The following is a 57,671-nucleotide window of genomic DNA, read 5'->3' as shown; positions in this document are numbered from 1 at the left end:
GTCGGGATCGCAATGCCCGGGCGTTCAGGATCGCGCAGAGCTTGGCCGCGGTGTAGGCGTGCTGACCGGCCCTGCGTGGCTTCGGGTCCCGGTCCGGGTCCCGATCGGGGTGGGCGAGCAGCTCGGCATCGGCATGGCGCGGGACGGCGAGACTGGCCTTCGTGGCGGGGTCGTGCGTGCCGCTCGTGGTCAGCACGATGCGGGCGCCCGGGGCCAGGACCGGGAGCAGGAGCCGGGTGAGCAGGTAGTGCCCGAGATGGTTCAGGACGAACGTGGGCTCGTATCCGTCGGCGGTGCGACCGCCGGCGTCCGACCGGATCCCGCCGGCATTGAGCAGCAGGCCGTCGATGCAGGTGTCGCCCAGGCGCTCGCGCACCGAGGCCGCGAACCTGCGCACCGAATCCAGGCTGGTCAGGTCAAGGCAGTCGGTCGGGTCCGCTGGTACGCGCGCACCGACGATCACCCGGGCCAGCGGTTCATCTGCCAACGATGCCGCGGTCAGGGCGCCGAAGCCGGAACTGCCGCCGGTCATCACGAAGGTCGCCACGGTATCCGCTCCTTCGCAGGCTGACTCGACCGGCGCGGGGTTTGGGACCCGGGCCTCGGCGCGCGCCTCAGCGCGGCGGCTCGACCGGGGGCGGTCCCTCGCGACGCTCGACGACCGTGTGGGAGGTGTTGGTGCGCTGACGGTTCATGACCAGCGCAATGATCAGAGCGATCACTCCGGCAGCCATGCAGATGTACCCGATCATGGTCAGGTCCACGACGTCCCAACTGTCCCGCACCGCGAAACTGAGGATCGCGCCGAGCACGATCAGGAAGATGCCTCCACCGATGCCCATAGTCTGACCTCCATCCGGCACGGCCGGAGTGGCCGGCGCCTGTCCTCCATGGTGCCGGTGGACGGCTTGCACCGCATGTCGACGGCGGCGGTCGCTGCTCAGCCTGAGGTTGAGGCTTTGCGCGGTGCCGGCGCGCAAGATGGTGGTGTTCGTTCCCGTCGCGTCGTGACAGTGCGCAGGTGCACGTCCGCGCCCCAATGGCCTCACCGATGGCCGGAACCGGGCCTAGCAGCTCCTGCCACCTTGCACGCCTGCCCGCGCAGAACGCGCCTTGGCGCCGGCCGCTGGTGCCCTAGCATCCCCGTATGCCTGAGCGATTCGCCACCGTCGACGAGTTCCTCGCCGCCCAGTCACCCGAGCGGCGAGCCGACGTCGAGTCGCTGCGTGCGCTCGTGCACGAGGCGGCGCCGGCGCTTGCCGAGATCGTGAAGTGGAACTCTCCCGACTACGTTCTCGACGGCGTCGACCGGCTCACGATCAATGCCGCGGGCAAGGGTCGGTGCGGCTCATCCTGCACTTCGGAACCGAACGCGCCGAAGACAAGGACGCTCGACCGACATTCTCGGACGACCCTGAGCGGCTCCTCACGTGGCACTCCGATATCCGGGCCAGCCTCGCACTACCGGAGGCCACCGAACGGGCCGGGAAGCGCGACGTGATCATCGCGGTCATCCGCGCCTGGCTGGCCGAGGGGTAGCGGAAGGCCCGTGCCGGTAGATCGTCGTCCGACCACGGCGACGCCATCCCCGAGCCCGCCGCAGCCCAGCTGACGCAGGTGCCGGAGGTCGGAGTCGCCGATGTCGACTGGGATCCGGTGCGCGAGGCTCATGCCGAGATCGCTGCATCGGTGCCGGCGCCGGCGGGGGGCGGGGCACTCGAGGCGCGCACCACCAGTTCGGGGCGCAGCAGGACCGACCGGCCGGCTTCGGTGTCGGACCGGGTCTCGCTCGCGATGATCTCCTCGACGGCCAGGCGTGCCATCTCGGCGATGGGCTGGCGGATCGTGGTCAGCGGCGGGTCGTAGAGGTCCGCCAGGACGATGTCATCGAAGCCGACCACGGAGACGTCCTTGCCGACTCGCAGATCCAGGTCGCGCAGTCCCCGGCAGACCCCCAGCGCGGTCATGTCGTTGATCGCGACCACGGCGGTCGGTCGGTCCGCGCGGGAGAACAGCTCGTGCGCCGCGCGCCGGCCCACTTCAGCGGCTTCGACGTCGCCGAACGGCACGGCGTCCATCCCGGGCCACGAGGGCATGTCGTCGACGTCGATCCCGGCCGCCTCAAGGGCGGAGCAGAACCCGCGATACCGGGCGGTGCGGTTGACGCTTCGCAGCGATCCGGAGATGAATGCCAGGCGCCGGTGGCCCAGCTCGATCAGATGCGATGCGGCCAGATAACCGCCCATCGGGTTGTTGATGCTGATACTGACGACGGAGGCCGGGTCGTCCGGCTGGGCCGGCCGGTCGAACGTGACCAGGTGCAGCCCGCGCTCGATCGTCGGGGCGAGGTGGGCCAGCGACGGCAGCGACGTGCACAGCACCATGCCCCGTACGCCGTCCTCCCAGAGTTCCTCGACGTAACGGCGCTCGCGCTCGGGGTCGCGCTCGCTGTTGCACAGGAGCAGGTTGTACCCCCGCGCCAGCGCAGCGGACTCGAGCTCACGTGCGAATGCTCCCCAGAACGGGTTGCCCACCGAGGGCACCACCAGGCCCAGCGTGCGGGTCCGCCCCGTGCGCAGCTGGCGCGCCGCCCGGTTCGGCCGGTAGCCGAGCTCGGCGATGGCCGCGTCGATGCGATCCTTCGTGGCGGGCAGCATGCGTTCGATCCGCCCGTTGAGCAGGTTCGAGACAGTGCTGGGCGACACCCCGGCGGCTCGTGCCACCTGCTGAATCGTGACTTGTCCCATGGTCCCCATCCTCAAGGTTCTCGCGTACTGCGCGGCCGGGGAAGAGGGCCCATATCGGTCCTCCTCCACCGGCGGATGCCGCGGTGTGCCGTCGGTGGCACTCCGATGCATCGGTGCACCATCCTGCCACGGATCAAGGACGTGCGGGGCAACATGCAGTCGATGCGCTAGCCGTGAACGGCTTGCAAATTGTCACTTGACTCTCTGGCGAACTTGTATCTAGTGTCAGTGCATCGATACACCGGAGGAATCGGATACCGAAGTCCGATACTCCCGATGGAGAACCCCGACGCCGTTGTCGAACGCCTGCCGACGACGTCCGCACCGATCGAGTTCCACCCCGATGTCACATGCACCCTCGAAGGGAAACCACGCATGAGTTCCAGAACGAGCCGCACGCGGCGCGGCGCTGCCGGCCTGACCGCTGCCCTTGCCCTGACCCTCGGCGCCTGCTCCGGCGGCAGCGACGCCGGTGGCGGTGGCGACGCCGCCCCCGGCGAGGTGAGCGGCGACATCACGCTGCTCACCCCGATCTACGAGGGCACCGAGGGGCAGCGCCTCCTCGAGGACGAGTTGCTCCCGCAGTTCTACGAGCAGTACCCGGATGTCACCGTGACCGTGGACTACACCACGTACGGGCAGCTCAACGAGAAGCTCACCACTGCCGTTGCCTCCGGCCTGATCCCGGACGTCATGATGATGGGCGTCGGCTGGATCGAAGGGTTCGCCGACCGCGGGATCCTCGCGAACCTGTCCGAGGACGCCGGGTACACCCAGGCCGACCTCGAGGCGGACTACGCCCCCCAGATCGTCGAGGCAGGCATGTGGGAGGACAGCGTGTACGCGCTGCCGATCATGCTCGACACCCGGGTCGGCGTGGCCCGGATGGACCTGCTCGCCGAGGCGGGCTACGACCACACCCCGACCTCCTGGGAGGAGCTACGGGAGATGGCCATCGCGCTCACGGAGCGTGACGCCGCCGGTACCCTGCAGCGGACCGGGTTCGACATCATGTCCACGGACCTGCGCCAGGGCTTCGAGACGATGTTCTTCTCCTCCGGCGGCTCCCTGTTCAACGAGGACTTCACCGAGCCCACCTTCAACTCGCCCGAGGGCGTCGAGACCCTGCAGTTCCTCGTCGATCTCGTCAACACCGACGGCGTCGAGGACATCGGATTCTCGAGCACCGACGCCGAGGTGAACCCGCTCCTCAACGGTCGGGCGGCCATGGGCATCACCCACAACAGCCTCTGGACCCAGGCCGAGGAGGCCGCGCCGGACGTGATGGAGCACCTGCAGCCGTTCACGATCCCCGGTGAGGTGCCCGGGATGTTCTTCGGCGGCACCATGGCCTCGGTCGCGGCCGGTTCCGACCACCCGCAGGCCGCGCAGGCCCTCACCGAGTTCCTCGCCAGCCCCGACGCCGCCCTCGCCGCGAACGAGCAGCGCGGCAACGTGCCGGCTCTGACCGAGCTGCTCGACAGCGACTACGTGCAGGGCAACGTGATGGTCCAGTTCGCCATGGAGAACCTGGACGTCGCCCAGCGCGAGGGCGGCCCGCCCGCCTGGTTGGAGATCCGCGGCGACATCACGCCTGCGATCGAGGCCGCCCTGCTCCAGCAGCAGACGCCACAGGAGGCGCTGGACGCCCTGGCCGCCGGCGCGCAGGCGGCGATCGACCGATAGCGCCGGCTCGGCCCGGCCCGCCGCATGGCGGCGGCCGGGCCGGCTGGACCGCACTGCGTCAGGGCAGGGCGCGGCCGATCGACTTCTCGCCCGGGTGCGGGCGAAGCGACATTCGACAAGGACGTGATGATGAGCGCACCACAGCACAACCCGGCGGGAGGAGCCGCGGTGCTCGCCGCCGCGGACGGCCCCGCGACCGCACCGGCGATCGCGGCGACGCCCGCGGCGACCGGCCCGATGGCCGTACTGACCGGCCGCCTGCGAGGCAGCCGGCGCCGCCCTCCCCGGGTCGCGCCGTCGAGGTCCGGGCGCAAGACCCGGCGCGCCGGGTGGCTGATGGTCGCCCCGACGATCGCCCACATCGGACTGTGGACCCTGATCCCGGTGATTGCGACCTTCGCGCTGAGCCTGACCGACTACAGCGTGTTCGACGCCCCGGCCTGGATCGGCCTGGACAACTACATCGAGATCATCAACGACGCCGCGTTCCGCAAGGCCACCTGGAACACGATCGTCTACACGTTCTGGACCGTGCCGGTCTCGATGGCGATCGCTGTCGTCATCGCGGTCATGCTGAATCAGAGGCTCCGGCTCCAGAACTGGTACCGAGCCGCCTTCTTCCTGCCGCAGGTCACCGCGACCGTCGCGATCGCGATGGTCTGGCTCTGGATGTTCAACCCGCAGACGGGCCTGGTCAACGGGATCCTCTCGGTCGTCGGCATCCCCGGGCAGGCCTGGCTGGTCGACCCCGAGTGGGCCCTGTGGGCGGTGATCGTCGTGGGCGTCTGGCAGGGCATCGGAATGAAGATGCTCATCTACATCGCCGCGTTGCAGAACATCGACGAGAGCCTCTACGAGGCGGCCTCCATCGACGGTGCCTCCGCGGTCCGCAAGTTCTTCGCGATCACGCTGCCGATGTTGAAGCCGGCCACGTTCTTCGTGTTCGTCATCTCGATCATCGGCGCCTTCCAGGTCTTCGACCAGGTCTACGTCCTGACCGACGGCGGACCGGCGAACGCCACCACGATGATGACCTACGAGGTGTACCGGGCCGCGTTCCAGGACTTCCGGATGGGTCTGGCCTGCGCACAATCCGTCCTGCTGTTCGCGTTCCTGCTCGTGATGACCCTGATCAGCCGCCGCGCCACTCGAGGTGATGAGGAATGAGCACGTCCACCCCCGCCGCACCGCCCGCCACGTCGGCTGCGGAGGTCCGAGCGACCCGCCCTTCTGCGAGCAACCGCCGCGATCGCAGGGCCCGCGACCGTCGACGTTTCGCGACCCGGAGCCTGCTGAACCTGTTCCTGCTCGTTGGGGCGTTCACGATGATCGTCCCATTCCTGTGGATGATCTTCACGTCGCTGAAGAGCCCGGCCGAGCTGGCGCTCTTCCCGCCGACGTTCTGGCCGCAGGAGTGGCGCTGGGAGAACTATCCGGAGGCCCTCGCGGCGGCGCCGTTCCACATCTACTTCCGGAACAGCTTCATCATCGCCTTCAGCCACACCGCGATCACGCTCGTGTTCGCCTCCATGGCCGGATACGCGCTCGCCCGGATCCCGTTCCGGGGTCGGGAGTGGATCTTCATGGGCATAGTCGCGATGCTCATGATCCCGACCTACTCCAAGATCGTGCCGCAGTTCCTGATCGTGCGGTTCATGCCGCTGTTCGGCGGCAACGACATCCTCGGTCAGGGTGGCACCGGTTGGCTGAACAGCTGGTGGGCGCTGATCATCCCGGGTGGCCTGAGCGCCTCGGCGATCTTCCTGTTCCGGCAGTTCTATCTGTCCCTGCCCAAGGAGCTCGAGGAGGCCGCCCGACTCGACGGGCTCGGCGAGTACCGGATCTTCGCGCAGATCTACACGCCCCTGGTCAAGCCTGCGCTCGCCACGGTCGGCCTGCTCACCTTCCAGGACAGCTGGAACAACTTCCTCTGGCCACTGCTGGTGACCACGAGCGACAACCTACGTGTCATCCAGGTCGGCCTCGCCGTGTTCCAGCAGCTCGACGGCACCGCCTGGGGCTATCTGATGGCCGGCACCACGTTGGCAACCGTCCCGATGGTCCTGCTGTTCCTGTTCTGTCAGAAGTACTTCGTCCAGGGATTCGCGAACGCGGGCATCAAGTAGCGGCGCAGGCCCGGCGCCACCACGACCGAGCAACGACGGGCCACAATCGGGCCCACCGAAGGAGAAGGAACCAGCATGCAGATCGACCTCACCGGACGCCGTGCCCTCGTCACCGGGGGTGGGGCCGGGATCGGCGCCGCCATCGCCCACGCGCTCGGAGTGGCCGGTGCCGACGTCGCCGTCCACTACGCACACAGCAAGGAGGGAGCCGAGCGCGTCGCGGAGAGCCTCACCCAACTGGGGCGCCGCTCCGTCGCCATCGCTGGCGACCTCACCGAGGCGGTCCAGGCCAAGGCGGTCGTGGAGCAGGCCGCCGGCGAACTCGGCGGCCTGGACATCCTGGTCAACAACGCCGGCCACCTCGTGGCCAGGTCCCCGATCGCGGACATGAGCGATGAACTCTGGGAGCAGGTGGGTGCCGTCAACGTGAGCAGCACCTTCTTCACCACCCGCGCCGCGATCGGCTATCTGAGGGACTCGGCGGCCGGCCGGGTCATCCTGATGTCCTCCCTCGCGGCCGAGAACGGCGGCGGTGCCGGATCGGTGGCCTACGCGGCCTCGAAGGGCGCCGTCATCGGCTTCGGTCGAGGACTGGCGAAGGAGCTCGCACCGGACGCCATCACCGTGAACACGCTCGCTCCCGGATTCATCGGAGACACCGCCTTCCACAACACGTTCAGCCCCCCTGAGGCCCAGGCCGCGATCGTCGCCGGGGTGCCGCTGAAGCGGGCCGGCACGGTGGACGACGTCGCCGGGGTCGCGGTGTTCCTCGCCTCGGACCTCTCGTCCTACGTGACCGGCCAGGTCATGGACATCAACGGAGGAACGAACTTCCGGTGACGGACATCCTCGGCGCCCGCGGTGGGTGGTGGCACAACTACGTGTGCCCCACCCACGGCACGGAGCTGCTACCGGCCGACGGCGAGACCTGCCCCTGCCCGCACGGCTGCCGCCTGCAGGGCGAGCCCTACATCTCCGCGTGGACCGTGCTCGACCACCAGGGCAAGGCTCGGGCGGCGCGACTCGCGGCCCGCCGCTATCACGCGGGCCGTCAGGATGCCGACCGTGACGAGGCCACCCGGATCATTCGAGGGTTCGCCCGGGTCCATCGTGACCTGGCGGGGGAGTGGAGCGAGCAGGCAGAGCCGTGGATGCTGCGCGGGCGGCTGTTCGCCCAGGCCCTGACCGAGGCCATCTGGGCCGTGCAGCTCGCCGACGCGATCGTCACCCTCGGACCTGATGCACCCATGAGCACGGACGTCGTGGACCTGGTGGAGGGTCTGCTGGCGACCGTCGGTGCGGCGCGCGAGATCCTGGTGGTCGATCGAGGCGAGCCGGGCAGCAACTACACCGCCTGGCTCGACGCGGCCGGCGGCATGCTGAACCGGGCCCTCGAGGTGCTCGGCCGGCCCGCCGACGTCGGCACCTGGGTGGCGCGCACGTTCGAGCATCTGGAGCTGGCGGTCGCGGCGGACGGTTGGGAGTGGGAGGGCTCCACCTACTACCACCTGTTCGTGCTGCGTGCCTATCTCCTCAACCTGCGCGGCACGCGGCCCACCGACCTGCCGACGGCCGCGGTCGCGAGGCTCGCCGCCATGGTCGCCGTGCTCAGTTCTCTCGCCACCGGCGACGGCACGCTTCCGATGCTCCACGACGGTCCGTACGACCGTGACGGCGTCCACCTCGAGGTTCTCGAGATCGTGGCGCTCGCCGGTGGCCTGTGGCGTGGCACCGGCCTTGACCGCGTCGCGGAGCACGCCCGACGGCGGTTGGCCGGTAGGTATGACGGGCTCGAGGACATGCTCGGGTCCTGGTTCGACGGTGACCCGCTGCCGGCGCTGACCGCCGACCGGGCGTCGGTGCACTTCGCGGACGCCGGGTACCTGGTCCTGCGGGACCCGACGGACTCCATCCAGGCGGTCGTCGACGCCGGTCCGCACGGCGGCTCGCACGGGCACCTGGACAAGCTCGCCCTGTACCTCTACGGCGCCGACGGCGCGTGGCAGCCGGCGCCCGGGGTGCCGCCGTACGGCAGCGCCCTACGCCGCGGGCACTATGCCCGGACGCTCGCGCACCCCACCGTCCGGGTGGACGACGCAGACCAGAACGAGAGCTCCGCCGTCGTGACGGCCTGGGAGGTGAGCGGGGACCGCACCCGCGCCGCCGCGCAGACCGACACGGCGATCGACGGCGTCCGGCTGCGACGCGAGGTGATCCTCGCCGGCGGCTGTCTCGTCGACGTGATGCGGGTCGAGACCCGCGACGGCGCGGCCCGGGACGTGACCCTCGCGTTGCGTCCCGCGGTGGCCCTGACGGTGTGGGCCGCCGACGGCGGCTGGCGGTCGCGGTGGGCCGCGGACACCGGCGCCGAACCGGACGAGCCGGTGGCGTCCGGCTCGTCGGAACCGGCGGTGCTGCACGGCCTGCACGCCGCGACCGTGCCGGCGGACCTCGTGCTCGGCCCGGGCCGTGGGCCGTCCGACGACCCGTCCCGGCTGGTCCACGTCGCGGACTGGAGCGCCCACGGCGCGGACGTCACGTTCGTGTCCGTGTACTCGGCCGGGGATGCCCCGGACACGCTCACGATCGACCAGACCGACGGGCAACTCACGGTCGAAGTGGGCGCGGCCGACGGTACTCGAACGACCTACGAGGTGATGAGATGACGACCCCCACCCTGCTCCTCGACGGCCACGAGGACCGACTGTGCGCCGAGGCACACGGCGTGCGGGCGCGCCAGTTCCGCCGGCTGCTCGAGGAGTGCGAGCGCTATCGCAGCGAGGGGCTGCCCACGGAGCATCCCAGCGCCTCGATCACCTACCTCGGTGCGGCGGCCGCGAACCTCGCGCTCGCGTACCGGATCACCGGGCAGGGCCACTACCTCTCCGAGCTGCGCCGCTGGCTCGCGGTTCCGGTGGGGTTCGCGCACTGGGGCAGGGCACACATGCCCGATCACGACCTGGACGCGGGCTGGCTGCTGCACGGGCTCGGGCTCGCGTACTCCTGGGCCGGGTCCGCACTGCCCGCCGACGAACGGACGGCCCTGCGGGACAAGCTGATCCTGCAGGGTGCGCGGATGTACGAGTTCGCCGTCTCCACCGAGGGGCAGTGGTGGTCCTCGTCGTACTGGCAGAACCACAACTGGATCTGTTACGCCGGACTCGCGACGGCCGGCTATGCCGTCACCGCCGAGCACCCGGCGGCCCGGGACTGGACCGAGCGGGCGAAGGCGAACTTCGACACGGTCCTGGACATGCTGCCCGCGGACGGCTCCAATTCCGAGGGCGTCGTCTACTGGCGCTACGGCGAACCCTGGCTGGTCAGCTACCTCGACGTCCTGCGGTCCGCGGAAGGGCTCGACTGGTTCGGCCGCAGCGACCACCTGCGCGAGACGTTCTGGTACCGCCTCTACCAGGCGGCGCCGGACCTGGAACGGATCGTCGACCACGGCGACTGCCACGACCGGCGCAGTGGGCACCCGGTGGCCATGTACTACAAGCTCGCGTCGGAGTACGGGATCGGCCAGGCGCAGTGGCTGGCCGAGCAGGTCACCGAAAGCTTCCTGTGGCGGGAGGCGTACGAGAGCGGGGTGCGCCCCGGGATCAGGGCCGAGGCCTACCAGGAGTTCCTCTGGTACGACCCGAACGTCGAGCCGGTGCCGCCCGACGATCTGCCGACCAGCCGGCACTTCCCCGACCTCGGTCTCGTGGTGGGCCGGACCTCGTGGGCCGAGGACGCGACGCTGGTCTCGTTCAAGGCCTCCCCGGGTGGCGGCCACAAGGCCTGGGACACCTCACATGACCTGCTCGAGCAGCGCGGCTGGGTGACCCTGAACGCCGGGCATCATCACCCGGACTCGGGCACGTTCGTGCTGCTCGGCGAGGGGTCCTACCTGGCCGTGGACGAGGGGTATTCCTCCCGCAAACGCACCGAGCACCACAATGCCGTCCTCGTGGACGGCAACGGCTACGTCAATGAGGATCGCTACCACGTCTACAAGGACCTGGACCGCGAGTACACCGCCCGGATCGTGACCACGACACTCGGAGCGGGCTGGACCCACGCGGTCAGCGAGGTCGCCGCCATGTACGACCGGGCGCTGGGGGTGCGGCGGGTCCGCCGGCACCTCGTGCTCACCCCGGGTGGGGTCCTCGTGCTGGTGGACGACCTGGCGGCGGATGCCCCACGCGAGTGGACCTGGCTGCTCCAGACCGACAACCCGGCGTGGGCACGTGAGGACGGACTCTGGCAGGCGGATGCCGGCCGCGGCGTGCTGCGCGTCCACGCCTGCGCCCCCGACGATGTCCGAACGGACGTGGTGGCGACCCCGATCCACGCGAACCCGACGTCCTCGACGCCCTCGCTCGCGATCGAGAAGGTGCAGCACACCCTGCGGCGGACCACCGGCCTGGCTCGCGCGGCCACGTTCGTCAGTGTCCTCGAGCCGCGGCCGTGGGCGGAAGCCGACGGCGGCGCGCGGGTCCGGGCGCACACCGAGGGCCGGGTGGTCCGTGTGGAGATGATCGCCGACGGCGTCACCGATACTGTGCTGCTCGACCTCGACGGCGCGGCGGTGCCCGGCGCCGGTGCGGCCGTCGTGGGCGAGGGGTTCGCCGGGTGGCACACCGAGCGTGGCGGATCGGATGCCGCGGGGATCGCCGGTGCGGCATTCGCTCGGGCGGCGAGGCAGGAATGATGAGTGCGGTGACCACACGTCGGCGCCGCGGCTGGGAGCAGCGCCTCCTCGCAGCCATGGCATACCCAGCCAACCTCGCCCTCGGCGGGGTGGCCGCGTTCCTGCTGGCCCTGCCGCTGGTCACCGCGGTGCCTGCGGTCATCGCGCTCGGTCGCGCCTACGGGACCTGGCTGCGCGAGGGCGACGACGCAGTGTTCACCGGCACGTTCACCGAGTTCGCCCGCACCTGGCGCCGCACCCTGCCGCTGGGCGTCGTCGGGGCGGTGGCCGCCGCCGTGCTCATCGTGAACGCGCAGTTCCTGCTCGCCCGGCTCCAGGCCGGCCCCGACCCGTTCGCACTCGTCCTGGTGCCGGCGACCGTGGTGGTGGGCTCCGCAATCCTGCTCCTGCTGCTCGGACTGCCGGTGGCGGCGGCCCGGTCCCGTGACGCAGGGCCGAAACGGTGGCTGGTCGAAGCCGGGTACCTGGTCGCCCGCCGGCCGGTGCGGGCCCTGGCGTTGCTGCTGATCGTGGCTGCGTTCGCCTTCACGTGCGGGCTACTGCCCACCATCGTGCCCTTCCTGGGCCTGTCCGTGCCGGTCTACCTGGCGCACGTCTCCCTCGGACACGGGGACCGGACCGGCGTGACCGACGGCGCTGGCACGCCTGACGCCCCCGACGGCGAGGCGAGGCGACCGCGATGACGCTCACCGCCGTCGGGCACGACCCTGCGAGCGCCTCGGCGCTCGTGAAGGGTCTGCGCGTGCTCGAGGCGGTCGGCACGAACCATCGGGTCACGGACATCGCGGCCTCGACCGGGCTCAGCTATGGGACGGTGCACCGCATCCTGAGCGAGCTCGTCGCCGGCGGGTGGGTGGTCCGGGATGCGCAGCGGCACTACCACCCCGGCCCACGCCAGGACGGCATGGTCAACCTCCGTGGCCGGACCGGGCTGACCGGGCTGACCGGGCCGGCCGGGCTGACCGAGGCCACGGCGCCAGCGTTCGACCTGGCGCCGGTGCTGATGCGACTGCGCGACACCACCGGGCTCACCGTGCACCTGGCCACCCTGACCGACGCGGACCTGGTCTACGCGGCCAAGGTGGAGGGGCCGGGCTCGTACCTGCTCGGCTCCCACGTGGGCCGCGAACTCCCGCTGCACGCCACGGCCATCGGCAAGGCGTACCTCGCCACCCTCGATCCCGAGCGGGCGATGCGCCTGCTCGCCGGGCGCACGGTGCGGCGCCTCACCGCGCACACGTTGATCTCACGGGCCCGGCTCCTGGTGGATCTCTCGCAGATCCGAGATCGGGGCTGGGCGTTCGACAACGGCGAGAACGAGGACGGCGTCCGTTGTGTGGGTGTCGCGCTCACCGATCCCGACGGCGTGGTGCGGGGTGGGCTGAGTGTCTCGGGTCCCGATGCGGCGCTGTCGCGTGAGCGGATCCCCGCTCACGCCCGGGCGGTGACGGCCGCCGGCGCCGAGATCGAGGCGGGGCTCGCCGGCTCGCCCACCTGATCGGCGCCTCGCCCGATCGTCGCGGCCAGCGCCTCGAGCTTGCCGGGCGTCCCGTACGCTCCGCCGCCCTCGTGCCCGTTGTAGTGGTACACGGTGATCTCGGCCGGTCCGGCGTAGCGGTGGTAGGCCGCGTACACCGTCGACGGTGGGCAGACGTTGTCCATCAGCGCCACCGAGAACCAGGCCGGGCAGTGCGCTCGGGCGGCGAAGTTCACGCCATCGACGTAGGAGAGGGTGCGCATCGCCGTCTCGGCCGCGTCCCGGTGCCCGCTCAGCCAGCGCCGGATCTCCGCGTACGGGCCGTTGTCGGTGATGGTGGACGCCCGCCGGTAGTGACACATGAACGGCACGTCCACGAGCGCGGCGGACAGATCGTCGCGGAGTCCGGCCACCCCCAGCGCGAGCCCGCCGCCCTGGCTCCCGCCGAGCACGGCGACCCGGTCGCCGTCGACCCCCGGTGCGCCCTTGAGCGCGTCGACGGCCCGGACGGCGTCGGTGATCAGCCGCCGGTAGAAGTGCCGCTCGGGATCCTCGATGCCGCTGGTGAGGAAGCCCGGCGCGGCCGAGCCGTGGCCCTGCGGGTGGACGTCCGGGGTATGCGCGACGGTCTTGCCGCCGCCGCCCTGCCCGCGGTTGTCCATGACCAGGTGCGCGTAGCCGGCGGCGCTCCAGGTGAGCCACTCGTACGGGATGCCGCGCCCGCCGTTGTACCCGATGTACTGCACCACCCCGGGCAGCGGCCCGGTGCGATGCCGGGGCAGCAGCAGCCAGCCCTTGATCGGCTGGCCCGCGTACCCGGGAAACGTCACGTCGAAGACGTCCACGGTGCTCAGTCCGACGTCGATACGCTCGTAGCTGGCCGCGCCGGGCGGGGAGTCGGCGAGCGTGCGCTGCCAGAACGCGTCGAAGTCCGCGGGTTCCTCCGGCTGCGGGTGGTAGGCGTTCAGTCGGTCCAATGGCATGTCGACGTACATGGGGCAGGTGCCTCCTCGGGTTCGGTCCGCCGGCGGTCGGGTCAGCGCAGCTCGCGCAGCGGCACCGCGTCGGCGAGTGCCTGAGCGCCGGCGTCGTTGGGGTGCAGCCCGTCGCCGCTGTCGAACTCCGGCGCAAGCCGGGTGGGCCGGGCCGGGTCACGGACCGCCGCGTCGAAGTCGACCACCGCGTCGAAGATGCCACCGGCGATCAGGACGTCGTTCACCTGCTCGCGCACCTGCTCCAGTTCCGGGGTGTACCGCTGCCAGCCCTCGAACGGCGTGACGGTCGCGCCGAGGACGCGCAGTCCCTGGTCACGGGCCCGGCGCACGATCTGGTCGAGCCCGGCGAGGATCACCCCGGGATCGAGCTCGCTCGGTGGCTGCTGGATGTCGTTGATACCGAGGTGCACCAGAAGGGTGGCCAGGCAGGGCAGTCCGAACACGTCCCGGTCCAGGCGCGCCTGGCCGCTGGCGCCGAACCGTGCGTCGTCGAGCAGCACCCGGTTGCCGCTGATGCCGAGGTTCGCGATCGCAGGCGTGCGGCGCCGGTCCCCCGCGCGGCCGGCGCCGGCCCGCGCGGCGAGCAGGTCCGGCCAGCGGGAGTTCGTGTCCGTCGTGGTGCCGACCCCCTCGGCGATCGAGTCGCCGAGGATCGCCACGGCGGCACGGCCCCGCACGGGCACGTCGAGCCCGGCCACCAGGTAGGACGAGGTGCCGGTCGGGCTGAACCGGGCCCCGGCATCGGCCACCTGTATCCCGGGCGCCGCGTAGCCGGTCGCGTGCACATTGCGGTGGAAGCTGACCGGTCCGGTGGGCCCGGGCAGATACACGCTGACCACCACGTCGGAGTTGTCATCGGCCTGCCACGGGCGGGGACCGCTCCCTGTGCTCCGGACCACCGGATCGCTGACGAGTGTCGCACCGGCCGCGAGCCGGCCGGTCGGTTCCCCGCCGAAGGTGACGGACGCCGTCGTCGCGGTATCGACGTCGGCACCGCCGGAGCCGACGGCGACCGACACCGGACCGATCCGCACCGGCTCGGTCCCGAACGGATTGCCGAACCTGAGCCGGACCTGGCCGCCGGCGCTGACCCGTAGCACCTGTCGCAGCGTGGTGTCAGTGAACCCGGCGTAGGCGACGGCGTCGGCCTCGGTGGGTGCGACCGGCGCAGTCGCCCAGCTCGTGGCCCAACGAGTGGTGTCGGAGCCGGCCGCGGCGTCGAGGGCCTCTGGCCCGGTGGACGGATCGGCCGCTGCATCCGCCGGGCGCGCGGTCACGCCGACCACGGCGCCGGCCAGGGCGGTCGAGGCGAGCGCGCCGACCCCGCCGAGCAGGGCCCGCCTGCTCGGCGCCCACGGGTGGGATCCGATCGGGACCGGTCCGGAACCGGGGTTCGTTCGCTCGTCCATCGCGTCTCCCATCGCCGTTGACACCTGGGCCGCGGGGATCCGCGCCGGCACCTCCCACGGGACGCTACGACCGGGTTCGGGTGTGGCCAAGACGTTTCCACCCGGCGGAAATCTGCGACTTTTCCGTCAGCGGGGAAACCGTTGACACCGGTGTCCGGTGCGGGATTGCGTCGTGCACCATGGACACCACCCGAATGGCCCGACGACGTCGTCCGGCACTGATCCGCGCACTCGCGACCGCGCTGGCCGCGACCCTGGCCGGCACCCTCGCCGCCGCGCTCCCGGCAGCGGCTGCGGAAGGCCCCGCCCACCACGAGGTCATCGCCGTGGCCGCCTCCGGGAGCGACGGCAACCTCCCCGAGAACGCCGTGGACGGCGACCCGACCACCCGCTGGTCCGCGCAGACCATCGACGGTGCTGAGGCGCAGTGGCTCACCCTCGACCTCGGGGAGGTGTCCCAGGTCGGTTACCTGGGTATCGCCTGGCACCAGGGGGACCAGCGGCAGTCCTACTTCGACCTCGAGGCATCCGCCGACGGTGAGACCTGGGCACCCGTGGTGACCGGTGGCGCGAGCTCGGGCGCCTCACTGAACTTCGAGCCGGTGCAGCTGGGGGTGCCGCCGGAAACGGGGCTGGCTGCCCGGTACCTGCGTTACGTCGGGTACGGCAACGCGGTGAGCGGCTGGAACAGCGTGACCGAGATCCGGGCGTATCTGCCGAACCCGGACGGCGCCGTGGTCGACGACCTCTCCGACCTGCTGCCCGGCCCGGACCCGGATGCGGTCCCCTGGACCGAGCCTGGTCTGGTGGAACCGGACGGCACGGCGCACGTGATCACGGAGCCCGCGCCGGCGGCCGGCGCCACGCTCGACGTGCGCGACTACGGAGCGGACCCGGCCCCCGACACCGGTGATGACGCCGTCGGCCTCCGTGCCGCGATCGCGGCTGCGGACGCAGGGGACCGGGTGCTCCTGCCGCCGGGGACCTATGACCTGATCAGCACCGACCCCGCTGACCCGACCACGCATGTGGTGCTGCGCTCCGGGGTGCACCTGATCGGCTCCGGCGCGGATGTCACCATCCTGCGCTCGGCGCTGACCGAGGAGACCTCCGCCGGCAAGGTGCTGCGCGGCTACGGCGTCCACGACGTGGTGATCGCGGACCTGACGGTCACCTCCACGTTCGACGGACCGTTCAGCGACGACCCGAACGACAACACCATCGGCGGCGGACCCACCTATGGGATCTACCTCGCCCACCAGGGACCCAACGGCAGCGAACGGGTGCTCGTCGAGAACGTCACCGTGGAGCGGTTCCAGCGGATCGCGATCCGGATCGAGCGGAGCCGGGACGTGATCGTGCGGGGCAGCCACTTCGCGAACGCGACCTCCGTGGGCGGTGGCGGTGCGGGCTACGGGATCGCGATCCAGGGTGCTCCGGGCGAGGACCGGTACGCCTACGACGACGACTCCCGGTACAGCCTGATCACCGGCAACACCTTCGACGGCACCTATCTGCGGCACGCGATCCTGCTGCAGTACTACACGCACAACAACCTGATCACCGGCAACACGATCACCGGTGGCGTGCTCGACGCGATCGACCTGCACGGTGAGGACGAGTACCAGAACGAGATCAGTTGGAACGCGGTCACCGGTGGGCGGGCCGCGGGGATCGCCCTCGGCAACACCGGTGGCGGCGCCACCCAGCACGACGCTTCCGGGCCGGGCAACTGGGTGCACCACAACACCCTGCGGGGCAACCGGGAGGCGGTGATCGTGATGCTCGGCTCGCCCGCGACCCTGATCGAGCACAACGTCATCGTCGCCGGGCAGTTCGCGCCGGCACGCTCCGGCATCGAACTGCGCAACGCACCGGGGACCGTGGTCCGGGCGAACGTCGTCACCGGGAACCGGGCCGAAGGATTCTGGGGGATCCGGCTCGTCACCGACCCGGGCGATGACGGTCACGCAGCCGGTGACCCGACCGACGTGCTGATCGAGGCCAATGTCGTGACCGGGAACGCGAACGGCGTGCGCATCGACGCAGGCACCGGGATCGAGCTGCGGGCCAACGTGATCGCCGGCAACCGTGGCGAGGACCTGCTCATCGCCGACGGCGCGGAGGTGATCGGCGGCTGAGTGTCGCGGCGGGTGGTCGGCGAGACCGGCCCGGTCACCCGACCTGGGTGGTCGGTGGGACCGGCCGGACCGACCACCCGCCGTCAGGCGGCGACCGCGACGGTCAGCAGCGTGAACGCGGCGACGATGATGGCGACGCGCACGTAGTGCAGGGCGTCCCAGCGCCCTACGTGTTCGCGCCAGTCTGCCGGCGCCGTCTCGGGCGTCCAGTTCTTCGACCGGTTGTTGATGGGTACCAGCAGGGTGATCGAGATGATCACACTCAGCGTCAGCAGGGCCACGGCGATCCAGGCCGCGATGGCTGCCTCGGGAAGCAGCAGAGCCGTCGCGGCGGTGAGCAGGAGTGAACCGAAGTACCAGAACGGCATCAGCCGTCCGAGCATCCGACCACCGTCGGCGCGCGCGAGCAGCCCGGCGTTCTCCGGCAGCCGGTCGACTATCGGATTGATGACGAACGCCACCGATGCCTCGACCCCGACCATCAGTCCCGTGACCACCACTGCGACGACTGGCAACCAGTCCATGTCCATCTCCTCCGTACGCATGAAATCTAGCAGTGCTAGAAAACGTAGCAGAAGAAATCTAGCGGCGCTAGCATGGAGTCATGACCACACCGGCAGCAGCTCACAAGGCACGTCGGCTCGCGGAGCGGGAGGCTCGGATCGTCGCCGCGGCCCGTGCGCTCGCCGAGGATCAGGGCTGGGAGGCCGTGACGACGCGTCGGCTCTCGGACGCGATCGGGTACAGCCAACCCGTGCTCTACTCCCACTTTCCCGAGGGGATGTCCCAGATCGTCACCGCGGTGGCGCTGGACGGCATGGTCGAGCTCGCGGCTGCGATGACCTCGGCGACCGAACCCGGTGCCGGCCGGGCCCGGGCCGGCGCAGAGCGTGTCCGCGCGCTCGTCACGTCCTACCTCGACTTCGCCGAGCGGTATCCGGCGACGTACGAGGCGATGTTCCGCCTGCCGATCGGCGTGCCGTTCGCGTCCGCGCAGACACCCCTCCCGTTGCGCGAGGCGTTCGAGGCGATCGTCACCGCCCTCCGTGGCCTCGACCGGCCGCCGGCCGACCTGGAGACGGCCGCCGAGGTGCTCTGGGGTGCCGTGCACGGCGTGGCCACCCTCCAACGGGCCGCGCGCTTCTCGCCCGGGAACCAGGGGCGACGCGTCGACGAGCTCGTTCGCCACTTCGCGAACTAACGCTCGCGGACCGCCCGGAGGTGCGTTTTGCAGTGAGGAAGTACCTCGTGCCTGAGGCAGTCGACTGTCGTGCTCTGTCTCAGGCGGGAGGTACTTCCTCGCCGGGACCGGCGCCGGGTCCAGGATGCGACGTCACGCCTCAGCCCTTGATCCCGCTCGCGAACCCGATGATGAAGTACTTCTGCAGGAAGAAGTAGACGATCAGCAGCGGGATGATCGCGATCGCCATGCCGGCGAACAGGACTCCCCAGTCCGTGGCGAACTCGCCGCGGAAGGCGTAGATCGCCACCGGCAGGGTCTGCTGGCTGCTGCCGCCCACGTACAGCAGCGGGGTGAGGAAGTCGTTCCAGGTGGTGATCCCGGTGAGGATCACCACGGTGCCGGTGATCGGACGCAGCAGCGGGAACACGATCTTGCGGAACATCGTGACCGGACCGGCGCCGTCGACCCGCGCGGCCTCCTCGTACTCGCGGGGTAGGGCCCTGATGAACCCCGCATACAGGAAGATCGTGAACGGAAGCTGGTGCCCGGCCTCGAACAGGATCAGGGCGGTCCAGGTGCCGAGCAGGTTCGCCGAGTTCATGAACTGGTACAGCGGCACCATGCCCAGCTGCAGCGGGATCATCAGCCCGACCAGGAACACCAGGTACGCCACGGTGCTGAGCCGGCTCAGCCGCCGGGCCAGCGTGTAGGCGGCCATGGAGCCGAAGCCGACCAGGATGAGCACGCTGAGGGCGACCACGACGATCGAGTTGAGGTACGCCTCGCCCAGGTCGCCCCGGTCCCAAGCGGTGGCGAAGTTGTCCAGGTTCAGCGTGGTCGGCAGCCCGAGCGGGTTCGACGCGACCTCGGCCTGCGTCTTCATCGAGACGGTGAAGAACACGTAGAACGGGAAGATGAACGCACACGCCACGAGCAGCATGAGCGCCTCGCGGCCCAGCCGCGCCGCCCCGAACCGCCGGCTCATCGGTCCACGTCGAATCGTCGTAGGGCGCCGAGCTGGACCATGGTGAAGGCGAACACGATCATCGTCAGCACCAGGGCGATCGCGGTGGAGTAGCCGAACCGGCCGGACACGAAGGCCTCCTTGTACATGATCACGGACAGCGTCTCGGTGGCGTAGCCGGGCCCGCCGCCGGTCATGGCGAACACCTGGTCGAACAGCTTCAGGCTGCTGATCAGGGTCAGCGACATCGCGACCGTGGTCGCAGGGATGAGCAGTGGCACCGTGACCAGGCGGGTGCGCTGCCACCATGACGCCCCGTCCAGCGCGGCGGACTCGTTGAGCTCGGTGGGGATCCCCTGCAGCCCGGCCAGGTAGATCACCATGGTCAGCCCGGCGCTCTGCCAGATCACCACGCCGATCACGGTCCACAGCGCCAGCGAGGAGTCGCCGAGCCAGTTCTGCGCGAGGAGGTCCAGCCCGAGCCCGCGCAGGACCGTGTTCAGGGGCCCCTGTGGGGTGAGGATGAACGTCCAAAGGAACGCGATGATCACCGGCGGCAGCAGGGCGGGTGCGAAGAACAGCGTGCGGAGCACGTTCCTGGTCACCAGCGACGTGTGCAGCGCCAGGGCCAACGCGAGCCCGACGAGCGTCTGCACCACGGTGACCGACACGGCGATGATCAGCGAGTTCCGCAGCGCCGACCGGGCCGCCACGTCGGAGAAGATCTCCCCGAAGTTCGCCCATCCGACGAAGTTCGTGCCGTCCGCCCGCCCGGTCCAGTCGGTGAACGCGTACACCGCCCCGGACAGGGTCGGATAGAGCACCACCATGGCGTAGAGGACGAACGCGGGCAGCAGCAGCGCGTACGGCACGCCGCCCGGAGTCAGGCGCCCGCTCCTGCCCGACGGCGTCGGTCCGGTCGTGCGCGGTGACGTCGCCGTGGTCACGGCTGAGGTCACGGCGTGCCCTTCGCGTACTCGGCGTCCATCTGGGTGAGCAGGTCGGCGATGGTGATCTCGTCGGCGTAGAGCTGCTGCCCGGACTGCAGCATGGTCTGCTGCACGTCACCGTTGGGCCACAGGTAGTTCGCGTAGGAGACGGTCCGGCCGGCGTCGACGAGCGGCAGCACCGGCTCGAGCGCCGGGTTGTCGACCTGGGCACCGACGTCCAGGCCGGGCAGCACCGCGAGCGCGCTCGCGTAGGTCTCCACGTTCGCGGGCTCGGCGAGGAACTCCAGGAGGGCGCGAGCGCCGTCGGGGTTGGCGGCCGCCGCGTTGACGGCCAGGAAGTCCGGCGCGGTCGGCATCAGGGTTGCATCGGCGTCGTCGCCGGCGGGCATCGCGAGGATGGAGAATGCCTCGGCGCCGGTCTCGGAGTACTCGTACAGGGCCGGCAGGCCCGAGTTGCTCAGCACGGTCATGCCGGCGGCACCGGTGGCCAGGTCCTGCATGGCCTGGTCCGGCGAGACGCCCAGTGCGCCATCGGTGAAGTAGCCCTTGTCACGCAGCTCGAGGTACTTCGTGAACACCTCGGTCCAGCCGGGCTCGTCGGTGAAGCTGGTCTCCCCGGCGCGCATCTGCGCGTCGAGGTCGGGGTTCGGCCCGTACAGCAGGGTGCCGGCCAGGATGTACACGTAGAACTGCAGGTAGATCGCCCCGCCGGACAACCCGTGCGAGATCGCGGTTCGGCCGGAGTCGGTCAGGGCCTGGCACACCTCGAGCAGTTCGGTCCAGGTGGTCGGCGGCTCGAGGCCGAGCTCGTCGAAGACCGCGAGGTTGTAGGCCATCACGAGCGAGTTGCGCGCGACCGGGAACGCGAACGTCTTGCCGTCCACGTCGGACAGGGCCCGGGTGCCGTCGTCGATGCTGGCGGCCCAGGCGGCGTCGGAGAGGTCGAGCAGGTCCCCGCCGCTGCCGAGCACGCCGGCGGCCACGTTGGAGGAGTACCCGGGGGAGACCCGGAAGATGTCCGCCGCGGTGCCGGACGAGAGCTGCACGGCCAGCTGCTGGTTCATGTCCGGCACGGCCACGGACGTGATGTCGAGCTCGACTCCGCTGTCGGCGGTGAACGGCTCCACGAGCGGCTCGATGCCGGTGTTCTGCTCGGTGGACAGGTACGCCGTGACGGTGCCACCGCCGTCCCCGGACCCGGACTCGTCACCCGACCCGCCGCCGTCGTCGTCGTTCACGAAGCCGCCGCACGCGGCGAGTGTGAGGGCGCCGAACCCGGCGCCCCCGAGGAGCAGGGCGCGGCGGGACGGGGTGAAGCGCGATTGCGAGGTGATGGGGGACATGATGGGCCTCTCCTTCGAGGGTCGGGCGTGGGGGGCGGGGGTTGTCGGGTCAGGCGTTGCGTTGATGACCGGTCGCGGCCGGTTCGGACGGGTGGTGCGTCGAGCGCGTCGGGTCCGGCTCGGGCTCGGTACGGGGTGCGTCGGGGTCGCCGGGCACGATGGCGCCGTGGGTGCGCAGCGCCGCGCGGACGTCCTCGATGGGCACGTCCGCCGCGGCTGATCCGGTGCGCGCCGCGAGCGCGGTGATGGCGCCGGCGGCCTGACCCATCGCCATGCAGGAGGCCTGCACCCGGTAGGCGGAGTTGGCTTCCTGATCGCCGGCGATGGCCCGGCCGGCGACGACCAGGTTCGTGCTGCCGCGCGGGATCATCGCGCCCCGGGGGATCGTCGGGAAGGTGCCGAACGTCAACGGCCGGATGTCGATACCGTCTCCGTCGTGAGAGTGCACGTCGATCGGGTAGAAGCTGAAGCTCACCGCGTCGTCCCAGACCCGGCCGCTCGTGTAGTCGACCGCGGTGACCCGGGTCAGCCCGTCGATCGTGTACGTCTCACGGACCCCGGTCTCGATCGCCCACCGGTCCACGGTGAGGCCCTCGAGCCCGGGCAGCGCCCGAAGGAAGTTGTGGACGCGCATCAAGGTGCGGCGCCCGGCGAGCTCGGCGGCCGTCTTCGCGGCGGACGTACCACCCTCGATCCCGGGCACGTGGATCGCGTTCTCGCCGTGGTTGCGCAGGAACTTGCGCATCGGCTTCGTGAAGAGCTGGAGATCGCCGGGCACCAGTTCGCCGGCGGCCACCGCACGCTCGTAGGCCGCGTCCAACACCTCGTAGTCGAGGGTGGCCGGGTCGTAGCCGCCGAAGCGCACCATGATGGTGCCCGGCTGCCGGTCGGCGTTCGCGTGCCGGGCCAGGCCGGCGTGGGCGACCACGTCCGCGTCACCGGTCGCGTCCACGAGCATGGTGGTGCTGAGGTCGATCAGCCCTTCCTTGGTGCACAGGGTCACGTCCCAGCCGGCCGAGCTCGGGCGCACCGCGGCGACCATGGTGTGCAGCAGCAGTTCCGCGCCGGAGGCCACTACGGTCTCGTCGATCACCGACGCGTAGATCGCCGGGCTGACCGGGACCTGGAGCTTGTAGTGGGGCAGCTGCCACTGGGTGAAGTCCGGGAGGTCGCGCCCGGTGAGCTCGACGGAGCGGCGCACCATGTCCCAGCCGATTCCCGCGATGATCTGCCGGCCCCACGCGTGGAACAGCCCCGGCAGCGCCACGCCGGCCACCGTGGTGGTGCCGCCGAGCGCGCCGTTCTTCTCGACCAGCAGGGTGCGGGCACCCAGGCGCGCGGCCTGGATCGCGGCGGGGCAGCCCGCGGGCCCGCCTCCGACGACGACGACGTCGTAGTGCTCGGTCATGATGCCTGCTCCCCAGTAATCGGTGCGGCGCCCAGGAGCGCCGAGAGTGCGGTCGCGGACTCGACGACGGCGGTGCGCAGCGCCTCTGCGTGCAGCGGCGAGTGCCGTACGGAGGGGTAGCCGACGCACAGGGCGGCGACCGTGCGCCCGGTGTGGTCACGGACCGGTGCAGCGACGCCGCACACGCCCGGTTCCTCCTCCTCGTAGTTGGTCGCATACCCCTGGGCCAGCACCTGCTCGACGAGCTCGTCCAGCTCCGCGGGTGTCCGGTCCACGGCCGCCCGCCACGGAGCCCCGTCGAGCATCGCCGCCCGCCTCGGGGCGCTCTGCCCGGCGAACAGGATCTTCCCGGCGGCGGTGCGGAACGGGGGGACGGCGTTGTCGTCGGTGAAGCGGGCGACGGTGGGGTTGATGTTCAGCAACTGCTGGCTGACCAGCACCGAGAGGTCGACGCGCCTGGCGTCCTTGAGCACGGACAGGTGCACGGTCTCGTCCGTGGCGAGCCACAGCTCCCGGAGCACCGGCGCGGCCACGGAGGCCAGGTCGGACTGCTCCACGTAGGACCGGTTCAGCTCGAAGAACGTCGGGCCGAGCAGGTAGCGCCGCTCCGGCTCGGACTGGCGTGCCAGGCCGTGGGTGACGAGGGCGCTGAGCAGGGTGCGTCCCGTCGAGGGACGGAGCCCGACGGCGGCCGTCAGGTCCTTGAGGGCGAGTCCGCCCGGTCCGGCGCCGGCCAGGGCGTGCAACAGCGCGACCGTGCGGTCGATGACCTGGATCGAGCTGCGTTGGGCGCCGGCGCCGGGCGCGGTCGCGGTGTCGTCGGTGGTCATCTCCGGACCTCCTCGTCGAAGTTGGTGCGTTCGACATTATCGAAGCATGTGCGACACTGTGGCGCATCCTGACGGTAGCGGCTACGTTTGAATCGTGTCAACGCCGATGCGCCGACGCATTTCCCATTCATGCCGTTCCCGGAAGGACAGTCGATGTCGACCTTTCCCCTCGCCCACCCGCCACGCCGTGCCGTGCTGCTCGGCGGCCTCGCCACGATCGGTGCGGCCGCAGGCTCGGCGCTAGCAGGGATCCCCTTCGCGTTGCCCGCCCACGGCGCACCGTCCTCGGTCGGACCGCTCGCGCCGGTGCCACCACTGGAGGCAGGCCGGCCCGACCGGAGTGCGTTCGAGCCCGCCGAACAGCGCTTCGCGACGTTCCTGGTCACGCTCGCGGACATCGCCAACGATGTCGACGACTCCGACACGCAGCTGCGCGGCTTCATCCGCGGGGGCTGGTGGCGCAGCCCGGCCGAGCCGTTCAACGCTCGCATCAGCGAGCTCGTCTACGTGCTCGCCTGGTTCGTCACCACCGAGCGGACCTGGAACCCCTACCGCGGGGATCCGGCGCTGCTGGCCCGCCTGGACGCGTCGCTGGACTACTACCTGCGGCTCCAGCACGACGACGGGTCCTGGCCCGAGTACGAACCGCAGGAACGCTCCCGGGCGGCCACGGCGTTCGCCCTCGGCTACCTGAGCAAGACGCTCGAGCACCTGCGGTCCGCGGACCTGCTCCCGCAGCGACGGGCCTCGATCACCGCGGCGCTGCATGCCGCGATGACCTGGTTCCTCGACCCGGCCAACACCGGCATCTGGCAGCCGGAACGGGTGGAGTTCGTGAACCAGCCGATGGCCGGGCTGGCCGGCTCGGCGAAGGCCCTCGCGCTCGACCCGGACCCGCGGCTCTCGGAACTGCTGAGCGATCGGGTCACCTACCTCGCCGACCACGGGCAGAGCCCCGCCGGATTCCTCTACGAGCCACGTGGGATGGACATCGCCTACAACCTCAACGTGACGCTCAGCGAGGTCATCGAGATCCATGAGGCTCTCGGGTATCCGGTGCTGCTGCCCCTGGTGCGCCGGCTCGCGGACTGGCTCGGCTACGCGAACGTGCCCGAGCCCGACGGCTCCGGACTGGTCTCGTTCGCGTCCGGTGCGGCCCGGACGCCGATGTACTTCCTGGACGACGCCACCACCGACTTCCAGCAGCGGGACCTTGGTTCGGTGCTCTCCGAGCGGGTGCCGGCGCTGCGGCCGTTCTACACCACGGCGCAGGACCGGGACCGGATCCGGGCCGACTGGGCGGCGGCGGACGAACCGGTGCCCGCACTCGTACCGGGAGCCGTCAACCCGCGGATCCCGGCGAACATCGGCTACGGCGAGCACTACCCGAGCCGGCGCGCCAAGGACCTCGCGCTCGCGCAGATGCCGCCGGTGCGGCGCCGCCGGTTCACCGAGCTGCGTACCGATCCCCAGGAGCAGTACTACCTGTTCGTACGCCGCCCGAGCCACTACGTGCAGGCGTTCTTCGGCACCCGCCCGAACGAGGTGGTCCGGGCCGGGTTCGGGCTGCTCTGGCACCCGCGGGGCGGCGTGTTCGTGCACGGCGGTCAGAGCTCGAACACCGAGTGCTGGGCGAGCGTGCTCCCGAACGGTGGCACCGATGGCGCCTCAAATCTCGCCCCGACGTTCTATGACGGCCCCGTCGCAGACGGTCACGTCGTCACCGACGTCTCCGACGTCGGGGACCTCGGCATCGCCTGGACCACCACCGGCGGCAACATCAGCGGCGCCGCCCTGCTCACCGACGACGGCCTGGTCCGCGAGATCACCGCCACGATGGACGCCGTCGAGCAGATCCCGCTCGTTCTGATGGCGTCGGACGACCTGCGCTGGTCGGACGGGACCCGCGCCGAGTACGGGACCGCAGCCACCGCCGTCGCCACGTCGGCCACCCTGACCCGCGGCGAGGTGAGCCTCGTGATCGACTGGGGCACCGCCGTCGAGGTGAGCCTCACCCCGACGCAGCGGACCTACTTCGCCGACGGCCGCCGTCGGGCCCACATGCTCCGAGTACCCCACGGCACCGCGGGGCGGATCGCATACACCTTCGCCGGCTGAGGTCGCCGGCCAGCGGTCCGGGGGGCGGACCCGCCTCACGGGCCGACGATCGGTTCTGGGACGCTGGCCGCATGACCGAAGACCATGTCCTCGTCGTGGGCATCGACGGCGTGCGCTACGACACCCTCGGAGAGGTCGCGACCCCGCATCTGGACGCGCTCGAAGCGGCCGGGTTCCTTCGGCCGCTGCGCGTCAACGACGCCGGGCCGACGATCTCCGGACCGGGGTGGTCGACCATCTTCACCGGTGTCCTCACCCCGGACCACGGCGTGGTCGACAACGACTTCAGCAGCAACCGCTACGCCGAACCCCCCGACGTCGTGAGCCTCGTGCACCGCCAGCGCCCCGACGTCGCCACGTGGGTCGGCGCCGGCTGGTCACCGCTGGTCACGAACGACTCCGGCGGCCCACTGTTCGCCGACGGCGGCTGGTCGCCGGCCAGCCCGCCCGCGCACACCTGCGAGGCGTGGCTCGCCGTCGACGCCGAGATGACCGGCCAGGCCGTCGCCCACCTCACGGCTCACGCCGCCGACGGCGGGTCTCTGGTGGTCGCGTACCTGGGCGCGCCCGACGAGGTCGCGCACCTGCGCGGGGTCGGACCGGAGTATCGCGATGCCATCGCCGCGGCCGACCTCCACCTGGGCCGCCTACTCGCCGCCTGCGCCGGCCGTGCCGGCGAGGACTGGACCGTCATCGTCGTCACCGACCACGGCCACGTCGACGACGGCGGCCATGGCGGCGACACCGAGGTCGAACGCACCGCCTGGATCGCGGCCTCCGGTCCCGGGCTGTCGACGGCGGGCCCGCGCCCTTTGGAGCACGCCGACGTCGCGGCCCACACGTTGGCGGTGCTCGGGGCCACGCCCACCTCGCCGGCATTCATCGGCCGGCCGTTCGGGACCCGGTGACGGCGCCGACGATGTTCTCATGACGAACAGCAGCACGGTCCTGCTGGTGGTGCTGGCGACCGCGGCCCTGCACGCGGTGTGGAACGCCGTCGCCAAGTCGATCGGCGACCGGTGGGTGGCGACCTTCCTCTTCGGCTCGGCGATCGCCGTCAGCGGCGTGGTCGGCGCGGTGGTCGCGACCGCGACACTCGGGCTCCCCGATCCGGCGAGCTGGCCGTTCCTGGTGTTCTCCGCGGTGCTGCAGTGCGTCTACATGGTGCTGCTGACCCGGGCGTACTCGCTCGGGCAGATGAGCCGGCTCTATCCGATCGCGCGCGGGACCTCCCCGGTCGTGGTGACGGCCGTCGCGGTGCTGTTCCTGCACGAGCGCCTGTCGACCGTGGCGTGGCTGGGCCTGGCACTGTTGGTGTTCGCCCTTGCCACGCTGGCGCTCTCGCGCGGGTTGCCGCGGCCTGGCACCGGCCTCGGGCTGGCGCTGCTCACCGGACTCGTCATCGCCGCCTACAGCCTGCTCGACGGCGTGGGCGTGCGGATGACGGCCGAGCCACTTCCCTACATCTGCTGGATGTTCGCGGTGCTAGGGCCGCTCCTCGCCGGCCTGTCGGCGTGGCAGATGGGGCCGGGCCGGCGCGAGCGGCTCCGCGGCAACGTGCGGATGGGTCTGTTCGGCGGTCTGATGTCGGTGACCTCCTACGGCATCGTGGTCTGGGCACAGGCGTACGCCCCGCTCGCCCTGGTCTCGGCCGTCCGCGAGACCAGCGTGGTCTGGGGTGTGCTCATTGCGCGGTTCATGCTGGGTGAACATCTCTGGAGGCGGGAGGTCGTCGCGATCGTATGCGCAGCCGCCGGGGCGGTCCTGCTCCAGCTCGGCGGCTGACTGGCCGTCCGCAGCGTAGTGCGAACGGGTCTCATTACCGACTAGGGTGTCGGTCGTGTCCCGACTTCTCCAACACCCAGCCGCGACTGCGGCTGGACCAACTTCCGTCAAGGCCGCACACCCGGACACCGCTTCCGCGCGGCCAGCAGCCGGCATCGCGGCCCCGCGCCGCGTGCCGCGGGTCGCGGTGGTGGCCGGCCTCGCGGGGCTGGTCCTGCTCACGGTCCTGGTCGCGGCGTCGCTCGGGCCGGTCGCGACGTCGCCGGGCACCGTGCTGCTCGTCCTGCTCGAGCCCGCGCGCCCCGCCTTCGACGCGATCGGTCTCGGCCTACCCGTGGCCGAACCCGTGCACGCCAGCCTGGTTGCCACGATCCGGCTGCCCCGGGTGCTGCTGGCGGCCCTGACCGGTGCCGCGCTCGCGTGCGCCGGGGCCGTGATGCAGGCTGTGTTCCGCAACCCGCTCGCCGAGCCCGGCATCACCGGCGTGTCCTCGGGGGCGGCATGCGCGGCGGTGCTGCTGATCGTCACCGGCGTCGCGCAGGCCACCCCGTGGGCGTTGCCGGTCGGCGCGTTCGCCGGGGCACTGGCGGCCGTCGCCGTGGTGCAGGGTGTCGCCGGGATCACCCGCCCAGGTTCGGCCGGCACCCTGCTCCTGGTCGGCATCGCGCTGAACGCCCTCCTCGGCGCCGTAATCGCCGCCGCGATCGCGAACGCCCCCGACGCCGAGGACGTCCAGCGCGCCACGTTCTGGCTCAACGGGGACCTCACCGCTGCGACCTGGGCGGACGTGCTGCTCATCGTGGTCCCAGTGCTGCTCGGCCTGGCCGCCCTGCTCTGCCTGACCCGCGAGCTCAACCTCATGGTCCTCTCCGAGGAGGCCGCAGCTGCGACCGGGGTGAACACGACCATGGTGAGGCACGTCGGGCTGGGCATCGCGGCCCTGATCACCGCCGCCTGCGTGAGTGTCACCGGCGTGATCTCGTTCGTCGGGCTCGTGGTGCCGCACCTGGTGCGCCTGGTGATCGGGCCCGACCACCGCCGGCTGCTGCCGGTCTCGATCGCCGTGGGAGCGGTGTTCCTCGCTCTGGCCGACCTCGGTGCCCGGCTGCTGTTCAGTCCGGTGGTCCTGCAGACCGGCGTGGTCACCGCCGTCATCGGGGCGCCGGTGCTCCTCGCGCTCGTGATGCGGCGGTCCGCGGCGGTGCCCCGATGACGGGCAGCCTGACGGCCCGCGGGATCGCCGTCCGGCTCGGCGGTTCGCCGATCCTGCACGGCGTGGACCTGGATGTGGAACCGGGTCGGGTGCACGCCCTTATCGGCCCGAACGGGGCGGGCAAGTCCACGCTGCTGCGCGTTCTCGCGCAGTTGATCACGCCCGACGGCGGATCGGTCACCTCTAACGGCACCCCGCTCGCCGGTCTGGGCGCCCGCCGCCGCGCGCAGCTGGTCGGTTTCCTCCCGCAGGACACCGGCGTCGACCAGGACTTCACGGTCAGGGACGTGGTGGCGATGGGCCGGTACGCGCACCTGCAGCGCTGGCGCGCGCCCGGCCCACTCGATGCCGACGCGGTGACGCGTGCGTTGGACCGGGCCGGCGTCGCCGACCTCGCCCACCGCAGCGCGCCCACCCTCTCCGGTGGGCAGCGCCAACTGGTACTGATCGCCAAGCAGCTCGCCCAGGCACCCGGCGCCTACCTGCTCGACGAGCCGGTCTCCGCCCTCGATGTCGCCTATCAGCTCCAGGTCCTGAACCTGCTCCGGGATCTGGCCGGCGACGGCTCGGCCGTGGTCGCGGTGCTGCACGACCTCAACCTCGCCGCTCGGTGCGCCGACACCATCACCGTGCTGCACGCCGGGCGGGTGCGCGCCTCCGGGTCACCCGCGGAGGTCCTCACCCCCGACCTGATGACCGAGGTCTACGGCGTCCGCGCCGTGATCGACACCGACCCGGCGACCGGTACCCCGAGGGTCAGTGCACTCGGCCCGGCGGCCTGACCGGGGCACTGCAGCCAGCAGCCACCAACCGACCCAGCACAGCCACCAACCAACACAGCACAGCCAGCACAGAGAGAGTTCCTGATGACCCATCGCCGTATCCGCGTCGCCACCCTCGCCGCCTCGCTCGCAGCGGGACTCCTGCTCGCCTCCTGCGCCGCCGGCACTGAGCCGGACGTCGACCTGGACCCGACCACCGGCGCGCCGCTGGCCGACGCTCCGGCCGATGCCGACGCCGTCTGGCCACGCACCGTGACCGTCGGCGGGGCGGACGTGTCGATCGCGGCCGAGCCGCAGCGGATCGTGGCCCTGTCCACCGAGACCGGGGACCTCGTGCTGCAGTTGGTGGGGCACGAGCGCGTCGCCGCCGTGGCCTCCGGCTCGGTGACCGAGGGAGCGGGCAACCAGATCGCCGAGGCCGAGCTGGTCGAGACCGTGCTGCCGCCGGGCACCACCCCCGACCCTGAACAGATCCTCACCCTCGAGCCCGACCTGGTGCTCATGACCGGGCGACACGACGGCGAGGAGGATGCCGCCGGCCTGCTTGCCGGTTCCGGGGTGCCGGCTCTGGTGTTCACCGCGGCGGACTTCGCCAGCCCGGACGCCGTCGCCGCGTCGCTGCGCACCATCGGGACCGCCGTCGGTGCCGATGAGGCCGCCGAGACGGCCGCATCCGCGTTCGAGGCAGAGGTCGCCGAGGTGACCGACGCCGTCGCCGGCACGACCGAACGCCCCCGGGTGCTCGCCCTGATGGCGCGCGGGGACCAGGTGCTCATCACCGGCGTCGGCTCCACGCCGACCACGCTCGCCGAGCTCGCCGGCGGCGACCCGATCGCGGCCGAGCAGGGCTGGCACGGTACGGTGCCCGCGGATGCCGAGATGATCCTCGCCACCGCACCGGACGTGATCCTCGTCGAGGACTTCCGCGGCGCCGGGCTCGACCCGTTCACCGCGATCCTCGAGGCCGACGCGCTCGCGGGCGTCCCGGCGATCGCCGAAGGCCAGGTCCACCTGGTGCCCTCCAGCGAGATCTCCGGGAGCGCCGGGATCCGGATGGCCGACGGCCTGCGCACGCTCGCCGGGATCCTCCAGCCCGCCCTGACCGGGAACTGACCGGCGGTGTCCTTGCTGGGGAGTCTGCTCCGCGACCTCGACGCCCGCGGTTGGTGGACGGTGGCACTCACGTGGGCACGCACCGGGTTCCTCGCCGGTCTCGCGCTCACCCTGGGTGCGGTGCTGGACGCGATCGTCGGTAGTCGCGCGACGATGCCCGACGGCGCCGCCCCGCCCCAGGTGCTCGGCCTCCTCGTCCTCGCGCTGGGTCTGGCCGCGATGGCAGCGGCGTGTGCGGCTCTGGCGGCCGCGCAGCCGCCGATCATCCAGGGCGAGCAGGAGGTCGCCTGGCGGGGCCGGGCGGTGCGGGCGGTGCTTCGTGCGACCCCGGCTGACGGCGTGGAGCCGGTGGCGCCGACCGGCGGGGCCGGGCCGGGCCGCCCGGCCACGGGCGCTGGGGTGTCCCGCCTGACCGACGCAGTGGAACGGGTGGCTGGGTACCGGGCGTCGTTCCTGCCACCGACGCTCGCGTCCTTCACCGCGCCGATCGGCGTACTGGTGGTGATCGCGGTGGCGGTGGACCTCCGGATCGCGCTCATCCTGGGGACGCTCGTCGCGCTCGTGCCGGTCGTGGTGGCGTTCTTCATGCGGCGGTTCCGGCGTCCGAACGCCCGCTACCGCCGCACCGCCGCGGCGGTGGCAGGCAGGTTCCACGAGATGCTGCGGGCGCTCGGCACGCTACGACTGATGGGAGCCACGGGGCGGGGGCGCGACGAACTCGCCGGTGCCTCGGCGCGCCTGGAGCGCGAGATCGGCGCGATGCTGCGCCGTAGCCAGCTCATGATCGGAGTCAACGACGCACTGTTCTCCCTGGTCATGATCACTGCGGCGCTCGGCCTGGCGCTGGCCGGGTTCGCCGCCGGGTCCCTAGGCCTCGGCGATGTGCTGGCCACGTTCGGGCTGGCGTTGCTGCTCCACGAACCGATCGACCTGATGGGTCGCTCGTTCTACATCGGCATGGGCGGACGGGCCGCCCAGCGTGACCTCGAGGACCTGTTGGGCCGCGCCGGCCCGAGCCAGGCCGGCGACGAGCAGGACGGCGCCGTCCCGGCAGCCGCGCGGTCCGGGGTCTCGTTGACCCTGCGCGGACTCGGCGCCGACCGTGCCGGCACGCCCGTGCTGCGTGGGCTGGACGCGGCCGTGCCAGCCGGTGGCGTGCTCGCCGTGGTGGGGTCGACGGGTGCCGGCAAGACCACGCTTGCGATGGTGTTGCAAGGACTGCTGCCCGCCACCGTCGGCGGCATCGACCTCGACGGCACGCCGGCGGACACCGCCCAACTGCGCGCCCAGGTGCGGACCGTTCCGCAGCAGCCGTTCCTGTTCACCGGCACGATCGCGCAGAACCTGCGCCTGGCCCGACCGGACGCAGGCGACGACGACCTGTGGCACGCACTGGCCGTCGCCCATCTCGACGCCGAGGTGGCCGCGCTCGAGGGAGGACTGGCCCACCGGATCGGCGAGGCCGGACCGGGACTGTCCGGTGGCCAGGTCCGCCGGGTCGGGCTGGCCCGCGCACTCCTGGCCGACGTGCCCGTGCTCGTCCTGGACGAGCCCACCGCGGACCTGGACCGACGGACGGAGGCGCTCGTGACCCGGAGCCTGCAGGACCTGCGCGGCCGGCGCACTCTCGTCATCATCGCCCACCGGCTCGCCACGACCGCGGAAGCGGACCTGGTCCTGGTGCTCGCCGAGGGCCGGGCACTCGAGGTGGCAACGCCGGCGGATCTGCTCGCCCGAGACGGGTACTACGCCGCCGCGACCGCACGCGAGGACCTGGCGGCCCGCCCATGAGCGCCGGACACCTCGGGAACCTGCCCGCGGCAGCGACGGCGGACGGCGCCGGCCCGGCCCACGCGCCGGAGCGTGACGGTGAGCACGCGTCGACGCCGGCCGTGGTGCTGGAGTTGCTGCGCGGTGCGCGGCCAGCCGCCGGCCTGCTCGGAACCTCGGTCATCGCGCGGATGATCGGCCACGCCGCGGGCGCCGCACTGCTCCTGGTGCCGGCCTGGAACCTCGGTCGGCTGGCCGTCGGGGTCGCCGAGCCCGGCCCGCTCGTCGCCGTCACCGTCGCGCTCATGGTGGGCGCCGCGTTCGTCAAGGCGCTGTGCCGCTACCTCGAGCAGCTCACCGGCCACATCGCCGCATTCCGGCTGCTCGGCCGCATGCGCACCGAACTCTTCGACCGGCTCGTGCCGCTCGCCCCGGCGATCACCGACACCCACGGCACCGGCCGGCTGATGTCCGCGGCGACCCGGGACATCGACCGCCTGGAGGTGTTCTACGCCCACACGATCGCCCCGGTCGTGACGGCGGTGTGGATGCCGCTCGCCGGGGTGGCCGTGGCCGCGGTGGTCGCCGGCCCACTGCCCGCTCTCGTCCTACTCGTCGGCGTCGGGGTCGGTGCGATCGCGGTACCCGTCGTGGGGGCCGGGCGGGCACGTCGGGCCGCGCGCGAGGTGGTCGACCGCCGTACCGTGCTCGCCCAGGAGGTCAGCGACGACCTGCGTGGGCACACCGAGATCCTCTCCTTCGACGCGGTGGAGCACCGGGCCGGGGTGGTCGACGCCCACGGTCGCGCGGTCGCGGCGGCGATGCGCGGCACCGCGGGCGTGCTCGGGCGACGTGCGGCGATGACCCTCGCGTGGCAGGCCATGACCACGATCGCGCTCCTAGCGCTCGCGGCATTCGGGCCCGAAGGGGCGTTCGGCGTCGCGGACGCCACCGACATCCCCGCGGGCTCCCTCGGGGCGGCAGCGGCGGGGTGGGCGGCACTGCCAGCGCTCCTGCTGACGATCGCACTCGTCCCTGCGATCGCCCCGGCGCTCGGCTCCGTGGAGGCGTTCGCACGATCCTTGCCTGCCGCGCTGGCCAGTGCCCGCAGGCTGCGCGAGCTGACCACGACGTCACCCGCCGTCGCCGACCCGGCCCGGCCCCACGCCGTCGGGCGGGTACGCGGAACGCTCGACCTCGAGAACGTGACCTTTGCCTACCCGAGCCGGCCGGATCCCGCGCTACGGGACGTGGACCTGCACGTGCCGGCCGGGTCGTTCGTGGCCGTCGTCGGCGCCACCGGATCCGGGAAGTCCACCCTTGCCCGGCTCCTTACGCGGGTCTGGGACCCCGACGTCGGCGCGGTCCGCCTGGACGGCGTCGACCTGAGCGACCTCGCGCTCGCGGACCTGTGGCGGGAGGTCACGGTCTTCGAGCAGCGGCCGGTGCTGCTGGCCGGCACCATCCGCGAGAACCTTGTCCTCGGCCGCCCGGACGCGAGCGCCGAGCAGCTCGCCGCCGCCTGCGCCGCGGCGGGCCTGACGACGGACCTGGACGCGATGCCGGACGGCCTGGCGACGCGCCTCGGCGAACACGGCCAGCGGCTCTCCGGCGGACAGGCCCAGCGACTCGCGCTGGCCAGGGCGCTGCTGCGGCGCAGCCCGGTCCTGGTCCTGGACGAGGCGACCTCGCACCAGGACGCGCTCACCCAGGAGGGCATCATCGACCGGCTCCGCGGCGCCGCAGGCGGGACCGTCGTGCTGATCACGCACCGGCTCGCCACCGCGCGGGCAGCAGACCTGATCGTCGTGCTCGAGGAGGGACGCGTGGTGGAGACGGGCACCTACGTCGACCTGATCCGCGCGGGCGGCGCGTTCGCGCGACTGGCTGCGCAGTGACTCGGGCTGTTGACGAGGAGGCGGATGTGTCCCGCCCGCGGTGGGTGTTGTTCCAGGCGCAACCCGCATAATGGGAGTCCACCCACGTGAGGAGCCCGATGTTCGGCGGAATCTTCGGACGTCAGAAGCCGAGCCCAGCGCCGGAGGTCACCCCCGAGGTCGCCGAGGCGCTCGTCCGGGCCGACGAGACCGTGCGGCGTGGCAACGACGAACTCGGCTACGCGACGGCGGAGTTCGGCGAGGTCGACACGCGCGAGCTCGCGGCGGCGCTCACCCAGGCGCGCACGCAGCTGCGGGAAGCGTTCCGACTCAACGGCCTGCTGCTGGACGACGAGCCGGAGACACCCCAGCAACGTCAGCAGCTCGAGGCCGGGGTACTGGCCACGACCGCGGAGGTGGACCGGCTCGTCCGCGCCCCCGCCTCGGCGTTCGCCACCCGCCGAGCTGCCCTGCGCGACGCGCCGACCGCCATCGCGCGGCTGCGGGCAGAGTCGGTGGACGTCGCGAGCCGGGTCGCGGAGGCACGCGCCGCACTCGCGACCCTCTCGACCCGCTACAGCGAGGAGGCGATCGTCGCCGTCGCGAACAACCCCGACCAGGCGGAGGCGCTCCTGCAGTTCACCGAGCGCAGTGTGGGTCTCGCCGAACGTCGGCACACGGCCGGCCGCGGCGAGGAGGCGACCAAGGCGATCCGGGTCGCTTCCGACAGCGTCCGGCGCGCTGACGAACTGCTCGACGCCGTCACGGACTACGAGGTGGAGGCGGTCCACGCCGAGTCCATCCTGACTGCCGTGCTGGCGGACTCGCGCTCGGACCTCGCCGAGGCCCGGCACCTGCTCGCGGCGTCTGGGGACCCAGAGGTCGAGGCGGCCGCGGCCGCGCTCGACGCGGCCGTGACGGCCGCCGCGACCGGCGAGGCATCGCGCGACCCGTTCACCACACTGAGTCGGCTCCGCGCCTCCAACGAGTCGCTGGACCGGCTCGTCCAGGAACGCCGGAACCGGCCCGAGAGGGAGCGGCGGCGCGCTCATCTGGAGGCGGCGCACGCCGACGCCGACCGTCAGATCGCCCTGGCGCGCACCCTCATCGCCGACTACCCCGGATTCATCGGTCCGGATTCCAGGACCCGGCTCGCCCAGGCGGAACGACTGCTCGGCGGCGTCGGGCTCGTCGAGGATCCGCCGGCTGCCCTTGCCCAGGCCAGGCAGGCAGCGGACCTCGCCGCGGACGCGGCAGCGATCGCACGACGCGACCTCGAGGTGGCGCAGATGCGCGAGCACGAGCAGCGGGCGGGCTGGGGCGACCGTGGTTCTGGCTGGGGCGACGACTGGGGTGGTCCCGGCCGCGGCGGCCGGCGCGGCGGGTCCGGGGCCGGAGGGCTGCTGGGTGGTGTCATCGGCGGGATGGTGCTCGGCGGCCTCCTGGACGGTATGGACGACTTCGACTTCGACTTCGACTGACGAGCCGGCGTTCGCCGGCGGCGGAACGGTTGACCTGAACGGCGGTTGAGGTCGCATGCTCTGGGGATGAGCATGAACTTCAGCCACTGGCGCGCGCTCGAGTCGGCGATGCGCACGGACCAGCCCAAGCGAACCTTCACCCGTGCGACGCTCGGCCGGATCGGTGGCTTCGCCCGCCCCCACAAGCGCAAGCTGATCGGCTTCATCGCGCTGTCGGTGGTCGGCGCGGTCCTGACGGTCATGACGCCCGTCCTCGCCGGGCGGGTGGTCGACGCCATCATCGCGGACGGCCCGGCGGGCACCGTGGTGCTGCTGGCCGTCGCGATCGCCGGAGTGGCGCTGGTGAGCGCGGCGGTGGGCCTGGTCTCCCGCTGGCTGTCGTCGACGATCGGCGAGGGGCTGATCCTTGACCTACGCCGGGCCGTGTACTCGCACGTGCAGCGGATGCCGATCGCCTTCTTCACCCGCACCCGCACCGGTGCGCTGGTGAGCCGGCTCAACAATGACGTGATCGGTGCCCAGCGGGCGTTCACGTTCACGCTCTCCGGTGTGGTCACGAACGTGATCGCCCTGATCCTCACGCTCGCCGTGATGCTGCGGCTGTCCTGGCAGATCACCCTGCTCGCGCTGGTGCTGCTCCCGATCTTCCTGATCCCGGCCCGGCGGATGGGCGGGCGGCTGGCGCAGCTCGAGAAGGAACGGGCGAACCTGAACTCCTCGATGACCACCCAGATGACCGAGCGGTTCTCCGCCCCCGGAGCCACCCTGGTGAAACTGTTCGGCCGACCCGAGGCGGAGGAGGCGGAGTTCGGCGCCCGGGCCGGGCGGGTCGCCACGATCGGGGTCCGCACGGCGATGGGACAGGGCGTGTTCATGCTCGCGCTGACCCTCGTCTCCGCGCTCGCGCTCGCCCTCGTCTACGGGCTCGGCGGCTGGATGGCTGTCGCAGGATCCCTCGAGGCCGGCACCGTGGTCACGCTTGCCCTGCTGCTCGGCCAGCTGTACGGGCCGCTGACCGCGTTGGCGAGTGCCCGGGTCGATGCGATGACGGCGCTGGTCAGCTTCGAGCGGGTCTTCGAGGTGCTCGACCTGCCGCCGCTGATCGAGGAGCCCGCCGAGCCCGCACCGCTGCCGGTCGGGCCACTGGCCGTCGAGTTCGACGACGTACGGTTCGCGTACCCGAGCCCGGACAAGGTGTCCCTGGCCTCCCTGGAGGAGGTCGCCACCCTGGACCGCCGCGGCGGCGTCGAGGTGCTCCACGGGATCTCGTTCCGGGCTGAGCCCGGGCAGGTGGTGGCCCTCGTCGGGTCCTCCGGCAGCGGGAAGTCGACCATCGCCTCGCTGCTGCCGCGGCTCTACGACGTCGACTCCGGCGCGGTCCGGCTCGGCGGCGTGGACGTGCGGGACCTCGCCTTCGCGGACCTGCGCGGCGCGCTCGGGATGGTCACCCAGGACGGGCACCTGTTCCACGCCTCGGTCGCGGAGAATCTGCGCTACGCGGCGCCGGAGGCCACTGACGCCGACCTGTGGCAGGCGCTCGAGCGGGCCCGGCTGGCGGACCTGGTGACCAGCCTTCCGGACGGGCTCGAGACCGTGATCGGTGAACGCGGCTACCGCTTCTCCGGCGGCGAGCGGCAGCGGCTGACGATCGCCCGGCTGCTGCTCGCCCGGCCACGGGTGGTGATCCTGGACGAGGCGACCTCGAGCCTGGACGCCACGTCCGAGGCCGACGTCAGCGCCGCCCTCGGGGCAGCTCTGGAGGGCAGGACCGCGCTCGTGATCGCGCACCGGCTCTCGACGGTGGTCGGCGCCGACCAGATCCTCGTGGTCGAGTCCGGCCGGATCGTCGAGCGTGGCACGCACGCCGAACTACTCGCCGACGGCGGCCGGTACGCGCAGCTGTACCGCACCCAGTTCGCGGGTGGTCGGGAGGGGGACGCCGCGGTGCCGGCCCGATCCTGACCGCGGCTGCGGCGCGCGGAAAATCGACGCGTGTGTTCTCGGCCGTGACGTGTACGGTCAGTGGTGGCAGGAGGGGGCATCCCCATCCGTCGGCCGTCAGGCCGGCGACACTTCCCGGAGGTTTCTCATCACCGTGCCCGGCCCCGACCAGTCAGCGCCCCTGGACCTCCGCCTCGAGCGAACCGAGCAGGCCGGGTGCCTGGGCACCCCAACACCCCGCGTGGGGTGGCGTCACGCGGCCGGCACCGGGCCGCAGGACGGCTACGAGGTGGAACTCGTGCGGGGCTCGGCTGCCCCGGTGACGGTCGCGGTGACCGGCGCCGGCGGTGCCGAACAGGTCGCGGTCGCGTGGCCGCACGAGCCGCTCGCCGCCGGTGAGGTCGGCTCGGTGCGCGTGCGCACCAGCCATGGCGACGGCGGGTGGTCGCCCTGGAGCGAATCGCTCACCTTCCACGTCGCGCCCCTCGCGCCCGAGGACTGGGTGGCTCGGTTCATCTCTCCGCGGCAGCTGGCCGGCCTCGGTGACCCGGCCCCGATCCTGGCCGGCACCGTGGCCGTGGGACCGGGGCTCGTCGGAGCGCGGCTGCTGCTCTCGGCGCTCGGTGTGGTCCGGGCCCGGATCAACGGCGTCCGGGTCGGCGCCGACGAGCTCACACCGGGCTGGACGAGTTACCACAAACGGCTGCGCTTCCACGGCTATGACGTCACCGACCTCCTGCGTGAGGGCAGCAACGACATCGACGCGCTCCTCGGCAACGGGTGGTACCGCGGTGCGCTCACCTGGGACATGCGCCGCGACCTGTACGGGGACCGGCTGGCCCTGCTCGCCCAGGTCGAGCTGCGCTACGCCGACGGCCGAGTCGAGACCGTCGGCACCGACGGCAGCTGGCGGGCCCACTCCTCGCACGTGCTCGCCGACGACCTGTACGGCGGCCAGCACACGGACCTGCGCCTGCGTGGGGTGCTCGGTGCGGCCGACGAGGTCGACGAGCTCGACGTGGACCCGCGGATCCTGGTCGCGCCCGAGGGCCCGCCGGTACGGATCACCCAGGTGGTGCCGGCCGTCGACATCGTCCGCAGCCCGACAGGCAAGCAGATCGTCGACTTCGGCCAGAACCTCGTCGGCTGGGTCAACCTCACCGTCCGCGGCCACGCCACCGGGGACCGCATCACCGTCCGGCACGCCGAGGTCCTCGAACACGGGGAACTCGGCACCCGGCCATTGCGGAAGGCGGAGGCGACGGACACCTACGACCTCGCCGGCCCGGAGGAGACCGAGCTCGCACCGCAGCTGACCTTCCACGGCTTCCGCTACGCCGAGATCACGGGCGTCGACGAGCTCCGGCTCGAGGACGTCAGCGCCGCCGTCGTGGGCTCGCAGCTGACCCGCACCGGCTGGTTCACCTGCTCCGAACCGATGCTCGAGCAGCTCCACGAGAACGTGGTGTGGGGCACCCGCGGCAACTTCCTGGACGTCCCCACCGACTGCCCGCAGCGTGACGAGCGGCTCGGCTGGACCGGGGACATCCAGGTCTTCGCGCGCACCGCCGCGTTCCTGTTCGACGTGGACGGGTTCCTGTCATCCTGGCTCCGCGACCTCGCCGCTGACCAGCGGCCCGACGGTGGGGTGCCGGTCGTCGTCCCGGACGTGCTCCGCGACGACAACGTCATCGCCACCGCCTGGGGGGACGCGGCGACCATGGTGCCATGGGTGCTGTACCGGCGGTACGGGGATCTGGACCTGCTCCGGCGGCAGCTGCCCTCCATGCGTGCCTGGGTCGACCGGCTCTGGGCCGAGGTCGATGACGCCGCGCTCTGGCGCACCGGGTTCCAGTACGGCGACTGGCTCGACCCCACGGCCCCGCCGGATGATGCCGCGGCCGCCCAGGCCGACCCGCACGTGATCCAGCAGGCGTACCTGGTGCGCTCCACCGAGATGGTCGCGTGGGCCGCCCGGGCGCTCGGCCAGGGCGCCCTGGCCGAGGAGTACGAGGACCTGGCGGACACGGCCCGGGCGGCGTTCCAGAACGCGTACGTGGCACCGGACGGCCGGGTCACCTCGGACTGCCAGACCGTGTACGCGCTTGCCCTGTGCTGGGCGCTGCTCGGCAGCGGCGAGCAGGTCGAGGGGGCCGGGGAGCGGCTGGCGGCCCTGGTCCGGGAGGCGGACGCCACCGTCGCGACCGGGTTCGTCGGAACACCGCTGATCCTGGACGCGCTGGTGATCGCCGGGCACACCGGACTGGCCTACGCGATGCTCCTGCAGACGCAGAACCCGTCCTGGCTCTACCCGGTGACGATGGGCGCCACCACGATCTGGGAGCGGTGGGACTCGATGCTGCCGGACGGCTCCATCAACCTCGGCGAGATGACGTCGTTCAACCACTACGCGCTCGGGGCGGTCGCGAACTTCCTGCACCGCCGGGTGGCCGGACTCGTCGCGATCGCTCCCGGTTACCGGGAGGTCGAGGTCGACCCGCTCACCGAGGGACCGCTGACCCACGCCGGTGCGCGGCACCTGAGTCCATACGGCGAGATCGCTGTCTCATGGCAGAAGCAGCCCGACGGCGTGGTGCGCCTCGACGTGAGCGTCCCACCCGGCGTGGTGGCACGGGTGTACCCGCCCGGGATGAAGCGGGGTGCGGTCAAGGTGGGCGCGGGGGAGCATACGTTCAGCGGGTGAGCAGACCCGGGTGGGCTCACCCGGGTCGGTGACCGAGGGAGGAAGCCGTGGCCACGCTGCGGGAGATCGTCATCGACTGCCGGGACGCGCCGGCGCTGGCCCGGTTCTGGGCCGCGGCCCTGGACGGCTACGAGGTGCGCGCGTACGACGACGCCGAGGTGGCCCGGCTCGCGGGCCTCGGGCTCACGCCCGAGACCGACCCGACCGTGGCGGTCGACGGACCGGGTCCCACGCTGTTCCTCCAACAGGTCCCGGAGGCCAAGACGGTCAAGAACCGGGTGCACGTCGATCTGTCCGCGAGCGACCGGAGCGCCGAGGTGGTCCGGCTCGTGGACCTCGGCGCGCGCGTGGTGGCGCAGCAGGACGGCTGGACGGTACTGGGGGATCCGGAGGGAAACGAGTTCTGCGTCGCCGACGAGCACTGACCCGGGCGCACGGTGCGGGATCGGATCAGCGGTGTATGTGATCGCGCCAGTCCGCTGGGACGCGGCCGGCCGGCCCGGGCGTCGGCTGGTCGACCGGGTGCGAGTTCGGTGGGGCCAGTTCCGGACCGGTGACCGTGGACCCGGTGCGGAAGTTCCAGTACCAGTCCTCGCCCGGCTCGAACGAGCGCATCAGTTCGTGCCCGGTCTCGCGGAAGTGGCCGGTGGCGTGCTGGCCGGGGGAGGTGTCGCAGCAGCCGATGTGGCCGCAGGCTGCGCATCGGCGCAGGTGCACCCACCAGCCGTCGACCGTGTCGCACTCGACGCAGCCGGACCCGCTCGGGGCGGCCCCGGTGTCGATGTAGGTGTCCTCGGTCATTGGTGTGCCTCTCCTGGAAATGCCGGTGCGGATCAGCCGGTCGTGACCCGGTCGCGGACCACGTCGATCCACCCCGAGTGCACCGGGGTGCGCGCGAGGTAGTCGTGCAACGGCTCGTCGTGCTCACGCGCCGTCACCCCGAGCAGGAGCAACGCCTGCCCGCCGCGGGTCACCTCCATGAGGGTGCGCAGGTCCGCCGGCCATGTCAGTACCGGGCCGCGCTTGGCGTGGGTCAGTGCGAGCGCCTCGGCGTCCGGCTCCGCCGGCAGGGCCTCGATCCGGAACCGGGGTTTGACCGTGCGTGCGAACACGGGCGGCCGCTCGGCCTCGAACCGGTCCGCCTCGGGCAGCCCGAGCGCCTCGGCCAGGTCGGCGATCACATCCGGGTCGTCGGTCGGCGTCAGCACGAGGTAGGGCAACCGGCCCGTGATCGTCGACACGGACCCGGTGCCGAGGTCGATCGAGGTGTGTGCGACTCTCCGCAGGACGTTCTTCGTGGCGCCCATGCGCGACCGGGCCCCTTCCGAACCGACGGCGGCAGCGATGACTACTGCACAACCTACCCGGCGGGCGCCGTTTTGTGACCCCCTCTGACGGCGTGGATCCTCGGGGTGCTCGTGGCGGCTGGGCGGACATCCCCGGTGTGCCGTCCGTCGGAGTCCTCCCGCTCGATGGGACCATCGTCCGCCGCGAGCGACCGCCGGAGTTTCTCGCGCGCTCGCTGGTACCGACTCGTCGCCGTGGACGGAGGGAGGTCGAGAAGGCGGGCCGCCTCGGCGACGGTGAAACCGTCCCAGTGCACCGTTCGGATCAGTTCGGCGAGCTCAGGCTCCAGACGGTTGATGGCGTCACGGACCTCGATGCCGGCGTCGGCGGACTCCGCGTCGGTCTCGGTCGTGTGCCGGCGCAGATGCTCGGTCAGGTTCGACCGCCGCCGGCTGGTGCGGCGAGCATTCAGGACGGTGTTGCGGGCGATGCCGAAGAGCCACAGCCTGGCCTCTGGACCGTCGTCCGGTAGATCCTCGGCGCGTCGCCAGGCGGTCAGGAGGACGTCGCTCAGGGCGTCCGGTGCGTCGTCGGAACCGATCCGGTACTCGAGGTAGCGCAACAGGTCCCGTGCCGAGGTGGTCAGTGCGTACTGGAGTACGGCTTCGGCACGCTCGTGAGCGGTCACCAGTCCGCGCCCGGGCACGAGGCCTGTCCGCCCCAACCGACCTCGGCGGCGTCGAGGTCGAAACCTTGCCGTTCGAGTTCGGCGGAGACCAGGCCTCCGACCGCACGCTGCAACGCGAGCGAGTACTCCAGGTCGGCAGGCATCGGCTGCTCGTCCGGGTAGGCCGCCGGCAGTTCGACGCCGTCGGCACCCGCGGGTGTGTCGTCCTCGGTGCGCATCTGGGCGATCATGGCGTCGACGTCGACCAGCGCGAGGACGTCGTTGTTACGGAAGTACTCGCGGGTCGCCTCGGTGATCCGCGCATCCGCGGCGCTGACCTCTCCGATGCGCTCCTCACACACCGCACCGCTGGGAAGCGTGTACGTGAAGATCGCATCCGGATCCTCGGCCCAAGGAAGCCAGTCGACCCCGCTGACGGTCGCCGCGGCCGTGCCGGCGCCCGCCAGTCCGAACAGGATCGCCGCGCTCGCCGCCACGACATGTCGCTTCGTCCGTCTGCTCCGGCCCGGTCGTGCGGCCCTGCGGGCGTCGGCGACGAGTTCAGCGAGCTCGCGGTCCGTCCGGGCGTCGACCCCAGGTGTTGGGGGTGCCGATGCTCGCAGCACGGTGTCGAGGAGGTCGTCGTCGGGGTGGCGGGTGGGGCTCATGTCGGCTCCGATCGTAGGGTGCGTTCACCCCTACATGTCCGGCTCCTCGACCGGATGCCGACGGGATCGGTCGTCGCTTCACACGGCGCCGACCACGGGTTCAAGGCGTGCGGCGTCACTGCGGAAGTGGCCCGACGACGTGGTCTCCAGCCGGACCTGCGCGGTCTCCGGGGCGAGGTCGAAGAAGCCGAGCTGTCGCCACGCGCCGGCATCGGCCTGCTGGTCGACGACCACCAGCACGTCGCCTCCGCCCGTCACCACCGTGTACGGGGCGGCCCTGGTCGTGGTCGCGTTGCCCGGGAACCAGACACTCACCCGGTACCGCCCCGCGGGGACGTTCGCGGTCCAGGTGCACGCGGCCCCGGTGAGCCCGCCGGCGTAGCGGCTGGCGCTGCCGTCGTGCCCGGGCAGGCTGCTCGGGCTCCAGGTCCCCGACTCGGCGTAGCCCGGATCCTCGTTGTCGATCAGGAACATGCCGGCCGCGTCCGGTGCGGTGATCGCGACGGCCGTGGCCGCGGTGGCGTCTGCGATGCTCAGCACGATCTCGTGCTGGGAGCCGACCACCGCATCTGCGGGTGCGGTCAGGGTGAACTCCACGTCCACGGAGCTCGCGGCCGCGAGGTCGATCGGAACCGTCTCGGGCACCACGGTCCAGCCGGGCGGCGTCCGCAATGTCGCGTCACCCCGGACCGGGGCATCGCTCTGACTGCGGACCGTCGCGGTCAGCGTCGTCGCGGCACCCGGCGCCGGAACCGCCGGTGCCTGCATGGCTTCGATGGCCGGACGCAGCGAGGCCGCGTCGACCGGAAGGAAGCGGGTGGCGTCGATCCGGTGGTAGCCGGGGTTGCGCACCTCCACCTGCACGAATCCCTCGGAACCGGCCTCGAACTCGAAGCGGCCCAGCGTGAACCAGCCGTTAGCGCCGGCCTGCTGGTCGACCTCGAACTCGTCCACGCCGCCCAGGTGGTGCACGCTGTAGATCGCCGCTCGGGTGGTCTCCGGGTTCGTGGGGTACCAGATGGCGACGTCGTACAGGCCTGCGGTCCGTAGCTCCGGCCGCCAGGTGGCCGTGCCGCCGAGTTTGCCCTCCTCGCTGAACCGGGTGGCCGTGCCGTTCCAGCCGGCGAGGGTGCTGGGCAGCCAGAACCCGGCCTCCGTGTACCGCGGCCAGAGGTCGGCGTTGTCGATGATGACCTCGGTCCCGGCGATCTGGATGGTCAGGGCGCGCTCCGTGCCGTTCTCCAGGGTCGCCACCAGTCGGTGGCCGGTGCCGGGGCGGGCCGTCGCCGCGGAGGTGAGCGTGACGCTGTACTCGCGTTCCTCCCGGCCTGGCACCTCGTACGCGACCGTGGTGGCCGAGGCGGTCCAGCCCGCGGGCACGCTCAAGGTGAGCGCACCGTTGCGCGCGAGGGGGCCGACATTCAGCACGGCGAACGTCACCTCGGTGGACTCACCGGGCAGGGTGAGCCGAGCCGGCAGTGCCACCAGGGCCGAGATCCGCAACGGCTCGAGGACGTTCACCTCGGCGCCGTCGAGGTCCGCCGTGCCACCGGCCCAGGAGGCGACGGCGGTCAGGGTCACCGGCCCGGCGGGCTGGGCGTCGGGGACGGTGACGTCGAAGGTCCAGTCGGCGTGGCCGGTGGCCGGCACCAGCGCCGGTGCGTCCACGGGCTCCGCGGTCCAGCCGTCCGGCACGCCCAGCTGGACCTGCGCAGCGGCCAGCTCGGCAGCGGTGCCGTTGCGGATCCGCGCGCGGGCCCGGAGGGTGTCACCCGGGGTGGTGTCCGGGCTGATCTCGATCTCGCCGCACGCATCCACGCCGGGCGGGCAGATCCCGGTGACCGAGGGCGGGAGGTGGAGGGTGTGCTCGGCCGTGGACACGTCGCCGTTCGTGAGCCGGTAGCTGAACGTGGCCGTCGGGTCGTCCACGCCGATGGACCACTCATAGGGGAACACCTTCTCCGGTGCGTCCTGCCAGGTCCCTTCACCCACCCGATAGCTGAGGTCGGTGGGCGTCTCGGTATCGATCTGGACGTACGCGTCGTACCCGTCGCGGGCCGGCCGCGGCAGCAGCAGTGCGCGGACCAGGCCGAAGTTCGACGTCGGGTCGGTGTCCTCCTCGTGGAAGCTGGCTCCGGAGCGGTCGGTCGCCGTCGGCTCCCAGTGCCACGGCACGTCCATGGTCACGCCTCGCACGACCACGGCGCGCAGTCCCTTCGCGGGGACGAGTACGCGCAGCCGCCCACCACGGATCGTGGCGCTCTCCCGGGTCCCGTCCGCGTTGATCAGCTCGGCGTCGTACTGGTTGCGCGTCTGGATCCCGGTCAGCTCCGGCGAGAACGTGACGATGGCCATGGTGGGGGTGGTCGTCTCGCTCGTCAGGCTGAGGTAGAGGCTGTCGTTGCCGACGGCGGTGATCCAGTTGAGCTGGTGGTCCGAGACGTCCACGATGCCGGGCGGGAAGTACGGCCAGACGCCTTCCTCGCCGTAGAACGAGCCGGGTGCATGGCCGTACGTGGAGTATTTGAAGAACACGTAGTTCGACTCGAACTGACGCGGGAAACTGATCTGCCCGGCCGAGCGGGTGAGGTGCTCGGTGATCAGGTAGTCCAGCGCGAGACCGAGCTGGGCCGGGATGTGGTGGAAGTAGATGCAGGTGGTCCCGGGCGGACCGGTGAGCGGGAAGTCCGGCTTCATGTTCGCGGCGACGAACTGTCGGTTGTAGTAGCCCGGGTAGTTGGTGAACCGGCCGACCACCAGGTTGTGCGCCACCTCGTGGATCAGCGTGTCACCGGTGTGTTGCGCGAGCCGCAGCAGGAACGGCGCCCAGACCGGGATCATCGAGAACCCACCGCCCGGGTTCTCGATGCCGCGGCCGATCTTGTACGTGCTGAGCTGTTCGAACGTGACGCCGCTGGTCGAGACGACCCAGGCCGGCACCGATTCGGCGGGAATGTCGTCGAGTGGGTAGTCGGGAAGGACTGGGCTGTCCGACCACCGGTCGAGCTGAGCATCGATGAACGGCTGGTTCGGGACGCTGACGTTCGCGCGCGGGATCGGGCGCACCTGGGTCTGGGTGATGTAGCGGCGCGCCTCGGCGAGGGAGGCGTCGAGGAAGTCGGAGTCCCCGGTGAGCTCGAACAGGACCAGGAGCTCGGTCCAGGCCTTCGAGTAGTTGTAGCCGAAGTCGTTCTCGCCCCGGTTCGTCGTGTACGCCGTGACGATGTTGTCCCGAAGGTAGCGCCGGCCCTCGGCCGTGGCTTCGGCGAGGTAGGCCGGGTTCCCGGTGAGCTCGTACGCCTGCAGCGGCGTACTCATCGGGGTCCGAGCGTCCTTCGCCGGGCGCTGCGCGATCACCCGCATGGCGAGACGGTGCAACGCGCCGCTCTGCCCACGCGTCTGTCGGTAGAGCGGGACGAGGGTGGAGGCATCCCCGGTGATCTGCCCGACGCGGTACTTCTCGAGGCTGCCGTAGACCGGCTTGCCCTTGATGGGGCTGTGCCCGACGTCGGCCCGGGAGAGTTGGTACTCGATCAGCGGTCGGGCGCGCCGGTCGTAGAGGTCCGGGGTGCCGGTGAGGTGGAAGGCGGAGAGCAGCACGCCCGCGATCGGGGTCCGAACCGCCTGGTCGTTCTCGATGTCGACGAAACCCTTGGCCCGGTTCCACCAGCCGCTGAAGGACGGGACGAACGCCTCGCTGTCGTCCTCAGCGGGCTCGATCATGGTGAGGTCGATCAGGTTGAACACCGTCTGGGTCAGCGACGTGTCGAACACGTTCTCCCGGTAGTCGGTGTAGCCGTACTCGTCGTGGACCACGTCGGCGTAGGCCTGGTGCAGCGGCCCCGGCGCAGCGTAGATCCCGAATGCGTACCCGAAGGCCTCGCCTGCGGCGAGGGACGAGCGGCGTCCGGCCTGCGGTGCGTACGCGACGGGCTGGACGTCGCGGGTGTCGTTGCGCAGGCTCATCCCGAACGGCTGACCGTCGGGTCCGAGTTCGCGCTCGTGCTCGAACTCCAGGACGTCGGCCGGGGTGTACAGCCCGAGCGTGACGGGGCCGCCGTCGATCTGGTGCTCGGCCAGCGTCATGGGCGCCATCAGTTCCCAGGCGCCAAGGGACTGGGCGTCCTCGATGACTCGTGCGTGCTGGCGGCTGCCGCACAGCACCTCGTCCACCTCGTCGGGCCGGCGGGTGTCGAAGGACTGGTAGCCGACCACGTAGTGCTGGGCCTGTGCCGCGGTGACGGTCCACTGCACCTCGGGGTTGTCCCCGTCCAGGTTCCAGCGCACCACGAGGTCGTACGCGCCGGGCACGCTGCTGCGCAGTTCGACGGTGCGCCGCCCGACCTGCTCCATCGAGTCGAAGGCCACCCAGTTCGGGTGCATCGACGCGTAGTAGTCGTTGGGGCTGCCCTCCGCGCCGGTGAGCACCACCCACTGTTCGTCGAAGCGCCGCTCCGGTGCGGTGACCGGCAACCAACCGGACGAGGTGCGCACCTCCAGATCCCGCACATAGGTGCCGCCGCCGGTCCAGGTGGCCCGGTGCATGGTGAGGCGGTGGCGTGGCCCGGTCACCTGGAGCAGTTCGGTCACGTCCAGGTCGGGCATCTCGATACGCCTCAACGCGTCCGGTAGCGGTGCGTTCGTCACGGTGTCCGCGGCGGCCGCGGTGGGGTTCAGGGCACCCAGTACCGGGGGCAGGACGGCCGCGCCCACGAGGAGGCGGATCGCCGACCGGCGAGAGATTGCCCCAACACTATTTGGGGCAGCGATCGAATCTATGGCTTCATCGCGCATGTCGTAGATAGTGCATGCACCGATGCGAGGACGTCAAGGATGAACGACACCTCGCTCGTTCTCTCCGGATGCGGGCGGTCGTTCAGTGCATGCCGGGAGGCAGGGTCGTCAGCGCACCAGCGAGCGCAGGTTGCGCAACGCGACCGACAGCGGTGCGACGTCGGCCCCCTCGAGCGCCGTGATGGTGGCCACCGAGTCCTGGACCCGGGTCAGTGTCGTGCCCGCGGCAGCGGTCCATCTCGCCAACCGCTGCTCGGGGTCGGTCTCGCCAGGGGTGGCCGTCTGCACCGTGCGGGTGAGCGCGGCGAGGGTCCCGTAGAGATCGTCGCGCATGGCTGCGCGCGCGAGGGAGTCCCACCGGTCGTCCAGGGGTAGCCCGGCCACCTGGATGAGCAGGTCGTCCACCTGGAACCGGTCGGAGACGGCGAAATACAGGCCCGCGACGGCGGTCAGGTCCTCACCGGAGGCGCTCGCGAGCTCGACCACGTCCAGAAGGGACAGTGCGGGCAGCAGCCCAGCCGCGCGCTCGGCCTGTTCGGTCGGCACACCGGCCTCGGTGAGAGCGGCGGCACGGGCATGGAACCGGTCCAGCTCCGCGCCGCGCAGCAGAGCAGGCAGTTGCGGCGTCAACTCTCCCACCGGCCCCGCGAACTCCTCGACGGCCTCGGCCACGTCCACCGCCTCGGGGCGGTGCTGGACGAACCATCGTGAGCCCCGGTCAAGGAGTCGCCGGTAGTCGAGGTACAGCTGGGTCTGCACGGCAGCGTCCACGGTGTTGTCCAGAGCCTCGACGGCCGCGACGAAGCGCTCCATGGCGAAGATCTCCCGGCACGCGACGAACGCCCGGGTGACCTGTTCGCTGGAGGCGCCGGTCTCGTCGCCGGCGCGGAACGCGAAGGTGATGCCACCTCGGTTCACCATGGAGTTCACCACCGAGTTCACGATGATCTCCCGGCGCAGCGGGTGCTCGGGGAGCCGGTCGCCGTAGGCCTCCCGCAGCGGCGCCGGGAAGTACTCGGCCAGGGTTCGGGTGAACCAAGGCCCGTCGGCGAGGGAGGTGGACGCAAGGTCGGCCTTGAGCGCGAGCTTCGCGTAGGCGACCAGTACCGCGAACTCCGGCCTGGTCAGGCCCTGGCCAGCGGCGTCCCGCTCGGCGATCTGCCTGTCGGTGGGCAGGAACTCCAGGGCGCGGTCCAACTCGCCGCGCCCCTCCAGCCACTGGATGAGGCGGTGGTGCACGGCCAGCATCTCGTGCGCGTGCGCGCGGGAGTTGCCCAGGAGCACGTTCTGCACGTAGTTGTCGCGGAGCACCTGCTCGGCCACTTCGTCGGTCATCGACGCGAGCAGTTCGTTGCGCTGATCGAGGGTCAGCTCCCCTTCCCGGGTGAGGGCGGTGAGCAGGATCTTGATGTTCACCTCGCGGTCGGAGGTACCGACCCCGGCGGAGTTGTCGATGGCGTCGGTGTTGATCCGCACCCCGTGCATGGCCGCCTCGATCCGGCCGAGCTGACTCACGCCGAGGTTGCCGCCCTCGACGAGCACCTGGCAGCGCAGTTCATGCCCGTCCACCCGGATCGCGTCGTTAGCACGGTCGCCGATCTCGGCGTTGGCCTCGGCGGATGCCTTCACATAGGTGCCGATGCCGCCGTTGTAGACGAGGTCGACCGGGGCGAGCAGGATCGTGCGGATCAGCTCGGCAGGGGTCAGGCCGGTGACGTCTTCCGGCAGTCCGAGCACCTGCCGGGTCTCCGGGCTGATCGGCACCCTCTTCGCCGACCGCGAGAACACGCCACCGCCGGCGCTGATCACCTCGGGGGAGTAGTCGGCCCAGCTCGAGCGCGGCAGGTCGAAGAGGCGACGCCGCTCCGCGAAGGAGGCTGCGGCGTCGGGCGTGGGGTCGATGAAGATGTCCCGGTGGTCGAAGGCCGCGACGAGCCGGATGTGCTCCGACAGCAGCATCCCGTTGCCGAACACGTCTCCGCTCATGTCTCCGATGCCGACCACGGTGAAGTCCTCGGTCTGGCTGTCCACACCCATCTCACGGAAGTGGCGCTTGGTCGACTCCCAGGCACCGCGGGCCGTGATGCCCATCTCCTTGTGGTCGTACCCGGCGGACCCGCCGGAGGCGAACGCGTCGTCGAGCCAGAAGCCGTACTCCGCGGAGATCGAGTTCGCCAGGTCGCTGAACGCGGCGGTGCCCTTGTCCGCGGCCACCACCAGGTACGGGTCGTCACCGTCGTGGCGGACCACCCGCTCGGGCGGGACCACCTCGGAGCCGACCCGGTTGTCCGTGATGTCGAGCAGTCCGCGGATGAACGCCGAGTAGGCGGACCGACCCTCCGCGAGCCATGCGGCACGGTCGGCCGCCGGATCCGGCAGACGCTTCGCGAAGAAGCCACCCTTGGACCCGGTCGGCACGATCACGGCGTTCTTGACCATCTGTGCCTTCACCAGGCCGAGCACCTCGGTGCGGAAGTCCTCGCGACGGTCGCTCCAGCGCAGCCCGCCGCGTGCGACGGCGCCGAAGCGCAGGTGCACGCCCTCCACCTGCGGCGAGTACACCCAGATCTCGAACCGTGGCTTCGGGGACGGCAGGCCGGGAACCAGGCGGCAGTCCAACTTGAGGCTGACCCGGTCGGTGGGCTCGCCGTCGTCGCCGACTGCGTCGGACCTGAAGAAGTTGGTGCGCAGGGTCGCGCCGATCACGCCCACGAACGAACGCACGATGCGGTCCTGGTCCAGGCTGGCCACCTGCTCCAGGTCGGCGTCGATCTCGGCGGTGATCCGGGCCTGGGCGGCGTCCCGGTCGCCGGCCCCGACGGTGCTGTCGGGATCGAAGCGTGTCTCGAACAGGGCAACCACCCGTGCGGCCAGATGGGGGTTCGCCACCAGGGCCGCCTCGAGGTACTCGACGCTGAACGTCGAGCCGATCTGGCGCAGGTAGCGCGCGATGGTGCGCAGGATGACCACCTGCCGCCAGGCCAGTCCGGAACTCAGCACGAGCGCGTTCAGGCCGTCGCTCTCCGCCCGGCCGCCGTCCACGGCGAGGAACGCGGCCTCGAACGCGGTTGCCGTGTCCGTGCCCGCGTCCCAGAGGTCCGCGCTCGGCGCGCGCAGCCCGAAGTCGTAGACCCGCACGGTGTCCTCGGCGTCGCCGGTGATCAGGTAGGGACGCTCGTCCGCAACCACGACGCCGAGGTGGCTGAAGATGGGCAGCATGGCGGTCAGGCTCAGCGGTTCGCGGCGATAGACCTTCAGGCGTCGCTCGGTCGGCTCGCCACGATCCGGGTCGTACAGGTGCACCCTGGTGTCGCCCGGCGCGAGCGCCTGCAGCTGGGCCAGGTCGTAGGTGGCGGCGTCGGCGCCGAAGTCCTCCTTGTACGCCTCCGGGAAGCCGTGCACGTAGCCCCGGCCGGCGCCTGGGTCATCGGTGGTGGAGACGTGCAGCGCGTCGAGGAGGTCCTCCTCCCAGGTACGCGTCGCCCGCAGCAGCCGCTCCTGGACGGCGCCCGTGTCGACGTCCGGGATGTCGGAGCCGCGCGGGACCCGGACCACGAAGTGCAGCTGGGCCAGCGGCGACTCGCTCACCCTGGTGGTGAAGTCCACGTGCTCGGCGCCGTAGGCCTCCCGCAGGATGGCCTCCATCCGCAACCGGACCACTGTGTTGTACCGATCCCGGGGGATGTAGACGAGCGCCGAGACGAACCGGCCGAACTCGTCCTTGCGCAGGAAGAGCTTCGCCTTGCGGCGCTCCTGCAGGTACAGGACGTCGGAGGCGACCTCCCAGAGTGTGTCCACGTCGGTCTGGAACAACTCGTCGCGCGGGTAGGCCTCGAGCACTCCGAGCAGGTCCTTGGCCGAGTGCGAGTGGGCGGCGAATCCGCTGCGCGCGAGGACGGCGCGGACCTTCTCGGCAGCGATCGGAAGGCGCAGGACCGAGTCCGCGTACGCCGTCGACGTGAACATCCCGAGGAACCGGCGCTCGCCGATGACGTTGCCGTCCGCGTCGAACGTGCGGATGCCGATGTAGTCCAGGTACACGGGGCGGTGCACGGTGGCCCGCGAGTTCGCCTTCGTGATCGTCAGCAACCGCGGTTCGCGGGCATTCTCCTGAGCCTCGGGGCGCAGCCGCGAGAACTCGTGGTCGGCGTCTGGTTCGCCGCGGAGGATCCCGAGCCCGCTGCCGGTCACCGGGCGCAGCACATCCTCGCCCTCGACGGTGTCGAGGGTGTACTCGCGATACCCGAGGAACGTGAAGTGATCGTCGGCGAGCCAGCGCAGGAACTGCTCGGTCGGCTCCACCTCGTCCTGGTCGACGGTGGGTGGGGCGCCGGCCTCGAGCTGGCGGGCGAGCCCTTCGCACGCGTGCCGCATGGCCGCCCAGTCGACGACGGTGCGGCGCACGTCCGAGAGGACGGACTCCAGCCGCGCCGTGAGCTCGACGCGGGCGGCCTCGGTGGGGATACGGTCGATGGCGATGTGCATCCACGACTCGACGGTGCCGGCAGCGGTCGGCGGACGCTCCTCGCGGACCGCGGTGAGCGCGCCGGCGTCGTCCCGGCGGACCACGATCTGGGGGTGCACGATCAGGTAGACCACCCGCCCGTGGTCGGAGAGCGCGGCGGTCACGGAGTCCACCAGGAACGGCATGTCATCGGTGCAGATCTGCACGATCGTGTGCTTGCTCTGCCAGTCATCCCCCGGCAGCGTCGGGTTGAACACGCGCACCAGCGTCTCGTCGGCGCCGCGGTGCTGCGCCAGCGTCGACATCGACCGGACCATGCCGAGGACGTCACGGGGCTCGCGTTCGGCCAGGTCCTCGGTCGCGACGTGCTCAAGGATCCGATCCACGAGCGGGGTCAGGTGGTGTTCGCCGGCTTGTTCCGCGAGGTCGGTGACCGCCCGGAGGATGGCCCCCCGCGTCGATCCGGTCGGGACGGTCGCTGCCGAGTTCATTGCCCACCCATTTGAGTCGCTCTCACGCCTGTGTACGCGATTCGCGAGTCTATCCAGATTGTGAGACGCGGGCAGGTCGAGTCTCGCCCTCGCTCCGATGCCGACGGGGCCGCCCCGATGAGGCCGGTCACGCTCGCGACGTGACGGGCGCGCGGATCCGTAGCGTCCGCGACCGGGATCGCGCACGACGGACACCGTCGGCGGCAGCGGCAACCTCGCGGTCGGGCGCACCGCCCGGGCATGGATCATCCCGCCTGAATCGTTGTCCGGGTGGTTGTCATCGGCCGGTAGTGTGCACCCACGTGCCCGCTACCTGTGTGGGCGTCCCCCAACGAGGAGAACGATGTCCGTACTCGATGCGTCCATGAGCGGCGAGTGGGTGTTCGATCCGTCCCACAGCCGCGTTGGCTTCTCGGCCAGGCACGCGATGGTGACCAAGGTGCGTGGCGCCTTCAATGAGGTCGACGGCCGCATGTACGTGGACCCCGATGGCCCTCAGAACTCCACGGTTGAGGTCCGGCTCGCGGTGGCGAGCGTGGACACGCGCAACGGTCAGCGCGACGACCACCTGCGCAGTGCCGACTTCTTCGACGTCGAGACCTACCCCGAGATCGTGTTCCGGAGTACCTCCGTAGACGAGGTCGAGGACGACACCTACATGGTGGTGGGAGACCTGTCCATCCGGGACGTCACCAAGCAGGTGGCGATCCCGATCACGTTGGTCGGCGTCGAGCGGGACCCGATGGGCAACCTCCGGGCCGGCTTCGAAGGCACCCGCAGGGTGGACCGCCGCGACTTCGGACTCGAGTGGAACGTCCCGCTGGACACCGGCGGCGTGCTCGTCTCGGAGAAGATCACTCTGGAGTTCGACATCTCCGCCGTGCGGACCGAGGACGCGGCCGCCGACGGTGCCGTCGCGTCCGAGGATGCCGACCAGGTCGAAGGTGCCGAGCAGGCCGACGGTGCCCAGCAGGCCGAGGGTGCCGAGCAGGCCGAAGGTGCCGAGCAGGCCGGATCCGACGCGGAGACCGCCGCCGATCCGACAGGCGCCGAGAACGCCCATGCCCAGGGCGCCGAAGCCAACGCCCATGCCCAGGGCGCCGAAGCCTCCGATCCGGCGACGCCCGCGACCGGCGTGGAGGCTCTCGCGCAGTACGAGCGCTCCGCGCAGCACGAGGGCTCCGCGCAGGTCGAGAGTGACGCCCCGGTCGCGCCCCAGTACGACCAGCGACAGCCGCAGCCCGTCCCCGCTCAGCAGCCGTCACCGTGGGAGCCCCCGCCGGGGCACCAGTACTGATCCGCGGCGGCTACTGATCCGCGGCGGCCCGCCGTCCCTGACGGGGCGGCAGGCCGCGCTGGGTCGGGTCAGGCTCGACCGGCGTCAGGCCGGACTCAGGCCGAGCGCAGCCAGGGTGGGCTGAGGATGCCGGCCGGGTCGTGGGCGGCGCGCACCCGCGTGAGGCGCTGGTAGGCCTCGGCTGGCCACATGGCCCGGTAGGACTCGGCCGTGCGGGCGTCCCCGAACGAGACGTTCTCGTGCTCCGCGAGCCAGGCTCCCGCGGCCGCCTTGAACGCCTCGAACGCGGCCGGACCCTGCGCACGCACGGGCTCGGGCCCTGCGGCGACGGTGGACACGGCTGCGATCGCGCCGCGACCGGCTGCGGCCGATCCTTCCGGCACGTCCGTGCTGGCGGCAGCGCCGAGGTGACGCAGTTCCACGACGGCGAGCGGACTGCTCGGGGAGGCAGCGGTGCCGAGCAGCACGTCGACGAAACCCTGGTCGAGACTCTGGAGCAGAGTTCCGGCCGACCATGACTCGCCCGGGTCCTCCGGGTCACCGTGGATCCGCGCCACCTCCGCCAGTGGCAGCTCACCGAGGTCGTCGGTGAGCGCCGGGGCCAGCGCGCGCAGCGGCGCGGCGAGCCGTTCGCCGTCGGCGACCGACCCGGGCCGCGCGAACCGCAGCGCGAGCACACGCTGACCACGCAGCGGCTCGGGGATGAAGGGCAGCGGCGGCATGGTGATCAGGGCGAGGGACGTGCTCACGTCTGCCGGCGCCGTCGGGAGCCAGTCCACCCACCCGCGCAGGACCTGTTCGCGGTGCTCCGTGGCGAACATCAGGTTGCCGGCGTACAGGGACGGGATCGGCGCGAGCTCGATGGTGATCTCGGTGACGACGCCGAGGCCGTACTTGCCCCCGCGCAGCGCCCAGAACAGGTCCTGGTTCTCGGTGGCGGAGGCCGTGACCGCCGCTCCGTCCCCCGTGACCACGCGCACGGACCGGACCCAGTCGGACGTGAGCCCGTGGCTGCGCACGAGCGGGCCGAGGCCGCCGGCCAGGGTGTAGCCGACCACGCCGACGTGGGTCGAGGAACCGGTGACGGGCGCCAGACCCAGCGGCGCGGTCTTCTCGATCACGGCGGACCAGCGGGCTCCGGCGCCGATCGTGGCGAGCCGGGCGGCCGCGTCGACGCTCACCTCGTCGAGGTCTCCGGTGAGCAGTTGCAGGCCGGTCCTGACCGGCGCGTGTGAGCCGTGCCCCGTGGCGAGCACGTCGACCGTGAGGTTGTGCGCGGCGGCGAAGACGACGGCGGCGCTCACGTCCGCCTCGCTGGCGGCACCGACCGCCAGCTCGGGTTCGTGCGTGACGGCCAGGTTCTGGCCGCGGACGGCGTCCGCGAACCCCGGCTCGCCGCGCAGCAGTACGGGGCCGGAGATCGTGGAGCGGAGGCTGGAGAGATCGGATTCGCTGAAAGTGGTCACGCACACAGACGCTAGGCGGAGGTACCGACATCCGGACAGGCGATTTCGCGCTCGGCGATGACGTGGTGCCGGGTGGCTCGTGGGATGTCGTTCGACCGACCGCCGGTGGATCGGAATAGCCCGGCCGGGGCCCGCGTTGCCGCCAAGGACGCGGTGTGGTCCCCCCGCGCCCTCTCGCGAAAGGTCACCATGTCCCTCCCGCTGTCCTTGCTCGATCTGGCCACCGTCGGAAAGGGCGAGACCGCCCGGGAGGCACTCGAGGGCAGCGTGGCGCTGGCCCGCACCGCCGAGCGCACGGGCTTTCGCCGGGTCTGGTACGCCGAGCACCACAACAGCCCGGGCATCGCGTCCTCGGCCACTGCGGTGCTGATCGCCCACGTCGCCGCGAACACCCGGTCCATCCGCCTCGGCTCCGGCGGGATCATGCTCCCGAACCACTCCCCGCTGACCATCGCGGAGCAGTTCGGCACCCTCGCCTCGCTGCACCCCGGCCGGATCGACCTCGGCCTCGGCCGCGCCCCCGGCACCGACCAGGTCACCATGCGCGCCCTGCGGCGGGACGCCACCTCCTCCGACACCTTCCCCCGGGATGTCCAGGAACTGCAGGGCTACCTCTCCGGCGAGAGCCTGCTGCCCGGCGTCGAGGCCTACCCGGGCAGCGGCACGAACGTGCCGCTGTACATCCTCGGCTCGTCCCTGTTCGGCGCCCAGCTCGCCGCCGCGCTCGGCCTGCCGTACGCGTTCGCCTCGCACTTCGCCCCGGCCGCGCTCGAGCAGGCGGTCGCGGTCTACCGACGTGAGTTCACCCCGTCGGACCAGCTCGCCGAGCCGTACGTGATCGCCGGCGTCGGCGTCGCGACCGGCGAGACGGACGCCGAGGCCCAGGCCCAGCTGCTCGCGACCCAGCGCAGCCGGGTCGCGCTGATCCTCGGTGGCAAGCGCGACTTCACCGACGACGAGGCGGACATGGTGCTCGCCTCGCCGCAGGGCCAGCACCTGCTCGAGATGATGCGCTACACGGCCGTCGGTACCGCGGCGACGGTCGGGGAGTACCTGACCACGTTCGCCAAGCACGCCGACGCCGACGAGCTCATCGTCGCACTGCACGCCACCACTGTGACCGAGCGGTTGCGCGCAGCGGAACTGGTGGCGCAGGCAGGTGCCCTGACCGGGAACTGATCCGCCGCCGTCGGCGTCCGACCCACCCAGCCCTACCCGTTGCGGTGTGGTTGCGACGCACCGGGCACGTCGGGATCGCCCCCTTGACGCTCGGCGGAGCTCTCACCCCGGGTAGTGCTCGAGCGCTCGGCGGGCGGCTAGGCGGATCTGGTCGACCATCGACGCCGGTTCCAGCACCGTCACCTCCGGCGCGAAGAGGACCGCCACGGCCGCCATCACCTCACTCTGACGTACCGTGACCCGCCAGGTCTCCGCGCCGCCGGGCGCCGCGGGCGGATCGACCTCGATGGCGCTGCCGGACGCCACCTGCATTTCCACCAGCCGCCGCAGGACCCCGACCCGGTCCTGCGACACCAGCAGCGTCACAGCCACCGGACGCAATCGGTCGGAGAACCGGGCGCGCAACTCCTCCCAGATCACGGTCAGCGGTCGGTCGTCCACCGGGGTGCTCGGCGCGTCCAGGACCGTCACCCCACCGATCCGGGACACCCGGTAGCTGCGGACCTGACGCCGATGCTCGGCGACCAGGTACCAGCGACTCGCGTGGTCGACGATCCCGATCGGGTCGACCGTACGAGTCCCAGGGCTGGTCGCGGTGGCCGAGGTGTACGTCATCCG

44 protein-coding genes (2 of these 44 only partly in view) are annotated in these 57,671 nt (G+C 71.5%); 25 read left to right on the top strand and 19 right to left on the bottom strand.

Features of this window, described 5'->3' with window-relative positions; genetic code table 11:
- Both HALOF300_RS04210 and HALOF300_RS04205 read right to left on the bottom strand, forming a co-directional pair.
- Positions 1 to 547, bottom strand: the 5' portion of a protein-coding gene (locus HALOF300_RS04210) for an SDR family NAD(P)-dependent oxidoreductase (protein WP_156739583.1). It extends 374 nt beyond the left edge of the window; the window shows 547 of its 921 coding nt (coding positions 1-547); the start codon lies at positions 545 to 547; the stop codon falls past the left edge of the window.
- Between the two features lie 67 nt (positions 548 to 614).
- Positions 615 to 842 carry a DUF6458 family protein gene (locus tag HALOF300_RS04205; protein ID WP_156739581.1) on the bottom strand — a complete coding sequence of 76 codons (228 nt, stop codon included), beginning with the start codon at positions 840 to 842 and terminating at the stop codon, positions 615 to 617.
- 305 nt (positions 843 to 1,147) lie between these two features.
- Here HALOF300_RS04205 and HALOF300_RS04200 point away from each other — a divergent pair, with 305 nt between their 5' ends.
- Positions 1,148 to 1,501 carry a DUF1801 domain-containing protein gene (locus HALOF300_RS04200; RefSeq protein WP_156739579.1) on the top strand — a complete coding sequence of 118 codons (354 nt, stop codon included), beginning with the start codon at positions 1,148 to 1,150 and terminating at the stop codon, positions 1,499 to 1,501.
- 166 nt (positions 1,502 to 1,667) lie between these two features.
- On the opposite strand, the gene HALOF300_RS04195 is transcribed toward HALOF300_RS04200, so the two are convergent.
- Positions 1,668 to 2,747, bottom strand: a complete 1,080-nt coding sequence (locus HALOF300_RS04195) for a LacI family DNA-binding transcriptional regulator (RefSeq protein WP_156739577.1) — start codon at positions 2,745 to 2,747, stop codon at positions 1,668 to 1,670.
- Between the two features lie 375 nt (positions 2,748 to 3,122).
- Between HALOF300_RS04195 and HALOF300_RS04190 the strand changes: the two genes are divergently transcribed.
- From HALOF300_RS04190 to HALOF300_RS04155, 8 genes are all read left to right on the top strand, one after another.
- Complete coding sequence (locus tag HALOF300_RS04190; RefSeq protein WP_156739576.1) at positions 3,123 to 4,433, top strand: ABC transporter substrate-binding protein; 1,311 nt, start codon at positions 3,123 to 3,125, stop codon at positions 4,431 to 4,433.
- Between the two features lie 129 nt (positions 4,434 to 4,562).
- Positions 4,563 to 5,600 carry a carbohydrate ABC transporter permease gene (locus tag HALOF300_RS04185; protein ID WP_231955005.1) on the top strand — a complete coding sequence of 346 codons (1,038 nt, stop codon included), beginning with the start codon at positions 4,563 to 4,565 and terminating at the stop codon, positions 5,598 to 5,600.
- Positions 5,597 to 6,559, top strand: a complete 963-nt coding sequence (locus HALOF300_RS04180) for a carbohydrate ABC transporter permease (protein ID WP_156739574.1) — start codon at positions 5,597 to 5,599, stop codon at positions 6,557 to 6,559. The genes HALOF300_RS04185 and HALOF300_RS04180 overlap by 4 nt, the downstream gene beginning before the upstream one ends.
- 75 nt (positions 6,560 to 6,634) lie before the next feature.
- Positions 6,635 to 7,399 (top strand): SDR family NAD(P)-dependent oxidoreductase, encoded by a 765-nt coding sequence (locus tag HALOF300_RS04175; RefSeq protein ID WP_156739572.1) that lies wholly within the window; start codon positions 6,635 to 6,637, stop codon positions 7,397 to 7,399.
- Complete coding sequence (locus HALOF300_RS04170; RefSeq protein WP_156739570.1) at positions 7,396 to 9,225, top strand: heparinase II/III domain-containing protein; 1,830 nt, start codon at positions 7,396 to 7,398, stop codon at positions 9,223 to 9,225. The genes HALOF300_RS04175 and HALOF300_RS04170 overlap by 4 nt, the downstream gene beginning before the upstream one ends.
- On the top strand, positions 9,222 to 11,255 hold the full coding sequence (locus tag HALOF300_RS04165) for a DUF4962 domain-containing protein (RefSeq protein ID WP_156739568.1): 2,034 nt from the start codon (positions 9,222 to 9,224) through the stop codon (positions 11,253 to 11,255). Before HALOF300_RS04170 ends, HALOF300_RS04165 begins: the two co-directional genes overlap by 4 nt.
- Positions 11,256 to 11,263: 8 nt before the next feature.
- Positions 11,264 to 11,938: a DUF624 domain-containing protein gene (locus tag HALOF300_RS04160; RefSeq protein ID WP_197522295.1), complete on the top strand. Its 675-nt coding sequence runs from the start codon at positions 11,264 to 11,266 to the stop codon at positions 11,936 to 11,938.
- On the top strand, positions 11,935 to 12,753 hold the full coding sequence (locus HALOF300_RS04155) for an IclR family transcriptional regulator (RefSeq protein ID WP_156739564.1): 819 nt from the start codon (positions 11,935 to 11,937) through the stop codon (positions 12,751 to 12,753). Before HALOF300_RS04160 ends, HALOF300_RS04155 begins: the two co-directional genes overlap by 4 nt.
- Here the strand turns inward: HALOF300_RS04155 and HALOF300_RS04150 are convergent.
- Both HALOF300_RS04150 and HALOF300_RS04145 read right to left on the bottom strand, forming a co-directional pair.
- Complete coding sequence (locus HALOF300_RS04150; RefSeq protein ID WP_156739562.1) at positions 12,687 to 13,727, bottom strand: acetylxylan esterase; 1,041 nt, start codon at positions 13,725 to 13,727, stop codon at positions 12,687 to 12,689. The genes HALOF300_RS04155 and HALOF300_RS04150 overlap by 67 nt on opposite strands.
- 41 nt (positions 13,728 to 13,768) lie before the next feature.
- Positions 13,769 to 15,136, bottom strand: a complete 1,368-nt coding sequence (locus HALOF300_RS04145; RefSeq protein WP_156739560.1) for an SGNH/GDSL hydrolase family protein — start codon at positions 15,134 to 15,136, stop codon at positions 13,769 to 13,771.
- 179 nt (positions 15,137 to 15,315) lie between these two features.
- Here HALOF300_RS04145 and HALOF300_RS04140 point away from each other — a divergent pair, with 179 nt between their 5' ends.
- Positions 15,316 to 17,277: a right-handed parallel beta-helix repeat-containing protein gene (locus HALOF300_RS04140; protein ID WP_156739558.1), complete on the top strand. Its 1,962-nt coding sequence runs from the start codon at positions 15,316 to 15,318 to the stop codon at positions 17,275 to 17,277.
- Between the two features lie 83 nt (positions 17,278 to 17,360).
- Here the strand turns inward: HALOF300_RS04140 and HALOF300_RS04135 are convergent, their stop codons facing one another.
- Positions 17,361 to 17,801 (bottom strand): DUF1772 domain-containing protein, encoded by a 441-nt coding sequence (locus HALOF300_RS04135; RefSeq protein ID WP_156739556.1) that lies wholly within the window; start codon positions 17,799 to 17,801, stop codon positions 17,361 to 17,363.
- Positions 17,802 to 17,881: 80 nt separating this feature from the next.
- On the opposite strand from HALOF300_RS04135, the gene HALOF300_RS04130 reads away from it, so the two are divergent.
- Positions 17,882 to 18,478 (top strand): TetR/AcrR family transcriptional regulator, encoded by a 597-nt coding sequence (locus tag HALOF300_RS04130; protein ID WP_156739554.1) that lies wholly within the window; start codon positions 17,882 to 17,884, stop codon positions 18,476 to 18,478.
- 139 nt (positions 18,479 to 18,617) lie between these two features.
- Here the strand turns inward: HALOF300_RS04130 and HALOF300_RS04125 are convergent, their stop codons facing one another.
- The 5 genes from HALOF300_RS04125 to HALOF300_RS04105 are packed head-to-tail and all read right to left on the bottom strand — an operon-like array spanning position 18,618 to position 23,955.
- Positions 18,618 to 19,445, bottom strand: a complete 828-nt coding sequence (locus HALOF300_RS04125) for a carbohydrate ABC transporter permease (RefSeq protein WP_156739552.1) — start codon at positions 19,443 to 19,445, stop codon at positions 18,618 to 18,620.
- Positions 19,442 to 20,383, bottom strand: a complete 942-nt coding sequence (locus tag HALOF300_RS04120; RefSeq protein WP_231955004.1) for a carbohydrate ABC transporter permease — start codon at positions 20,381 to 20,383, stop codon at positions 19,442 to 19,444. Before HALOF300_RS04120 ends, HALOF300_RS04125 begins: the two co-directional genes overlap by 4 nt.
- Positions 20,380 to 21,717, bottom strand: coding sequence for an ABC transporter substrate-binding protein (locus tag HALOF300_RS04115; RefSeq protein WP_156739549.1), 1,338 nt, complete (start codon positions 21,715 to 21,717; stop codon positions 20,380 to 20,382). The genes HALOF300_RS04120 and HALOF300_RS04115 overlap by 4 nt, the downstream gene beginning before the upstream one ends.
- Before the next feature lie 49 nt (positions 21,718 to 21,766).
- Positions 21,767 to 23,125, bottom strand: a complete 1,359-nt coding sequence (locus tag HALOF300_RS04110; protein WP_156739547.1) for an FAD-dependent oxidoreductase — start codon at positions 23,123 to 23,125, stop codon at positions 21,767 to 21,769.
- On the bottom strand, positions 23,122 to 23,955 hold the full coding sequence (locus HALOF300_RS04105; protein WP_156739545.1) for an IclR family transcriptional regulator: 834 nt from the start codon (positions 23,953 to 23,955) through the stop codon (positions 23,122 to 23,124). The genes HALOF300_RS04110 and HALOF300_RS04105 overlap by 4 nt, the downstream gene beginning before the upstream one ends.
- A gap of 153 nt (positions 23,956 to 24,108) precedes the next feature.
- On the opposite strand from HALOF300_RS04105, the gene HALOF300_RS04100 reads away from it, so the two are divergent.
- The 12 genes from HALOF300_RS04100 to HALOF300_RS04045 all read left to right on the top strand — a co-directional run bounded on the left by HALOF300_RS04100 (position 24,109) and on the right by HALOF300_RS04045 (position 41,164).
- On the top strand, positions 24,109 to 26,073 hold the full coding sequence (locus tag HALOF300_RS04100) for a hypothetical protein (protein WP_156739543.1): 1,965 nt from the start codon (positions 24,109 to 24,111) through the stop codon (positions 26,071 to 26,073).
- A gap of 71 nt (positions 26,074 to 26,144) precedes the next feature.
- Positions 26,145 to 26,981: an alkaline phosphatase family protein gene (locus HALOF300_RS04095; RefSeq protein ID WP_156739541.1), complete on the top strand. Its 837-nt coding sequence runs from the start codon at positions 26,145 to 26,147 to the stop codon at positions 26,979 to 26,981.
- Positions 26,982 to 27,000: 19 nt separating this feature from the next.
- Positions 27,001 to 27,858 (top strand): EamA family transporter, encoded by an 858-nt coding sequence (locus tag HALOF300_RS04090; protein ID WP_156739539.1) that lies wholly within the window; start codon positions 27,001 to 27,003, stop codon positions 27,856 to 27,858.
- Positions 27,859 to 27,913: 55 nt separating this feature from the next.
- Positions 27,914 to 29,071 (top strand): FecCD family ABC transporter permease, encoded by a 1,158-nt coding sequence (locus tag HALOF300_RS04085; RefSeq protein ID WP_231955003.1) that lies wholly within the window; start codon positions 27,914 to 27,916, stop codon positions 29,069 to 29,071.
- Positions 29,068 to 29,853 (top strand): ABC transporter ATP-binding protein, encoded by a 786-nt coding sequence (locus tag HALOF300_RS04080; protein ID WP_156739538.1) that lies wholly within the window; start codon positions 29,068 to 29,070, stop codon positions 29,851 to 29,853. The genes HALOF300_RS04085 and HALOF300_RS04080 overlap by 4 nt, the downstream gene beginning before the upstream one ends.
- 84 nt (positions 29,854 to 29,937) lie before the next feature.
- Complete coding sequence (locus HALOF300_RS04075) at positions 29,938 to 30,966, top strand: ABC transporter substrate-binding protein (RefSeq protein WP_156739536.1); 1,029 nt, start codon at positions 29,938 to 29,940, stop codon at positions 30,964 to 30,966.
- 6 nt (positions 30,967 to 30,972) lie between these two features.
- A complete protein-coding gene (locus HALOF300_RS04070) occupies positions 30,973 to 32,757 on the top strand; it encodes an ATP-binding cassette domain-containing protein (RefSeq protein WP_156739534.1) in 1,785 nt (594 codons plus the stop codon).
- Positions 32,754 to 34,634, top strand: coding sequence for an amino acid ABC transporter ATP-binding/permease protein (locus tag HALOF300_RS04065; protein WP_156739532.1), 1,881 nt, complete (start codon positions 32,754 to 32,756; stop codon positions 34,632 to 34,634). The genes HALOF300_RS04070 and HALOF300_RS04065 overlap by 4 nt, the downstream gene beginning before the upstream one ends.
- Before the next feature lie 98 nt (positions 34,635 to 34,732).
- A complete protein-coding gene (locus HALOF300_RS04060) occupies positions 34,733 to 36,094 on the top strand; it encodes a hypothetical protein (protein WP_156739530.1) in 1,362 nt (453 codons plus the stop codon).
- A gap of 66 nt (positions 36,095 to 36,160) precedes the next feature.
- A complete protein-coding gene (locus HALOF300_RS04055) occupies positions 36,161 to 38,056 on the top strand; it encodes an ABC transporter ATP-binding protein (protein ID WP_197522293.1) in 1,896 nt (631 codons plus the stop codon).
- Between the two features lie 133 nt (positions 38,057 to 38,189).
- A complete protein-coding gene (locus tag HALOF300_RS04050) occupies positions 38,190 to 40,739 on the top strand; it encodes an alpha-L-rhamnosidase (RefSeq protein WP_231955002.1) in 2,550 nt (849 codons plus the stop codon).
- A gap of 47 nt (positions 40,740 to 40,786) precedes the next feature.
- Entirely contained in the window at positions 40,787 to 41,164 is a 378-nt protein-coding gene (locus tag HALOF300_RS04045; protein WP_156739528.1) for a VOC family protein, read from the top strand.
- A gap of 25 nt (positions 41,165 to 41,189) precedes the next feature.
- Here the strand turns inward: HALOF300_RS04045 and HALOF300_RS04040 are convergent, their stop codons facing one another.
- From HALOF300_RS04040 to HALOF300_RS04015, 6 genes are all read right to left on the bottom strand, one after another.
- Positions 41,190 to 41,540, bottom strand: a complete 351-nt coding sequence (locus tag HALOF300_RS04040) for a UBP-type zinc finger domain-containing protein (protein ID WP_156739526.1) — start codon at positions 41,538 to 41,540, stop codon at positions 41,190 to 41,192.
- A 32-nt stretch (positions 41,541 to 41,572) separates the two neighbouring features.
- Complete coding sequence (locus tag HALOF300_RS04035; protein WP_156739524.1) at positions 41,573 to 42,046, bottom strand: hypothetical protein; 474 nt, start codon at positions 42,044 to 42,046, stop codon at positions 41,573 to 41,575.
- 53 nt (positions 42,047 to 42,099) lie between these two features.
- Positions 42,100 to 42,714, bottom strand: coding sequence for an RNA polymerase sigma factor (locus HALOF300_RS04030; protein WP_156739522.1), 615 nt, complete (start codon positions 42,712 to 42,714; stop codon positions 42,100 to 42,102).
- The gene (locus HALOF300_RS04025; RefSeq protein ID WP_156739520.1) at positions 42,711 to 43,361 is read right to left on the bottom strand and encodes a hypothetical protein; all 651 of its coding nucleotides are present in this window, start codon (positions 43,359 to 43,361) and stop codon (positions 42,711 to 42,713) included. The genes HALOF300_RS04030 and HALOF300_RS04025 overlap by 4 nt, the downstream gene beginning before the upstream one ends.
- A 78-nt stretch (positions 43,362 to 43,439) precedes the next feature.
- Positions 43,440 to 48,074, bottom strand: coding sequence for a golvesin C-terminal-like domain-containing protein (locus HALOF300_RS04020; protein WP_197522292.1), 4,635 nt, complete (start codon positions 48,072 to 48,074; stop codon positions 43,440 to 43,442).
- A 189-nt stretch (positions 48,075 to 48,263) separates the two neighbouring features.
- On the bottom strand, positions 48,264 to 53,111 hold the full coding sequence (locus HALOF300_RS04015) for an NAD-glutamate dehydrogenase (protein WP_156739516.1): 4,848 nt from the start codon (positions 53,109 to 53,111) through the stop codon (positions 48,264 to 48,266).
- Positions 53,112 to 53,454: 343 nt separating this feature from the next.
- Between HALOF300_RS04015 and HALOF300_RS27605 the strand changes: the two genes are divergently transcribed.
- Positions 53,455 to 54,408 (top strand): YceI family protein, encoded by a 954-nt coding sequence (locus HALOF300_RS27605; RefSeq protein WP_197522291.1) that lies wholly within the window; start codon positions 53,455 to 53,457, stop codon positions 54,406 to 54,408.
- 95 nt (positions 54,409 to 54,503) lie between these two features.
- Here HALOF300_RS27605 and HALOF300_RS04005 read toward each other — a convergent pair whose 3' ends face one another.
- Entirely contained in the window at positions 54,504 to 55,874 is a 1,371-nt protein-coding gene (locus HALOF300_RS04005) for an FAD-binding oxidoreductase (RefSeq protein WP_197522290.1), read from the bottom strand.
- Between the two features lie 189 nt (positions 55,875 to 56,063).
- Here HALOF300_RS04005 and HALOF300_RS04000 point away from each other — a divergent pair, with 189 nt between their 5' ends.
- Positions 56,064 to 57,053 (top strand): LLM class flavin-dependent oxidoreductase, encoded by a 990-nt coding sequence (locus HALOF300_RS04000; protein ID WP_156739513.1) that lies wholly within the window; start codon positions 56,064 to 56,066, stop codon positions 57,051 to 57,053.
- 102 nt (positions 57,054 to 57,155) lie between these two features.
- Here the strand turns inward: HALOF300_RS04000 and HALOF300_RS03995 are convergent, their stop codons facing one another.
- Positions 57,156 to 57,671, bottom strand: the 3' portion of a protein-coding gene (locus HALOF300_RS03995) for a helix-turn-helix transcriptional regulator (protein WP_156739511.1). It continues 462 nt past the right edge of the window; only the last 516 of its 978 coding nucleotides appear in the window; the start codon falls outside the window, past its right edge; the stop codon is at positions 57,156 to 57,158.

Origin of the sequence: Occultella aeris (assembly GCF_902703175.1) — a bacterium.
Taxonomy (GTDB): domain Bacteria; phylum Actinomycetota; class Actinomycetes; order Actinomycetales; family Beutenbergiaceae; genus Occultella; species Occultella aeris.
Note: the sequence above shows the minus strand (reverse complement) of the source record. Positions and strands in the feature narration are given on the sequence as shown.

Bases quoted from the DNA above. Each gene is read 5' to 3' on its own strand.
- HALOF300_RS04075 (WP_156739536.1), top strand. From the start codon at position 29,938: ATGACCCATCGCCGTATCCGCGTCGCCACCCTCGCCGCCTCGCTCGCA.
- HALOF300_RS04175 (WP_156739572.1), top strand. From the start codon at position 6,635: ATGCAGATCGACCTCACCGGACGCCGTGCCCTCGTCACCGGGGGTGGG.
- HALOF300_RS04095 (WP_156739541.1), top strand. From the start codon at position 26,145: ATGACCGAAGACCATGTCCTCGTCGTGGGCATCGACGGCGTGCGCTAC.
- HALOF300_RS04080 (WP_156739538.1), top strand. From the start codon at position 29,068: ATGACGGGCAGCCTGACGGCCCGCGGGATCGCCGTCCGGCTCGGCGGT.
- HALOF300_RS04190 (WP_156739576.1), top strand. From the start codon at position 3,123: ATGAGTTCCAGAACGAGCCGCACGCGGCGCGGCGCTGCCGGCCTGACC.
- HALOF300_RS04115 (WP_156739549.1), bottom strand. From the start codon at position 21,717: ATGTCCCCCATCACCTCGCAATCGCGCTTCACCCCGTCCCGCCGCGCC.
- HALOF300_RS04105 (WP_156739545.1), bottom strand. From the start codon at position 23,955: ATGACCACCGACGACACCGCGACCGCGCCCGGCGCCGGCGCCCAACGC.
- HALOF300_RS04110 (WP_156739547.1), bottom strand. From the start codon at position 23,125: ATGACCGAGCACTACGACGTCGTCGTCGTCGGAGGCGGGCCCGCGGGC.
- HALOF300_RS04055 (WP_197522293.1), top strand. From the start codon at position 36,161: ATGAGCATGAACTTCAGCCACTGGCGCGCGCTCGAGTCGGCGATGCGC.
- HALOF300_RS04065 (WP_156739532.1), top strand. From the start codon at position 32,754: ATGAGCGCCGGACACCTCGGGAACCTGCCCGCGGCAGCGACGGCGGAC.
- HALOF300_RS04040 (WP_156739526.1), bottom strand. From the start codon at position 41,540: ATGACCGAGGACACCTACATCGACACCGGGGCCGCCCCGAGCGGGTCC.
- HALOF300_RS04000 (WP_156739513.1), top strand. From the start codon at position 56,064: ATGTCCCTCCCGCTGTCCTTGCTCGATCTGGCCACCGTCGGAAAGGGC.
- HALOF300_RS04025 (WP_156739520.1), bottom strand. From the start codon at position 43,361: ATGAGCCCCACCCGCCACCCCGACGACGACCTCCTCGACACCGTGCTG.
- HALOF300_RS04205 (WP_156739581.1), bottom strand. From the start codon at position 842: ATGGGCATCGGTGGAGGCATCTTCCTGATCGTGCTCGGCGCGATCCTC.
- HALOF300_RS04125 (WP_156739552.1), bottom strand. From the start codon at position 19,445: ATGAGCCGGCGGTTCGGGGCGGCGCGGCTGGGCCGCGAGGCGCTCATG.
- HALOF300_RS04140 (WP_156739558.1), top strand. From the start codon at position 15,316: ATGGACACCACCCGAATGGCCCGACGACGTCGTCCGGCACTGATCCGC.
- HALOF300_RS04185 (WP_231955005.1), top strand. From the start codon at position 4,563: ATGAGCGCACCACAGCACAACCCGGCGGGAGGAGCCGCGGTGCTCGCC.
- HALOF300_RS04090 (WP_156739539.1), top strand. From the start codon at position 27,001: ATGACGAACAGCAGCACGGTCCTGCTGGTGGTGCTGGCGACCGCGGCC.
- HALOF300_RS04200 (WP_156739579.1), top strand. From the start codon at position 1,148: ATGCCTGAGCGATTCGCCACCGTCGACGAGTTCCTCGCCGCCCAGTCA.
- HALOF300_RS04195 (WP_156739577.1), bottom strand. From the start codon at position 2,747: ATGGGACAAGTCACGATTCAGCAGGTGGCACGAGCCGCCGGGGTGTCG.
- HALOF300_RS04155 (WP_156739564.1), top strand. From the start codon at position 11,935: ATGACGCTCACCGCCGTCGGGCACGACCCTGCGAGCGCCTCGGCGCTC.
- HALOF300_RS27605 (WP_197522291.1), top strand. From the start codon at position 53,455: ATGTCCGTACTCGATGCGTCCATGAGCGGCGAGTGGGTGTTCGATCCG.
- HALOF300_RS04060 (WP_156739530.1), top strand. From the start codon at position 34,733: ATGTTCGGCGGAATCTTCGGACGTCAGAAGCCGAGCCCAGCGCCGGAG.
- HALOF300_RS04135 (WP_156739556.1), bottom strand. From the start codon at position 17,801: ATGGACTGGTTGCCAGTCGTCGCAGTGGTGGTCACGGGACTGATGGTC.
- HALOF300_RS04130 (WP_156739554.1), top strand. From the start codon at position 17,882: ATGACCACACCGGCAGCAGCTCACAAGGCACGTCGGCTCGCGGAGCGG.
- HALOF300_RS04015 (WP_156739516.1), bottom strand. From the start codon at position 53,111: ATGAACTCGGCAGCGACCGTCCCGACCGGATCGACGCGGGGGGCCATC.
- HALOF300_RS04150 (WP_156739562.1), bottom strand. From the start codon at position 13,727: ATGTACGTCGACATGCCATTGGACCGACTGAACGCCTACCACCCGCAG.
- HALOF300_RS04180 (WP_156739574.1), top strand. From the start codon at position 5,597: ATGAGCACGTCCACCCCCGCCGCACCGCCCGCCACGTCGGCTGCGGAG.
- HALOF300_RS04100 (WP_156739543.1), top strand. From the start codon at position 24,109: ATGTCGACCTTTCCCCTCGCCCACCCGCCACGCCGTGCCGTGCTGCTC.
- HALOF300_RS04145 (WP_156739560.1), bottom strand. From the start codon at position 15,136: ATGGACGAGCGAACGAACCCCGGTTCCGGACCGGTCCCGATCGGATCC.
- HALOF300_RS04035 (WP_156739524.1), bottom strand. From the start codon at position 42,046: ATGGGCGCCACGAAGAACGTCCTGCGGAGAGTCGCACACACCTCGATC.
- HALOF300_RS04165 (WP_156739568.1), top strand. From the start codon at position 9,222: ATGACGACCCCCACCCTGCTCCTCGACGGCCACGAGGACCGACTGTGC.